The 57,671-nt window shown below is 67.0% G+C and carries 48 protein-coding genes (1 of these 48 running past the window's edge); 18 read left to right on the top strand and 30 right to left on the bottom strand.

Annotation, left to right across the window (positions count from 1 at the left end; genetic code table 11):
• Window positions 1-481: 481 nt before the first annotated feature.
• Window positions 482-1,120 carry a DedA family protein gene (locus N825_RS13610; RefSeq protein ID WP_051512328.1) on the top strand — a complete coding sequence of 213 codons (639 nt, stop codon included), beginning with the start codon at window positions 482-484 and terminating at the stop codon, window positions 1,118-1,120.
• Here N825_RS13610 and N825_RS13615 read toward each other — a convergent pair.
• The 3 genes from N825_RS13615 to N825_RS13625 are packed head-to-tail and all read right to left on the bottom strand — an operon-like array spanning window position 1,074 to window position 2,699.
• On the bottom strand, window positions 1,074-1,409 hold the full coding sequence (locus N825_RS13615; protein WP_157619166.1) for a DUF3253 domain-containing protein: 336 nt from the start codon (window positions 1,407-1,409) through the stop codon (window positions 1,074-1,076). The genes N825_RS13610 and N825_RS13615 overlap by 47 nt on opposite strands.
• Before the next feature lie 25 nt (window positions 1,410-1,434).
• Window positions 1,435-1,767 carry a chaperone modulator CbpM gene (locus N825_RS13620; RefSeq protein ID WP_037452569.1) on the bottom strand — a complete coding sequence of 111 codons (333 nt, stop codon included), beginning with the start codon at window positions 1,765-1,767 and terminating at the stop codon, window positions 1,435-1,437.
• Window positions 1,764-2,699, bottom strand: a complete 936-nt coding sequence (locus N825_RS13625) for a DnaJ C-terminal domain-containing protein (RefSeq protein WP_037452992.1) — start codon at window positions 2,697-2,699, stop codon at window positions 1,764-1,766. The genes N825_RS13620 and N825_RS13625 overlap by 4 nt, the downstream gene beginning before the upstream one ends.
• A gap of 205 nt (window positions 2,700-2,904) precedes the next feature.
• On the opposite strand from N825_RS13625, the gene N825_RS13630 reads away from it, so the two are divergent.
• Window positions 2,905-3,990: a S1C family serine protease gene (locus tag N825_RS13630; RefSeq protein ID WP_037452571.1), complete on the top strand. Its 1,086-nt coding sequence runs from the start codon at window positions 2,905-2,907 to the stop codon at window positions 3,988-3,990.
• 6 nt (window positions 3,991-3,996) lie between these two features.
• On the opposite strand, the gene N825_RS13635 is transcribed toward N825_RS13630, so the two are convergent.
• The 5 genes from N825_RS13635 to N825_RS13655 all read right to left on the bottom strand — a co-directional run bounded on the left by N825_RS13635 (window position 3,997) and on the right by N825_RS13655 (window position 11,256).
• Window positions 3,997-7,440, bottom strand: a complete 3,444-nt coding sequence (locus N825_RS13635; protein ID WP_051512330.1) for a transcription-repair coupling factor — start codon at window positions 7,438-7,440, stop codon at window positions 3,997-3,999.
• A 167-nt stretch (window positions 7,441-7,607) separates the two neighbouring features.
• Window positions 7,608-8,015, bottom strand: a complete 408-nt coding sequence (locus tag N825_RS13640) for a response regulator (RefSeq protein WP_037452573.1) — start codon at window positions 8,013-8,015, stop codon at window positions 7,608-7,610.
• A gap of 94 nt (window positions 8,016-8,109) precedes the next feature.
• On the bottom strand, window positions 8,110-10,269 hold the full coding sequence (locus tag N825_RS13645; RefSeq protein WP_051512331.1) for a putative bifunctional diguanylate cyclase/phosphodiesterase: 2,160 nt from the start codon (window positions 10,267-10,269) through the stop codon (window positions 8,110-8,112).
• Window positions 10,270-10,431: 162 nt separating this feature from the next.
• Entirely contained in the window at window positions 10,432-10,935 is a 504-nt protein-coding gene (gene mobB, locus N825_RS13650; RefSeq protein WP_037452576.1) for a molybdopterin-guanine dinucleotide biosynthesis protein B, read from the bottom strand.
• A gap of 102 nt (window positions 10,936-11,037) precedes the next feature.
• The gene (locus N825_RS13655; protein ID WP_198038319.1) at window positions 11,038-11,256 is read right to left on the bottom strand and encodes a hypothetical protein; all 219 of its coding nucleotides are present in this window, start codon (window positions 11,254-11,256) and stop codon (window positions 11,038-11,040) included.
• A gap of 324 nt (window positions 11,257-11,580) precedes the next feature.
• On the opposite strand from N825_RS13655, the gene N825_RS13660 reads away from it, so the two are divergent.
• Window positions 11,581-12,036: a YccF domain-containing protein gene (locus N825_RS13660; RefSeq protein ID WP_037452582.1), complete on the top strand. Its 456-nt coding sequence runs from the start codon at window positions 11,581-11,583 to the stop codon at window positions 12,034-12,036.
• Between the two features lie 63 nt (window positions 12,037-12,099).
• On the opposite strand, the gene N825_RS36500 is transcribed toward N825_RS13660, so the two are convergent.
• Window positions 12,100-12,531, bottom strand: a complete 432-nt coding sequence (locus tag N825_RS36500; RefSeq protein ID WP_051512332.1) for a PRC-barrel domain-containing protein — start codon at window positions 12,529-12,531, stop codon at window positions 12,100-12,102.
• Window positions 12,532-12,702: 171 nt separating this feature from the next.
• On the opposite strand from N825_RS36500, the gene N825_RS36505 reads away from it, so the two are divergent.
• Window positions 12,703-13,497: an SEL1-like repeat protein gene (locus N825_RS36505; RefSeq protein ID WP_157619168.1), complete on the top strand. Its 795-nt coding sequence runs from the start codon at window positions 12,703-12,705 to the stop codon at window positions 13,495-13,497.
• A 21-nt stretch (window positions 13,498-13,518) separates the two neighbouring features.
• On the opposite strand, the gene N825_RS13675 is transcribed toward N825_RS36505, so the two are convergent.
• The 8 genes from N825_RS13675 to N825_RS13710 all read right to left on the bottom strand — a co-directional run bounded on the left by N825_RS13675 (window position 13,519) and on the right by N825_RS13710 (window position 24,128).
• Window positions 13,519-15,681, bottom strand: coding sequence for an efflux RND transporter periplasmic adaptor subunit (locus N825_RS13675; protein WP_157619170.1), 2,163 nt, complete (start codon window positions 15,679-15,681; stop codon window positions 13,519-13,521).
• A complete protein-coding gene (locus N825_RS13680; RefSeq protein WP_037452584.1) occupies window positions 15,678-17,045 on the bottom strand; it encodes an efflux RND transporter periplasmic adaptor subunit in 1,368 nt (455 codons plus the stop codon). The genes N825_RS13675 and N825_RS13680 overlap by 4 nt, the downstream gene beginning before the upstream one ends.
• Before the next feature lie 88 nt (window positions 17,046-17,133).
• Window positions 17,134-17,619, bottom strand: a complete 486-nt coding sequence (locus tag N825_RS13685) for a hypothetical protein (protein WP_157619172.1) — start codon at window positions 17,617-17,619, stop codon at window positions 17,134-17,136.
• 122 nt (window positions 17,620-17,741) lie between these two features.
• Entirely contained in the window at window positions 17,742-19,517 is a 1,776-nt protein-coding gene (locus N825_RS13690; protein ID WP_037452590.1) for a PHA/PHB synthase family protein, read from the bottom strand.
• 101 nt (window positions 19,518-19,618) lie between these two features.
• The gene (locus N825_RS13695) at window positions 19,619-20,641 is read right to left on the bottom strand and encodes a C-terminal binding protein (protein ID WP_051512335.1); all 1,023 of its coding nucleotides are present in this window, start codon (window positions 20,639-20,641) and stop codon (window positions 19,619-19,621) included.
• A gap of 100 nt (window positions 20,642-20,741) precedes the next feature.
• Complete coding sequence (locus N825_RS13700) at window positions 20,742-21,476, bottom strand: LrgB family protein (RefSeq protein ID WP_037452593.1); 735 nt, start codon at window positions 21,474-21,476, stop codon at window positions 20,742-20,744.
• Window positions 21,473-21,847, bottom strand: coding sequence for a CidA/LrgA family protein (locus N825_RS13705; RefSeq protein ID WP_037452596.1), 375 nt, complete (start codon window positions 21,845-21,847; stop codon window positions 21,473-21,475). The genes N825_RS13700 and N825_RS13705 overlap by 4 nt, the downstream gene beginning before the upstream one ends.
• A gap of 70 nt (window positions 21,848-21,917) precedes the next feature.
• Complete coding sequence (locus N825_RS13710) at window positions 21,918-24,128, bottom strand: AsmA family protein (protein WP_084164711.1); 2,211 nt, start codon at window positions 24,126-24,128, stop codon at window positions 21,918-21,920.
• Window positions 24,129-24,343: 215 nt separating this feature from the next.
• Here N825_RS13710 and moaA point away from each other — a divergent pair, with 215 nt between their 5' ends.
• Both moaA and N825_RS13720 read left to right on the top strand, forming a co-directional pair.
• Window positions 24,344-25,336: a GTP 3',8-cyclase MoaA gene (gene moaA / locus N825_RS13715; protein WP_037453015.1), complete on the top strand. Its 993-nt coding sequence runs from the start codon at window positions 24,344-24,346 to the stop codon at window positions 25,334-25,336.
• Window positions 25,337-25,372: 36 nt separating this feature from the next.
• On the top strand, window positions 25,373-26,146 hold the full coding sequence (locus N825_RS13720; RefSeq protein ID WP_037452601.1) for an NAD kinase: 774 nt from the start codon (window positions 25,373-25,375) through the stop codon (window positions 26,144-26,146).
• Window positions 26,147-26,341: 195 nt separating this feature from the next.
• Here the strand turns inward: N825_RS13720 and N825_RS13725 are convergent, their stop codons facing one another.
• Both N825_RS13725 and N825_RS13730 read right to left on the bottom strand, forming a co-directional pair.
• Window positions 26,342-26,743, bottom strand: coding sequence for a hypothetical protein (locus N825_RS13725; protein ID WP_157619174.1), 402 nt, complete (start codon window positions 26,741-26,743; stop codon window positions 26,342-26,344).
• Window positions 26,744-26,833: 90 nt separating this feature from the next.
• Window positions 26,834-27,691, bottom strand: coding sequence for an N-formylglutamate amidohydrolase (locus N825_RS13730; protein ID WP_037452606.1), 858 nt, complete (start codon window positions 27,689-27,691; stop codon window positions 26,834-26,836).
• Between the two features lie 250 nt (window positions 27,692-27,941).
• On the opposite strand from N825_RS13730, the gene N825_RS13735 reads away from it, so the two are divergent.
• The 4 genes from N825_RS13735 to N825_RS13750 are packed head-to-tail and all read left to right on the top strand — an operon-like array spanning window position 27,942 to window position 32,222.
• Window positions 27,942-28,895, top strand: coding sequence for a M14 family metallopeptidase (locus N825_RS13735; protein ID WP_037452609.1), 954 nt, complete (start codon window positions 27,942-27,944; stop codon window positions 28,893-28,895).
• Window positions 28,896-28,902: 7 nt separating this feature from the next.
• Window positions 28,903-30,054 carry an AbrB family transcriptional regulator gene (locus N825_RS13740; RefSeq protein ID WP_084164712.1) on the top strand — a complete coding sequence of 384 codons (1,152 nt, stop codon included), beginning with the start codon at window positions 28,903-28,905 and terminating at the stop codon, window positions 30,052-30,054.
• A 58-nt stretch (window positions 30,055-30,112) separates the two neighbouring features.
• Window positions 30,113-31,252 carry an AI-2E family transporter gene (locus N825_RS13745; RefSeq protein WP_245613106.1) on the top strand — a complete coding sequence of 380 codons (1,140 nt, stop codon included), beginning with the start codon at window positions 30,113-30,115 and terminating at the stop codon, window positions 31,250-31,252.
• Window positions 31,253-31,277: 25 nt separating this feature from the next.
• A complete protein-coding gene (locus N825_RS13750) occupies window positions 31,278-32,222 on the top strand; it encodes a DMT family transporter (protein WP_037452611.1) in 945 nt (314 codons plus the stop codon).
• A 12-nt stretch (window positions 32,223-32,234) separates the two neighbouring features.
• Here the strand turns inward: N825_RS13750 and N825_RS13755 are convergent, their stop codons facing one another.
• The 3 genes from N825_RS13755 to N825_RS36510 all read right to left on the bottom strand — a co-directional run bounded on the left by N825_RS13755 (window position 32,235) and on the right by N825_RS36510 (window position 33,481).
• Window positions 32,235-32,522 carry a hypothetical protein gene (locus tag N825_RS13755; protein ID WP_037452613.1) on the bottom strand — a complete coding sequence of 96 codons (288 nt, stop codon included), beginning with the start codon at window positions 32,520-32,522 and terminating at the stop codon, window positions 32,235-32,237.
• 99 nt (window positions 32,523-32,621) lie between these two features.
• Window positions 32,622-33,038: an HRDC domain-containing protein gene (locus tag N825_RS13760; protein ID WP_037452615.1), complete on the bottom strand. Its 417-nt coding sequence runs from the start codon at window positions 33,036-33,038 to the stop codon at window positions 32,622-32,624.
• Window positions 33,035-33,481, bottom strand: a complete 447-nt coding sequence (locus N825_RS36510; RefSeq protein WP_157619176.1) for a hypothetical protein — start codon at window positions 33,479-33,481, stop codon at window positions 33,035-33,037. The genes N825_RS13760 and N825_RS36510 overlap by 4 nt, the downstream gene beginning before the upstream one ends.
• Window positions 33,482-33,658: 177 nt before the next feature.
• On the opposite strand from N825_RS36510, the gene N825_RS13770 reads away from it, so the two are divergent.
• A complete protein-coding gene (locus tag N825_RS13770) occupies window positions 33,659-34,894 on the top strand; it encodes a YeeE/YedE family protein (protein WP_037453026.1) in 1,236 nt (411 codons plus the stop codon).
• Between the two features lie 24 nt (window positions 34,895-34,918).
• Here N825_RS13770 and N825_RS40345 read toward each other — a convergent pair whose 3' ends face one another.
• From N825_RS40345 to N825_RS13790, 4 genes are all read right to left on the bottom strand, one after another.
• On the bottom strand, window positions 34,919-35,428 hold the full coding sequence (locus N825_RS40345; RefSeq protein ID WP_245613107.1) for a peptidoglycan-binding domain-containing protein: 510 nt from the start codon (window positions 35,426-35,428) through the stop codon (window positions 34,919-34,921).
• A 47-nt stretch (window positions 35,429-35,475) separates the two neighbouring features.
• A protein-coding gene (gene prfB / locus N825_RS13780) for a peptide chain release factor 2 (protein WP_157619178.1) occupies window positions 35,476-36,601 on the bottom strand; the annotation gives its coding sequence in 2 pieces (ribosomal slippage) (window positions 35,476-36,531 and window positions 36,533-36,601; 1,125 coding nt in all).
• 111 nt (window positions 36,602-36,712) lie between these two features.
• The gene (locus N825_RS13785; protein ID WP_157619180.1) at window positions 36,713-39,202 is read right to left on the bottom strand and encodes a penicillin-binding protein 1A; all 2,490 of its coding nucleotides are present in this window, start codon (window positions 39,200-39,202) and stop codon (window positions 36,713-36,715) included.
• Window positions 39,203-39,323: 121 nt separating this feature from the next.
• Window positions 39,324-40,775, bottom strand: a complete 1,452-nt coding sequence (locus tag N825_RS13790) for an N-acetylmuramoyl-L-alanine amidase (RefSeq protein ID WP_051512338.1) — start codon at window positions 40,773-40,775, stop codon at window positions 39,324-39,326.
• Between the two features lie 546 nt (window positions 40,776-41,321).
• On the opposite strand from N825_RS13790, the gene N825_RS13795 reads away from it, so the two are divergent.
• Window positions 41,322-44,999, top strand: coding sequence for an Rne/Rng family ribonuclease (locus N825_RS13795; RefSeq protein WP_084164715.1), 3,678 nt, complete (start codon window positions 41,322-41,324; stop codon window positions 44,997-44,999).
• A 449-nt stretch (window positions 45,000-45,448) separates the two neighbouring features.
• Here N825_RS13795 and N825_RS13800 read toward each other — a convergent pair whose 3' ends face one another.
• Window positions 45,449-46,333, bottom strand: a complete 885-nt coding sequence (locus N825_RS13800) for a LysR family transcriptional regulator (RefSeq protein ID WP_037452624.1) — start codon at window positions 46,331-46,333, stop codon at window positions 45,449-45,451.
• A 116-nt stretch (window positions 46,334-46,449) separates the two neighbouring features.
• On the opposite strand from N825_RS13800, the gene N825_RS13805 reads away from it, so the two are divergent.
• The 3 genes from N825_RS13805 to N825_RS13820 are packed head-to-tail and all read left to right on the top strand — an operon-like array spanning window position 46,450 to window position 48,818.
• The gene (locus N825_RS13805; protein ID WP_037452626.1) at window positions 46,450-46,911 is read left to right on the top strand and encodes a VOC family protein; all 462 of its coding nucleotides are present in this window, start codon (window positions 46,450-46,452) and stop codon (window positions 46,909-46,911) included.
• Between the two features lie 51 nt (window positions 46,912-46,962).
• Entirely contained in the window at window positions 46,963-47,931 is a 969-nt protein-coding gene (locus N825_RS37895; RefSeq protein ID WP_084164743.1) for an SDR family NAD(P)-dependent oxidoreductase, read from the top strand.
• A 41-nt stretch (window positions 47,932-47,972) separates the two neighbouring features.
• Window positions 47,973-48,818 carry an oxidoreductase gene (locus tag N825_RS13820; protein ID WP_037452629.1) on the top strand — a complete coding sequence of 282 codons (846 nt, stop codon included), beginning with the start codon at window positions 47,973-47,975 and terminating at the stop codon, window positions 48,816-48,818.
• A gap of 285 nt (window positions 48,819-49,103) precedes the next feature.
• Here N825_RS13820 and aspS read toward each other — a convergent pair whose 3' ends face one another.
• Window positions 49,104-50,969, bottom strand: a complete 1,866-nt coding sequence (gene aspS, locus N825_RS13825; RefSeq protein WP_051512340.1) for an aspartate--tRNA ligase — start codon at window positions 50,967-50,969, stop codon at window positions 49,104-49,106.
• A 206-nt stretch (window positions 50,970-51,175) separates the two neighbouring features.
• On the opposite strand from aspS, the gene rnd reads away from it, so the two are divergent.
• Entirely contained in the window at window positions 51,176-52,354 is a 1,179-nt protein-coding gene (gene rnd / locus N825_RS13830; RefSeq protein WP_037452631.1) for a ribonuclease D, read from the top strand.
• A gap of 18 nt (window positions 52,355-52,372) precedes the next feature.
• Here rnd and N825_RS13835 read toward each other — a convergent pair whose 3' ends face one another.
• Window positions 52,373-53,890, bottom strand: a complete 1,518-nt coding sequence (locus N825_RS13835) for a Ppx/GppA family phosphatase (RefSeq protein WP_037453053.1) — start codon at window positions 53,888-53,890, stop codon at window positions 52,373-52,375.
• 60 nt (window positions 53,891-53,950) lie between these two features.
• On the bottom strand, window positions 53,951-56,098 hold the full coding sequence (locus N825_RS13840) for an RNA degradosome polyphosphate kinase (protein ID WP_037453055.1): 2,148 nt from the start codon (window positions 56,096-56,098) through the stop codon (window positions 53,951-53,953).
• Window positions 56,099-56,264: 166 nt separating this feature from the next.
• Here N825_RS13840 and N825_RS13845 point away from each other — a divergent pair, with 166 nt between their 5' ends.
• Window positions 56,265-56,795, top strand: coding sequence for a SixA phosphatase family protein (locus N825_RS13845; protein WP_037452634.1), 531 nt, complete (start codon window positions 56,265-56,267; stop codon window positions 56,793-56,795).
• 63 nt (window positions 56,796-56,858) lie between these two features.
• On the top strand, window positions 56,859-57,671 hold the beginning of the coding sequence (locus tag N825_RS13850) for a CYTH and CHAD domain-containing protein (RefSeq protein ID WP_051512341.1). The gene runs 822 nt beyond the window's last position; only the first 813 of its 1,635 coding nucleotides appear in the window; the start codon lies at window positions 56,859-56,861; its stop codon lies off the right edge, out of view.

The raw sequence follows: 57,671 nt of genomic DNA on the forward strand, positions 1-57,671 counted from the left end.
CCGCCGCCTGCGCATCCCTTCTCAAAATCATCTACTTGTCAAAGATCCGGGGCACTTCTCAAAGTGCCGTTGTTCAAGGTCACCCTCGAACATTTCGCTTTTATAACTGGCTTACCGCATCGCGTCAACAGCTTTGAGAAGATTTTCTTTGGTCTTCGTCAGTCGTTGAGGCGAATACAGCGCCTATACAAGCGCCCCACTTGGTGCCGCTCAGTTGTTAACCGCGCCGTTCCGTGTGGGGAGGCGCCTTATAGGTGATTTTGGCTTGGCCTGTCCAGGACAAATTTCACCTCCTTCATTTTTTCGCGGCGTCATGTCCCGCGAAGGCATCCGATCATTGGTTGGCCAACCAAACAATCACGCATCAGCCCTATGATTGGCCAATGGAAACGCCTAGCTTCAAGGATGACAGAGGCGGTGACCCAGTTTCATCAGGATCGCCGCGCGGCTTCCGTGCCCAAGCACCCCATAGCGGACCCATATGGAAATCATCGAGCTGATAAACCGGTACGGCGACCTCTTCTATGGCGTCGTGGCCGTCTGGACTTTCCTGGAAGGAGAAACGATCGTGATCTTCTCGGGCATCGCCGCCCGGCAAGGCGCCCTCGATCTCATGACGCTGATCTCATGCGCCTGGATCGGCAGTTTCCTGGGCGATCAGATGTATTTCATGCTCGGCCGCCACGCCGGCACCCGCATGCTGAACCGCTATCCCCGCTGGCGTCCGGGAGTGGACAAGGCTTTGGGATTGCTGGAGAAATACAGCACCGCCTTCATCCTCAGCTTCCGCTTCGTCTATGGTGTCAGGAATTTCAGCTCGTTCGCCATGGGCATGAGCACGCTGTCATGGCGCCGTTTCGCGCTGCTGAACTTCTTCGCGGCCGGCATCTGGGCCGTCTGCTTCGCCGGAGCCGGATACGCGGCGGGAGCGGCCCTTCAGCAGGTGGCGGGAGAACTGGCGACCACCGTGTCGGTGGGATTGCTGTGCCTGTTCATTCTGGTGGGAGGCCTGCTCGGCCTGAGGTCGTGGCGGCGCAAGCGGGCGGTGGCGGCACCCGCCCTGATCGCAACCGTCAAGGAAGAGGCGCTTGCACTTTCCGGAGACGAACGACGCCCTTGAAGTTGTTCGGATCGACCGGCTCGCCCTTGCGCGTGATCTCCAACTGGCCCAGCCGGGCGAGGTGGATCGCCTGCTGGCGCACGGCGGTCAGGTATTTGTGCCAGCCGTCGGGCGACATGGTGGGCGTTTTGATATCCTTGTAGAAGGCCTGCGCGACCTCCTGGGGAGTCACGGATTTGCCGTCCGCGATCATCGCCAGGATGCGTTCGGTGATCGGGTCGGGCTTATGGGTCTTCTTGGCATCTTCGCTCATGGGCGCCGTCATAGCAGAAGCGCCGTCAAGCTCCAAGCGTGACCCTTGATCCAATCCAATCTCAATCCTCGGCCGCTTGGCGCTTGAGTTCCGCCGCGATGGCTCGCCGAACCTCCTCCGGCTGGGCGGACACGGCGTCGACCAGGTGCCTGACCCGGCGGCGCATGCCGTAGAGCTGGTCCATCAGGCCCAGGACGACCGGCATCGCCTCGTCGTCGATCGCCAGATCGTGCCGCATCTCGCAGATCAGCGTGACGCGGGCGACATCCAACTCGGTGAAGACATAGCCGCCACCCTCGTGGTGCGGCCGAACCCAACGCCGTTCGATCCAAAGGGTGAGATCCTGGCGGTCGACCCTTCCGACCGCCGCGAGCACCTGTTCAAGCGCCATCATCGGGATTGCTCCAGCGTATCACGGGGGTCTTGCGGGTGGCTGTCGTACCAGCGCCGGATGAATTCCTCCAACTCGGCATCCGACTGCCGGGGAAGAACGGGACGAACGGTGACGTATTGGTCGCCGCGGTCTCCTCCACCTGGCGCCCCCGCGCCCTTGCCCTTCAGCCGCAGCGTGGCGCCGTTGTCGGACCCCTTGGGGATCGTCATGGCGACCGTCCCGTCGATCGTCGGGACCCGGACCTTGCCGCCCAGCATCGCCTCCGCCAGCGTCACCGGCAGGTCGATCCGGATGTCGCGCCCATCCCGCCGGAACACCGGATGGGTTTCGACCTCGATCCTGATCAGCGCGTCGCCCGGCGGTCCTCCACCCAATCCGGGGCTCCCCTGCCCTTTCAGGCGAACCGTCTGACCGGTGTCGATGCCAGCCGGGATATCGACATCCAGCGTCCGGCCGTCCGGCAGGGTCAGGCGCTTGCGGGCGCCCTTGGCGGCGTCGATGAAGGAGACGCGCAAGGCGTAGCTGACATTGCCGCCCCGCATCCGGAAACCGCCCGCCGCACCGGATTGTCCGCTCCGCGCGCCACCGTGGCCGAACAGGTCGGCGAAGAAGCTCTCGGCGTCCTCGTTGTCGACGAAATGCTCGTCCGCCCCATATCTCCCGCCCCCACCGGCATCCGCGAAGCCGCGGTAGAAGCTGCGCGGCGTCTCCGCCCCCGTCGCGTCGATCTCACCCTTGTCGAAACGGGCGCGCTTCTCGGGATCGGACAGCAGCCCATAGGCGACCGAGATATCCTTGAACCGGTCTTCCGCGTCGGCTTTGCCGGGGTTGATGTCGGGATGGTACTTCTTCGCGAGCTTACGATAGGCCTTGCGGATATCGTCGTCGGAAGCGCTTTTGGAAAGTCCCAGGGTCTCGTATGGATCGGTCATGATCTGCACCGGCGCCAAGGAAGAAGTCGCCCCTCCATAACACGCCCGTTCCCGGATCTTCTCAAGGGCTCTTGGAACCATCGTCCCGCCGAAGGGACATGCCGCCTTTGCGCTTGACCACCGCGTGACGCACCCCCTTCTCTAGTATCCCGGCCTCCCACGCGCGGATGCTCCAAGGAACCGGGTTCGAAGCGGGAGAAGGTGGATGGGCGGTCAGCGATTTTGGCGGTACATGCTGATCTGGGCGTTGCTCGTCGCGACGATCTGGTTCGGCGACCGTTTCGTCCGGGGAGTCCTCCTGACGGCGAACGAGCCACGCGCGGTGACCGCCAGGGGATCGCTGTCCGAAGTTGAAAGATCGACGATCTCCCTGTTCGACACCACGGCACCGTCAGTCGTCTACATCTTCACCGACCGGGCCGAAGCGGCGGATGGGATCGGGATCCGGGAAACGCACGGCGCCGGTTCAGGCTTCATCTGGGACGCCGCGGGTCACGTCGTCACCAACCACCACGTGGTCGAGGGCGCCACCCGCGTCGCCGTCCGCCTGGACAGCGGCGAGGCGATACCGGCGCGGGTGATCGGCGTGGCGCCGAACAGCGACTTGGCCGTCCTCAAGCTGAACGAGAACCGCGCGTCGCTCCAGCCGATTCCTCTTGGAGCTTCCGCCGACCTCCGCATCGGCCAGTCGGTCTTCGCCATCGGCAACCCTTTCGGCCTGACCCGAAGCCTCAGCACGGGCGTGATCAGCGCGCTGGAGCGGCGGCTGCCGGTTGGAGGCGGCCGGGAGATCGTCGGCGTGATCCAGACCGACGCCGCGATCAACCCCGGCAACTCCGGCGGCCCCCTGCTGGACAGCGCCGGCCGGCTGATCGGAGTCAACACCGCCATCCTGTCGGGATCGGGAAGTTTCGCCGGGATCGGCTTCGCGGTGCCCGCCGACACCGTCAACAGGATCGTCCCGGCGCTGATCCGCCAAGGCCGGGTGCCCACACCCGGCATCGGCATCCGGGTCGCTCCGGAGCAAGCCGGCGCCCCCGTCGGCGTCGCCGGCGTGGTCATCGCCGAAGTGTTGCCGGGATCGGCGGCCGCCCGCGCCGGCCTGCGCGGCTTCGACGAGGGACGATCCAATGGCGACGTCATCACCCACGCGGCGGGACAACCGGTCGCCACGCTGGCGGACCTCGCGATCCAGCTGGAGCAGACCGGCGTCGGCCATTCGGTGACGCTGACCGTCTGGCGCGCGGGCCGCAGCTTCAAGGTCGACGTGGCCGTGATCGACATCTCCTGACCCGCCTCAAAGCTCCCTCAGTTCCTCCAGCAGGCCCCTCGCCGCGTCAAGCCGATCCGAGTCCTTCGTCTCGGCCAGCGGCACGACCACCTTGCCATCCTCCCGTGGGCGGGTGCCTTGATGGCGCTCCAGGAACGCCTGGAACCTCGCGGGGTCGCGCTGGGCCGCTTCCTGGCTCGCCTCCTGTCGGAAGGTGATCAGGGCGCCACGCGGCCCAACATCGATCTGCTCCACCCCGGCCTCCCTGCACAGACGCTTCAACTCGCCGAGTCCCAACAGCGTGCGGACCTCGGGCGGAACAGCGCCGCGCCGTGCCGCCAGATCCGCCGAGAACGCCTTCGCGGCCTCGGCGGTCTCCAGCGTCGCGATGGAGCGATAAAGCGCCATACGCTCGTCCAGATCGGCGACATAGCTTTCCGGGATCAGCACCGGCACGCCGAGCGAGATCCGCGGAGTCCAGGGTTCCTCGGGCTCTCGCCCAGCCCGCACTGCCTCGATCGCCTGGCGAAGCATCTCCTGGAACAGTTCGACGCCGACCGCGCGAATCGTGCCGGACTGCTCCTCCCCCAACAGATTGCCGCCGCCGCGCAGGTCGAGATCCTGACTGGCGACGCTGAACCCGACCCCCGGATCGGTGAGCGTGGAGATCGCGTCCAGGCGCCGGCGCGCCGCCTCCGACAGGTCCTTTTCGGACTCGACCGTCAACCAGGCATAGGCCCGGGCGCTGCCCCGCCCGACACGGCCGCGGAGCTGGTGGAGCTGCGCCAGACCGAACATATCGGCGCGGTGGACGATCAGCGTGTTGGCGTTGGGGATGTTCAGCCCCGCCTCGATGATGTTGGTCGCCAGCAGCACGTCGGCGCCGCCGCGCACGAAGTTGGTGATCGCGTCGTCCAGTTCGCCCGGCTCCATCTTGCCATGGGCGCGCGCCACCACCAGATCGGGCAGCATGGCGCCCAGACGATCGGCGACGAGGTCGAGATCGGCCAGCCGGGGACAGACATAGAAGCTCTGCCCGCCGCGCTCCCGCTCGCGCGTCAAGGCCTGTCGGATGACATCCCCATCATAGGCCAGCACACGGGTCCGCACCGGCTGGCGCTCCACCGGCGCCGTGCCGATCATGCTGAGGTCGCGCAGTCCCGCCAAGGCCAGTTGAAGCGTGCGGGGGATCGGCGTCGCCGTCATGGTCAGGACGTGGACGCCGTCGGCGGCTTCCTTCAATCGCTCCTTCTGCTTGACGCCCAGACGCTGCTCCTCATCCAGCACCAGCAGGCCAAGATCGGCGAAGTGCACGCCCTCGCTCAACAAAGCCTGTGTCCCGACCGCGATAAGAGCCTCACCGTCCGCGATCAACCGACGGGCCTCCCGCCGCTCCTCCGCGGAGCGGGAGCCGGTCAGTTCCGCGATCCCGATACCCGTTCCGGCGAAGCGGTCGCGGAACTCGTCGGCGTGCTGCCGCGCCAGCGGTGTGGTCGGCGCCACCACCGCGACTTGACGGCCGCATGAGGCGACCGCGAAGGCCGCCCGCAACGCCACCTCCGTCTTGCCGAAACCGACATCGCCGACGACCAGCCGGTCCATCACCTTGCCGGAGGCCAAGTCGGCCAGGACATCGTCGATCGCCGCCTGCTGGTCCTCCGTCTCGGTGTAGGGGAACCGGCTCTTGAACCGGCGATAGGCCGCCACCTTGGGCACGATCGGTTCGACCATGGCGAGCGACCGCTTGGCCGCCGTCGCCATCAGGTCACGCGCCGCGTCACGCAGGATCTCGCGGATGCGCTCCAGCCGATTGGCCCAAGCGGCACCGCCCAGCTTGTCCAACTGGATGGTCTCGCCCGGCGTTCCGAAGCGCGACAGCAGGTCCATGTTCTCGACCGGAACGAACAGCTTGTCGCCCTGGCGGTAAGTCAGGCGGAGGCAATCATGTGGGGCGTCGCCGGCGTTTAGCGTCTCCAGACCCTCGCACAAGCCGACGCCATGTTCCGCGTGGACGACGAGGTCGCCGACCGTGACCGGCTCCATGCCGGACAGCGGATCGCCGGGCTGGCCTCCGCCCGGCTCAGCGGCTATCCGCCGCTCCGACTTGATGATGTCGGCTCGCGCGATGACGTGGAGATCGCCGATGGCGAATCCCCGAGCGACCGGCAAGGTCGCCACGGTCAGCCTGTCGACCTCTCCGAAGGTCTCGGCCGAAGGCAGGTCGGGTAGGCCGACGCGGCGCTTCAGGGCCGCGTGCTGGACATCCCGCTCGACCGCGAAGATGACGCGGGCACCGCTTTCACGCAGGTATTCCACATGGTCCGCCAAGGCCTTGGCGCCGTCGCCGCCGTCGCCGCCGTGGAAGAGCGGACCGGACCTGGCGCCGCCATCCGCCACGTCCTCCCCTTCCTCCGGAGGGGATGCCCGGAACAACGTCACCGCGCGCGGCTCCAGACAGGCATCCCAGTCAGCGGCGTCGAGGAAGACCCGCTCCGGCGGCAGCGGACGGTAGACCGGCAGATGGGCCTTTTCCGTGATGCCGCCGATCGTCCGGCTCGCCTGGAACGCGTCGGCGATCTGGTCCAGGTGATCGTCGCGGTCAACCTCGGCGCACTCGTCCAGCGTGACGGGGCAGCCCGGCAGGTACTCGCACAGGGTCTCTGTGGTACCGTGGAACAGGGGCAGCCAGTGCTCGACGCCGTTCAAGCGCCTGCCCTGCACGACCGCGGCGAGCAGCGGGTCGTTGCCCTCGGGCTTGCCGAACAGTTCCACGTAGTTGGCCTGGAAGCGCGCGATGCCGTCGTCGGTCAACGCGACCTCCGACATCGGCGGCAGGTCCAGCCGCTCCAACTCGACACCCCCCGGCTGTTCCCAAACCGCGTCCAGCCCATCATTGATCAGGTCGAGCGTGATGGATCGACGGGCCCCTGGCGGCAGGATCTCCACCCGGTCGTCGTCCCACAGGAAGTCTCCCGGATCCCGCACCGCCTCGGCGGGGGCATAGCCGTTCCGCAACAGGAAGCGCCGAAGCGGTTCCTCGACAGCGTCACCGGGAACCGCCCGGAAGGTCGCCGCCTCCAACGCGCCTTGCGGCGGCAGCCTGCGCAGGAACCCCGCCGCCGTGACCAGCACCACTCTGGGGCCCTCGGCGGGCCGCCCCAGCTTGAGCAGGGTGTCGACCCGGCGCGCCGCGACCTTCGCCGACACCGAGCGCCGTTCATAGGGCGCGCAGTCCCAGGCCAGCAGCGGCAGCACCTCCACATCGGGCGCGAAGAACGCCAGCGCGCGCCTCAGCCGCGCGAGGTGCCGGGCATCCCGGGCGATGTGGAGCAGCGTGCCCGATGGCGCGCGTCGGACCAAATCGCCCAGCAACAAGGCGTCGCAGCCCTCTGGGGCGCCCGCGACGACCCGGCGGCACGCCCGGTCCAGCGCCAACTCCGGGACGAGCCGGGAAACAAGGTTATCATCCATGGGTGAGACGGATCTGTTATGGATCGAAAGAGTGAGGTGTGGCGCGGCAGGACCGTGACAACAGGCCATTCGCGATCATCGTTCCCGCGACCGCATCCCCGCCAATCGGGCCCGCGCGGGACCAGCCAGACGCAATCAGAACCGTCAATCCCAAGGATGGGCTGGGATCAGGTCGCCGGGACCAAATCGGCGCTCGCCGTCCTGGCCACCGATCGGATGGCGTCCAGCATGGGCCGACCATCGCCGCCCTTGGTCAAGTATCGCTTGGCGCCCGCGTCATAGGCCGACTGGGCCGTGTCCAAGTCGCTGAAACCGCTGAACACGATCACCGGCACCTCGGGATGGGAAACGGTCAGCTCGCGGAGCGCCGCCAGCGGCTCCTTGCCCGGCATGTTGAGGTCGAGCAGGACGGCATCCGGCTTGAGCTTGGCGACGGTGTCCACCAAGGCGTCGGCCCGGTAGAGGCAGCCGACGCAACTCATGTCGGACGCGGCGTCGATCGTCGCTTGCGTCGCCATCATGATGATCGCGTTGTCATCGACGCACAGTACCTTGATCGGGTGGCACCCCACCATTCGAGCCTCTCGTTCGTACAGATCCTTCTATCCACTTGAGATAAACGGATGGATGCGGAGAAGCAAGCCGGACACCGGTCGGGCCCCCCCGATTTCAGGCATATGACGACAGCCCGGCCAGCAGCTTCAGAAGGTCTGGTCCCGGAACCGGACGGCTGAACAGATAACCCTGGATCTCATCGCAACCAAGCCGCCGCAAGTGCGCCAATTGCTGCTCGGTCTCGACGCCCTCGGCGACGATCCTGCGCGACATGGAGTGCCCCATGTCGATCACCGCCCTCACGATCTCCGCGTCCTCGGCACCCGTGGCGATGTCCGTGATCAGGGAACGATCGATCTTGATGGTATGGAGCGGCATCAACTTGATGTAGCTGAGCGAGGAATATCCCGTCCCGAAATCATCCAGCGCCAGATGGACGCCCATGCCCGCCAGTTCGTGGAGGACCAGGACGACCTCGTCGCTGTCCTTCATCAAGACGGTTTCGGTGATCTCCAACTCGATGTCGGACGGCCGTAGTCCCGTCCGACGCAGTATGTCGAGCAGCGTGGCTGGAAAGGTCGGACGGATCTGCCGGACGGACAGGTTGATCGCCATCCTGACATCCATCACGCCCCGGTCGATCAGGGCCCGGCGCTGACGACAGGCGTTCTCCAGGACCCACTCACCGACCTGGTTGATCAGGCCGGTCTCCTCCAGCACCGGCACGAAGTCGGCGGGCGAGACATTGCCAAGCTCGGCGCTGCGCCAGCGCAGCAGCGCTTCGCAGCCGCAGACGGTCCAGCTCTTGACATCGACCTTGGGCTGGAAGACCAGGGAGAACTCATCCCGCTCCAGCGCCCGCCCCAAGCCGGACTTCATGGCGACACGGGTGTTGACGACGACGTCCAGGTCGGGCGTGTAGAAACACTTGTGCGACGAGCCCTCCTCGCGGGCGCTCCACAAGGCGGCGTCGGCCTTCCTCATCAAGGCCTCGGGATCGAGCCCATCATTGGGAAAGCACGTGATCCCCAGCGCTGGCGACAGCGTGATCTCGACACCATCGACCTTGATCGGAGCGTCGAACGCGGCCATCAGCCTATCGGCCATCATCCCGATGCGGGCCGGCTTGTCCAAGCTCGCGGCCAGCACGCCGAACTCCGCGCCCTCCAGACGCGCCAGCGTGTCACTGGCCCGCAGACACCCCGCGAGCCGACGCCCGGCCTCTTGGATCACCCGGTCGCCCGCCGCGCGGCCCAGGCTGTCTATGACCATCCGAAAGCCCAGGAGGTCGATCAGCAGCATCCCGCCGTTTCCATGGTCTTGGGCGCGTTCCTCCACGGCCAGCGTCAACCGCTCCGTGAACAGGGTCCGGTTCGGCAGGAGCGTCAGCGCGTCGTACAGCGACTGGCGCCGGATCAGGGTCTCGAAATGGGATCGTTCGGTGATGTCGCGGGCTATCGCGACGAAGACCGGCGGCGTTTCGTTCCGAAGCAGCTGCAACCGCCCTTCGACTTGATAAGTCGTGCCGTCGCGCCGCTGATAGACCGTCGCGTAGCTGATCTCGTCCATCGTGCCGTCCTGGAGGGGACGGAGCAGTTCGCCGAACTCCTCCTCGGTGAACTCGAAGCGCAGATCCGCCGGGGTCATGCCGAGCAATTCCTCGGACGAGTATCCCAGGTTCTCGCGCGCCTGGCGGTTGACCAGGACGAAGCGGTGGTCCTCGGCGTTGAAGACGAAGATCTCGTTGATGGATTGTTCGATGATGCGGCCGAAGCGGGCCGTCTGCTGCTCGACCCGGGTGCGCTCGGTGATGTCGCGCAGCACGACCACATAGGCGCCGCCGCCCGTGAAGGCGACCCAGGCGATCGAGGCCTCGGCCGGGAACTCGGTCCCATCGCGCCTGACGCCGGCGATCTGGCGTCGCTCTCCCATCAGCCTGGAGCCATGGGATTGATGGCGGAAGTCGCTCATCTGGCCATCATGTCCGGCGCGGAAGCGTTCCGGCAGCAGCATGTCGACGCGCTTGCCGATGACATCGGCGGTCTCGTACTGGAAGATCCGCTCCGCCGCCCGGTTGAACAGGACTATCTGGAAAGCCTCGTTGATCACCACGAAGGCGTCGCCCGCCAGATCGAGGATCGCGTAGAGCGGGCTGGATTGCAGCGAGGGTTCCGTTCTCAGCAAGGCCTTGAAGACGGCGATCGAAGCCGGATCTTCCGTTACCGGACCTTGGGGGTCATTCCCTCGACAGCCAATGTCCGACAGGAACGTCATTCGCATCTCCTCGCGTGCGGTACGCCATGCCGGAGTCGTCACAACCATTCGGACGCAATGCGGCCACCACGCTCATATGATACGAGCAGTCCCGCGAGGGTCAATGGTTTCGATGGTGACACGAATCAGCCAATGCGCGCGAAACCAGCGTATCGACGGGCATTATCTCGGATTTATACCGCACTGCGTCACTACGAAGCGGGCTATGGCGGCCGGGTAATTGAGGTCGAGCACCGGAACGGCCACTTCGGGAACGGCGTCGTCGCAGGCGACCGCCACGACGGTCGGATCCTCGAGCGCCAGCAACGGCTTGCCGGTGGAGCGCCGGAAGACTTCCAGCTTGGGATGGGGCGAGCGCTTGAAACCCTCGATCAGCAGGAGATCGACCGGTGTCATGTGACCGACGAGTTCCTCGATCGAAGGCTCCGGATCACCCCGGTTCTCGTGCATCAGCGCCCAACGATTGGCCGACGTGATCAGGACCTCGGTCGCACCCGCCGCCCGGTGGTTGAAAGAATCCTTGCCGGGCTGATCGACGTCGAAGGCATGATGGGCGTGTTTCATGGTCGAGACACGAAGTCCCAAGGCGGTCAATTCGGGTACGAGCCTGACCATCAGGGTCGTCTTGCCGCTGCCGCTCCAACCTGCGATGCCAAATATTTCCATGATGCGTCCATTGCCACGACCGGGTCCCACGACCGGGCCGCAGCTTAGGACGATACCTGCCGGTCCGCCATGCCGAAGCTTACCCACGCACGGTAAAGTCGATCAGGCGGCCAGCCCGATCAAGCCGCTACTGTCGCCCTCCGCGGCGGCATCGGCGCGGCCTCGCACCGCACGGTGCCGCTGATCGACGAACTCGCGGAACAAGCCCTTGTCAGCCAGGATTTCCTGGGCGCGGGCGGCCTTGCGGGGATCGGGGTTACCTGAGAGGCGGCGCAGCGTGTTGGCCGCGATCCTAAACTCGACAGCGAGATTGCGCGTCATCATCACATCCTTTCGAATTCTCTTTTCAGAGGCGGATGGACGATGAGAAAACGCCCAGCCGCCTAGCTAGTCGGACCGTTGTCGCTCACGCGAAACTCCAAGGTAGGGTGCGGACATGGCGGCCGTGGCCACCAGTCGTCGCACGGATGAACAGACAACTAGGCGTTTTCGTTCATCGGCGCAACCGGCTTCAGCTGTTTTCCCACCGATCTTTCGGCTTAGCCGGGCATGTGTGGCCAAGACGGGACAGGATCATCCGCCCGAACGCGTCGCCATGGAAACGGGCGAATTCCTCCCCATATCAGCGCCCGAAGGAGAGTTTTCATGAACCTTATCAGCCTGATCCTGAACATCCTCTGGATCATCACGGGCGGCATCTGGATGGCGGTGGCGTGGCTGTTCGCCGCGGTCATCATGGCCATCACCATCATTGGTCTTCCCTGGGCGCGATCGGCGCTCAACATCGCCAGCTACACGCTGATGCCCTTCGGCCGCAGCGCGGTGTCGCGCGACGAGTGGGACGGCAGGGAGGACCTTGGCACCAGCCCGCTGGGCTTTCTCGGCAACCTGATCTGGTTCGTCCTGGCGGGTTGGTGGCTGGCGCTCGGCCATGTCCTGACCGCGGTGGCGTTGGCGCTGACCATCGTCGGCATTCCCTTCGCCTGGGCGCACCTGAAGCTGGCGATCATCTCGCTCTGGCCGATCGGCAAGCGGATCGTGTCGAACGAGGAGGTCGAGGAGCGGGCCCGCGCCGATTACAGGGTGCCGGGAACCCTGTGACCGGCGCCCCCTTGAGCGGCTGACCTTGAGCGGCTGGGAGCCCAAAGTCCACCGCGAAGGGCTCTAGCGCAACGGGCGGATTTCCGAGTCGATCCCGGCGGCCGCCGGGGTGTCGGGATCGTAACGCTGGGTCTGCTCGAGCTGTTCGCGGGTCTTGTCGATCACCGCCCGGTCGCCGCCCGCGTCCAGGGCCACGTCCGTCCACGGCACCGCGACACGCCGCTCACCAAGGCCGAGCACGCCGCCCCACTCGAGCACCACGTAGTCGACCCGCCCGTCGGGCGCCACCAGCAGGTTCTCGATCTTGCCGACCTTGCGGCCATCGGCGGCGACGGCATCCGTGCCGATCAGGCGATCGACCTCGTTGACGGTGGCCAGCGGCCCCTCGACCTTGGGGAGCCCCTCATGGGTCATCGGATTGTTGACGTTCTGGGCCATGGCCGGTGCCGCGGCGGCCAGGAAGCAAGTGGCGGCGAGGGTTAAGACTGTGCGCATTTTGGGCCTCCTGAGGCTTTGACTGGAGTTTTCCAAAGGCAACCCCAAAGCGGACGGATAGGTTCCTGGACGGTCAGCCATGCGCCGCGCTCCTGTTGATTAACCAAACTTCAAAACAGTTGGCCCATCATGCGCTTAGTATCCTCACTCGCGCATGCTTGGACCCCGAAGATGCCCACCCCCCGTCGCTGGCGCTTCCTCTCCCTGGTACTTCCGCTCATGATCCCGGCGGGCTCGCTGGCCGCTCCCTCGGCGGCGGTCGCGCGGGCGCCTGAAACCGCCACCGTGCTCGAAGCCATGGATTCTGGAACGGTCCCACGCGCCGCCGTCGAGGCGCTGCTCGCCAAAGCGACGGCGGGAGACACGGAGGCGGCGGCGGTCGCCGGACGTTTGTTCGACCGCGCCCTCGGCGTTCGCTGGGACCCGCCGACGGCACTCCGCTGGTACACCGCGGCGGCCTTGGGCGGCAGCGACTCCGCCATCCGCGAGGCGCAACGGCTCTGGCGCGGCATGCCGCCGGTCAGCCAGCGGCGCGCCGAAGCCCTGCTCGCGCGTTACTTCACCGATACGGAACTGGCGTCGATCAAGATCGGACCGGTTCGTCGCCCCACCACCCAGCGGAGTTGGATGACCCACTTGAACGGGGCGGAATTCCCGGTGGCGCCGCCGCAAACCCCCGTCATCGCGACAACTCCGGCCGTCGCGGTCGCCACCATCCCCCTGCTGCCGTCATCGGCGCCCACGCCGCCAGCCATTGCCGCACCGCCGATCACTCCGGCGGCCATCCCGCCGGCTCCAGCGTCCGCCATCGCGCCGGCCGCCATAACCGCGCCGCCGCCTGTGGTATTGGCGCCGGAAGCCAGGATCCCGCGCCCCGCCGTGAAGCCGTCGCAGCCGGGCCCCATCCACGACTCCGTGGTGGTGGCGTCGAACACCCCGGTTCCGGGCGTCAAGCCGAAGCGCTGACGCCCGGAACCGGCATTCGAGCTAGAAACCGCTCTCGCGGACCAGCACGCCGACGCCGGCCCGCCATGTCCGGGCGATCAGGCTCTCGCGCTCGCCATTCAGCAGGACCCGGCCACGCTGGACCCGCGCGGGCGCGGGCAACCCGCCATCGGGCCGTATCAACACGCGATAGACAGGACTTTCCGGAATCAGGGCGCCTTCGGGCCCGCGCGCGTCACGGACCGCCACGTCGCCGCCATTGACCGATGCCAAGGTGGGCTCCGGCAGGGTCCGGCTGCTGCCATCGTCGATCGAGATCACCTTGCCGGTCACCGACGCGATGTCGAGATCATCGGGATGGAAGGTGCCCGAGGTCCCCACCGCGATCCGAGCCAGATCCGCCTCGCCGACATAGGCCTCGATGATGCCCGACGCGGGATCGACCACGGTCGCCAGTTCCGTGTTCGCCTTCAGCCACTCCCCCGTCCGAAGCGGGTCCGCCAGTTCCACGACCCGTCCGCTCATCGGTGCCGTCAGGACCAGCTTATCCAGTTCGGTCCTGTGGCCCGCCGCCTGCGCCATGGCCCCCTCCAACTCGCGCCATGAGACCTGGTTGCGTTCCAGCAGGTCGCGGCTCATGCCCTGGAACTGGACCTGCCAGCGCGAGACCTGGACGCGCCGTTCCGCCTGGGCCAGATCGTGATCCAGATCGGGCGAGTCGAAGCGGAACAGCATGTCTCCGGCGGTGACCAGCTGCCCGATCCGGACGCCGACCTCGGCGAGGCGCGCTCCCCTCGGCGTGAACAGCTTCAATTGTTGTTCCGCGCGGAGCACGGCCGCCGCCGGGATCGCGCTGCGCCAGGGGACCAGCACCAGCGCCACGACGCAGCACAACCCGAGCAATGTCGCGACGCTGTTGCGGTTGACGTGGACTTTGTCCCGCCCCATGACCCACTCCCGAAGTTCGCTCCAGATCGGACGCGCGATGAACCAGACCATCTCCACCATCATCAGGAAGATGCCGAGCAGCTTGAAGAACAGGTGATAGACCAGCAGCGCGATGCCGAGGAACAGGAAGAACCGGTAGATCCAGGTGCAGAACGCGTAGGCGATCAGGACGCGCCGGGTATGGTCAGGCAGGCGTTCCGGCACTGGGTCGCCCAGGCCGAACAGCAGTTCCCGCAATCTCCAGCGCGCCAAGGCGAATGAGCGGTCCTGGAGATTGGGAATGTCCAGGTAGTCGGAGAGCAGGTAGTAGCCATCGAACCGCATGAACGGGTTCAGGTTGATCACCAGCGTCAACAGCCAGGTGCTGGTCGCCAGCAGGAACGCGGCACTCCGCGCCGGACCATCCGGCAGGAAGCTCCAGGCGAGTGTCGCCACCGCCGCGAGCGCCAATTCGGCGGCCATTCCCGCCGCCCCGATCTCCAGCCTATGGCGCCGGGACGGCAGCTTCCAGGCCTCGCTGGTGTCGGTGTAGAGGACGGGCCACATCACCAGGAACGCGACACCCATGGTCGGCACGCGGCAGCCCCGGCGGCGGGCGGTGAAGGCGTGCCCAAGCTCGTGCAGGATCTTGGCGCCAGTCAGCGCCAGGGCGGAGAGCGCCGCCCCCTCCAGGGAGAAGAAATGCGGGAAGGTCGCCAGGAAAGCGTCCCACTGCCGCATCACCAGATAGCCGCCGGTCAGCGCCATCAGCAGAACCGCCACCAGGAACCCCCTGGTGAAGACCCAGCCAACCATGGGCAGCGCGGCTTTGAGGAAACGCTCCGGCCGCACCAGCGGCACGCGGATGAACAGGTAGTTCTTCAAGAGCCACTTGGCCGGTCCGACGCGGATCGACGCCGCCTGCCGTGTCAGCCTTTCCAGCGCCGCTTCGCCGCGCGCCTGCAGCAGGTTGCAGGACATTAGGAATCGCGCGACCAGTTCGACATGCGACACGGCCGCGTCCAGCGTGGTCGACCGGCGGATGTCGGCGGCGATCTCCTCCATGTCGCCCGCTTCCCACCGGGACAGGATCTCGAACTCCAGCCAGCCGATCCGATAGAAGCGGTTGTTGGCGGGGTCGTGCAGGGTCCAGGTCGGGGACCCCTCCGCCGTGACCGGGCCGGCGTGAAGCGTCAGCTCCTCGCGGAGCGGCAGCAAACGGGCCGGCGGCGCCGGCGCCCCCGCCATCTGGCCCCCCATTTGAACGGCGGCGGTCACAGGCCGATCCGCTGGCGGAGCGCCGCGAGCGGCCGCCGCATGACGTAGTAGAACAGCGTCGTCTCCTCGCCACGGACCTTGGCGATGCCCTTCATGCCGATGCGCGGCGGCGTGACGCCCTCGGCGAAGTCCGCCTTGAGCCGGTAGGCCAGCCCCCCCTCGGGCGTCGGGTTCGCCTGATAGCTGGCGAAGCTCAAAGCGCCGTCGATCGGGTGCTGCGGATCGACGTTGAGGAACAAGGTGACCTCGGAGTCCCGTTCCAGCGCGATGGCGTCGGCGACCGGCAGGTGGATCTCGATCTCGGCCTCGCCCGGGTCGGCCACGATCAGGATGCGCTCGCCGATGGTGACCGGCTTGCCGATCCAGTCGTTGACGTCGTCGAAGATCACGATGCCACCCCGCGGCGCCCTGATCTCGATCCGCTGCGACAGGCCCTCCAGGTAGACGACCTCCGCCGCGTTCTGCTCCATCCGCCCCTGCAGGATCGCGAGGCTGGTCTTGCTGCGGGGATCGAACACGGCCTGCTGCGCCGCCTGACGATACTCCGCCTCGCTGACCTCGTGCGCCTTCCGCGCGACGTCCAACCGGTTCTGGAGACGGGCGGCGTCGAGTGCCAGCAGCACCTGTCCCTCCGCCACGATCTGATTGGGCCGGACCTCGAAGCGGTCGACCACGCCGTCGATCGAGGCGCGCACCACCACGGGCTCCCGCGGGATCACCTCGGCCGGTGCCAGCACGGACTGGCGAACGGGCAGCCAGCACAGCCCCACCGCGACCGCCAGGGCCAGCAGTCCAAGCTTGCCCTTGCGCCGGTGCAGCCAGGAAAGCCGGTCGGGTCGGCGGCGCGCCAGCAAGGCCGCCCAGGAATGCGCGTAGGAATCGGCCAGATAGGCCATCAGGTGACGGTCGTGATCGGTCCAGGGCTCATCCCGAACCAGGAACAGGCATCCAAGGTTCCGGTCACCGATCTTGCTCCCGGCCTCGCCACCGAAATCATGGAGCGGGATGCGAAGCGCGTGCGGCGGCAGCCATTCACCCCACTCGCCACCCTCCCCCGGTGGGACACCCGAGGCGTCGATCGCCTCGATGCCCTCGCGTCCTTCGAGGTGCCTCAGCAGATCGGCCAGCCAGACCATGAACGGAGCGTTGGCGTCCGGCAGCGCCAAGCCGGATATGGCGGCGACCTTGCCACCCCCGCCGGGGGTGCGCCGCCACAGGATGGCCTGCCGATACCGTACCAGCGCGTGGGTCTCGTTGACGACGAGGAAGCCGAACTCCTCCACCGTCGCGGCGTGCCGGATGCGTTTTTCGAGCTGCACCAATCCGGTGACGCTGAGAAGCTGCCGGTTCAGAATGTCGTTCATCGGGTCCGTTCGACGCAGTGCCTTGGACCCAAAGTGTTAGGACGTTCTGGTTAAGAAACCCTGGACAATCGGCCGAGCCCCAACCTGCTCACCAGACGTTTATTCGCCCGTCGGCGCAGCGATAGTTGAACGGGCGCTGGTCCAGCGTCACGACACCTTCGAAAGGCCCCCCAGAGAACACGATCGATCCGGGACCGTAACGCTCCACCAAGCCATCGCCGACGGTTTGCTGACAGGTGCTCAGCACGACCAGCGGCGGTGCCGGCTGGTACAGGATCGGCGGGCCCGGAAGCAGCACGACGTCAGGCCCGCGGTAGCGCGGCGGGCCCGGCCGCCAGCGCGGTCCGACGGGAGGACTCCAGTAGCCGCGATCATGGAAACCGCCCCATGCCGGTCCCTCATATCGGGGACCATGGAACCTCGGTCCATCATATCGGGGACCACCGTAATGGGGGCCATCGCGATAATCCCAAGCCAAAGCCCCGCCGGACAGTCCACCCGCCAGAAGAACACCGGCCAGGAGGGCGGCACCCAGCTTCGCCCCCTTGATCCCAGCCGCCAACGCCCTTGTCATGTTTCCCGCAAGCTCCATGGCGTGGGCATCATCGCCCACGCTCCATGAACAGATCGGCACGCGCCATCATCCCCACAATACCGGCGCAATCCGATCTTTCAGCCGTATCCACCGCACGACCGTCAAGCCTGGAAGACATAGGTTCCCGGAGCGGCCCCAAGCCCTTCCGGCATCTCGGGATGAGCCACCATCCCCGGCGTTCCATGGTCGATCAGCCACGCGGACCAAGCGATCCACCACGATCCCTCGCGTCTCGGCGCGGTGGCGGCCCAAGTGTCCGGATCGACATAGCGGTCCTCCGGCTGGCGCGTCGCGATCTGGAAGGCGCGGCCGCGATGGCCGGGCTCGCTGACGATCCCGGCGTTGTGGCCTCCCGAGGTCAGCACGAAGGTCACCGGCGCGTCGGTCGGTAGGTTGATCTTGTAGACCGATCGCCACGGCGCGATGTGGTCGCGCGTGGTGCCGACCGCGAAGATCGGCGCCCGGATATCGCTCAAGGAAACGGGCCTGCCATCGACCAGGAACCGGCCGCCCATCAACTGGTTCTCCAGGAACAGGCGGCGGAGGTATTCCGAATGCATGCGATAAGGCATGCGGGTCTGGTCGGCGTTCCAGGACACCAGGTCGTTCGCCGCCTCCCGGCGGCCCTTCAGGTACTGCTCGACCTGACGCGACCAGATCAGGTCGTTGGACCGCAGGAGCTGGAAGGCTCCCGCCATCCGCGTGGTGTCGAGAAAGCCCTTGGTCCACATCATGTGTTCCAGGTAGGCGATCTGGCTGTCGTCGATGAAGACGGTCAACTCGCCGGCTTCGGTGAAATCGGTCTGCGCCGCCAGCAGGGTGACCGAAGCAAGTCGGTCGTCGCCATCCCGCGCCATGGCCGACGCCGCGATGCCGAGCAGGGTGCCGCCCAGGCAGTAGCCGCAGGCGTGGACCCGACGGCCCGGCGCGATCCCGCCGATCGCGTCCAGCGCCGCCATAACGCCCTCGGTGCGGTAGTCGTCCATCCCCAGATCGCGATCCTCCTCCGTCGGATTGCGCCAGGAGACCATGAACACGGTATGCCCCTGCCCGACCAGATACCGGACCAGCGAGTTCTCCGGCGACAGATCGAGGATGTAGTACTTCATGATCCAGGCCGGCACGATCAGAAGGGGTTCCGCATGGGTGCCCGGTATCGCCGGGGCGTATTGGATCAGCTCGATCAGGTGGTTGCGGAAGACGACACGGCCGGGAGTGACCGCGATCTCCTCGCCGACACGAAACGCCTCGACGCCGACCGGCGGCTGGTGGAGAAGCTGATGCTGGATGTCCTCCGCGAGATTACGGGTGCCGCGGATCAGGTTGACCCCGGATTCCAAAACGGTTCGGGACAGCACCTCGGGGTTGGTCGACAAGAAGTTGGACGGCGCGCGCCGATCCAGCCATTGCCGGGCCATGAAGTTGACTTGGCTCTCATGGCGCCGGCTCATTCCGGCGACGCCGGTCGTGGCGGCGTCCCACCACTCCTCCGTCAGCAGGAAGCCCTGGGCCATGGCGTTGAATGGCCAGAAGGACCACTCCCGCGCGCTGAACCGACGGTCGCCGGCGTGGGGCTGGACGACGGGCTCCGGCGAGCGGCCCATCGCGGCCCCCGAGGCGTACTCACCCCAACGCGCGAAGCCGCTGACCGCCTTCTGGGCCAGATCGATCCGCTTGGCCGGCGACGAGGCCAGATGCAGGGCCCAATCCATCCAGGCAAGCGTGACCGCCGCGGGGGAAACCCCGCCGGTCGCTTGGGCCAGCATAGCGTTCAACAGGTGATCCACGATCTCCAGGTCGCCCGCCAACTGGTCTCCCCGCTCCGGACAACCCGCCACCGGCACCTCGGGTTTCGCCTCGGCGCTCACGTCCACCATGTCAACTCCCCCTGGTCCCCGAACCGATGGGACCCATCAGGGCGATGGTCGCGCTCCGGGAAGGATCGCGCAACCGCGGAGCCATCGGACATCTCGTCGCGTCACCCGGGCGCGTCACCTGATTCCGGCCAGGGATTGACCCAATTGAGCGGTCGCAGGCCACCGAACACGCGGGCGATCTCCTCCGCCGCGGCGCGCTGGAGGTCGGCGACGGACTGCTCGGAATACCACGCGGTGTGGTCGGTCATGACGACGCCGGGGGCCGACATCAGGAGGTTGTCCGCGCCGGGTGGCTCGCGCTCGAAGACATCGAGTCCGGCGCCGAACAGCCGGCCCTCGATCAGCGCCTCGACCAAGGCCGCCTGGTCGATCAGGCCGCCCCGCGCCGTGTTGAGCAGGATGGCACTTGGCTTCATCAGGGCGATCATCGAACGGCCGATCAGGTGCCGCGACGCGCCGCTGAGGCTGGCGTGGAGCGAGATGACGTCGGACTCCAGGCACAAGCGCCCGAGCGCCGCCAACTCGGTCCCGGCCGGCGCCTCGGCCAGCACAGGGTCGTGGACGAGGGTGCGGGCGAACCCCAGCGCCGCCGCCTTGCGGTGGAACGCCGCCCCGATCCTGCCATAGCCGATCAGCCCGAGCGTGCCACCGGCGAGCCGGTGCATCGGTTCCGCCCGGGCGATGTTCCAGCGTCCGGCCCGCACGTCGCGGTCGCGCGATGGTATCCGCCGGGCCACCGCGAGCAGCAGGCCGAGCGCGTGGTTGCTGACCTCGTCGACGCCGAACTCCGGCACGTTGGCGACCGGAACGCGACAATCCGACGCGGCGGCCAAGTCGATCGTGTCGAGCGCCACGCCATAGCGCACGACGATCCGGCACCTCTCCATCGACTCGAAGGCGGCCCGGTCCAGCGGACATTCCCGAACCAGGACCGCGTCCGCCAGCTGGACGGCGCCATGGAGCATCTCCCGGTCGCCCCGGCAGGACCGTTCCACCAGATTGGCTCCGAACGGCCGCAGCACGTCGCGTTCGACCTCATAGCCGCCGAAGCCGCCCTCCAGGACGACCACCTGAGGCGCCAGGGGCGGCGCCAGATCACGAGACCGCGAAGTATCCACCCGCATTCCCTCCCCCAGTTCGCGACACCGGCCGTTGAAGCCGGGGCCGTATCCTCGCCAGCCTAGTTTGACGGCAAAGACCGGGGGCACGCAGCACAAAAATAGCTCAGGCGATCAGGGCTATCAGCAGGGGAACCAGGATGGCGGTCGCGATGCCGTTCATCGCCATCGCGATGCCGGCGAAGGTTCCGGCGATCTCGTTGACCTGGAACGCCCGCGCCGTGCCGATGCCGTGGCTGGCGACCCCGACCGCGAAGCCGCGCGCCCGCCAGTCGTCGATCCGCATCAGGTTCATCAGCGGCGTCACCACCATGGCGCCGATGACGCCGGTGATCATGACCACAACAGCCGTCAGCGACGGGATGCCGCCGATCTGCTCGGTGATGCCCATGGCGATCGGCATCGTCACCGACTTGGAAGCCAGCGACCGGGATGTCTCCAGGCTGACGCCGAACAGCATGGCGATGCCGACGGCCGAGACGATCGCCGTGACCGAGCCCGCCACCAGGGCGGCCACCATCGGCAGCGCCGCGCGGCGCACCTGGGCGAAGTTCTGGTGCAGCGGCACCGCCAGCGCCACCGTGGCTGGACCCAGCAGGAAATGGACGAATTGGGCGCCGTCGAAATAGGTCTTGTACTCGGTGCCGGTCGCCATCAGCAGGACGACCAGCAACAGCACGGCGATGGCCACCGGGTTGACCAGGGGGCGGCGGCCGGACCGTTCGAATAGCCACTGCCCGATCAGGTAGGCCGCCAGCGTCACCGTCAGCCAGACCAGCGGCCGCGCGGTCAGATAGACCCAGATCCCCTGGATCACCGGCTCGATGGTCGAGGGGATCATGCGCGCCCCCGGTCCGGGCTGATCCGGTCGGCGCCGGTCAAGCGCGAGACGCCGCGGAAGACCAGCACGGCGACGATCATGGTCAGCACCGTGCTGCCGAACACGGCGGCGAGGATGCCGAGCCATTCGCCCCGCAGCCGGTCGAGGTGCTGGATGATGCCGACCCCGGCCGGGACGAACAGCAGCGACAGGTTGGCCAGCAGCGTCCGCGCGACATCGCGCATCGTTTCCGGCACCTTGCCCCGCGCCAGCAGGGCCAGGAACAGCAGGATCGTCCCCAACACGGGACCGGGTATCGGAAGGCTGAGCAGGCGGGCGATCAGCTCGCCCGCCAATTGGCAGGCCAGCAGGCCCATCAAGGCGGCGATCATGGGTCCTCACGACATCTTTTCCACGCCGCCACCCGCCGTCCATGACCCTGGTGGGGTCACGGAACGGGGATCAGCGGCCGAACAGGCTTTTCAACTGCTGTGCCGGATTGCTCGATCCCTGGCCCGGGGTTTGGTTCTGGCCACCGGTCAGCCCCTCGATCACGCCCTTGATCGCCTCGTCGCGGTTGGCACCCTTCAACCCCTCGATCTGTCGGCGTATCGCCTCCGGATCGCGCAGGGCCTCCTCGGCCAATCCCGCCAGATCAGGCGCGAAGGTGGGGTTCTCCAGGCTGCCGCGAACCAGCACGGGAACCGAGATCCCCGCGACATCCCTATCGCTTCCCTGTCCCTGGATCGTGCCGACCAGCCGGGGCTGGATGCGATAATCGATGGTCTTGGGCGGCAGCGACACCGTCCCTTTGCCTTCCAGCCGCAGCAGGGGTGCCAGCAACCGCAAGTCGTCATTGGCAACCACACCGTTCCGAACGGTGAAGTTGCCGCCCAGTTCCGCGAAGTCGGTCTTCTGCGGATCGTTGCCGACCGGCTGCCCTTGGAACGCGGCGGTCGCGTTCCGGACCATGGCGGCGAGGTTGATGCCATTGATGGCACCATTGGTGAAGGTCACGGATCCCTGCCCGTTCAATCCCTCGACCATCGCCTTTTGGCTGGCGCCTGTCGTCTTGAGCGAGGCGACCGCCCGCGCGGTCCCGGACAGCCGGTTGAAATCGGCGAACCGGGTCAGCACCGGCTCCGCCTGGACGCCATTGATCCGAAGGTCCAGGCCAAGCGCCGGAACGGCGGAAGCCGCGTCGGCGTTGACTTGGCCCGACACGGTTCCGTCGAACAGCGCCGTCTCGCCCATCACCGCCTTCAGGCGTCCGGCGTCAAGGGCGATCGCCACATCCGACGCCCCGACATCCACCCCTTTGACGATCACACCGGCCAGGGCGAGCTTGAGGTCGGCATCGACCGTCCGAAGCGCGCTCAAGTCGATGGGCGTGGTGCTCCATCCTCCACTGTCCGCCGGAGCGGGAGCGGGCTGGGCTGGCGCCGGAGCGGCGGAAGGCTTCGCGGCCCCGCCGGACTGGTCGAGGTAGTGGTCCAGGTTGACCCGGCCGACGCTCAGCACACCGGCGATCTTCGGGCGCGCCCCTCCCAGGGCCACTCCGACATTGCCGGTCGCCTCCACGTCGCCCGCCTTGTAGGTGCCGGACGTCAGCGCGATCCGGCTGGCCGAGGCCTCCAATCCTCCCGCGACGGACGCCGACTGGACCGGAAGCTCACCGGGGTCGTTGCCGGTCGCCCAGGTCGCCAAGTCCCTCAGCGCCGGCGCCGTCAGGTCGAGGGCGCCGCGCGCGCCGGGGCCGGCTTGTCCGTTCTCCAGCGCGCCATCGAACTTGACCGTCAGCAAGTCGCCGGTGATCGTCGCCACCAGCTTGGAGGCGCCCGTCTCGATCAGGGCGCGCGGCTGGTCGACGCGGGTGTCGACCGTGACTGGCCGGTCACGATAGACCAGCCGCCCCTTGACGTCGGCGGGCTGGTCCAAGTCGGGTGCCCGCAGCGTGACATCGACATTCTTGACCTCATGCGCCGCCTGGGTCCGCGCGTCGAAATAGCTGACCTGACCGTTGATCAACTGAACCTCGCCGAATCTCAGGTCGGGCAATCCGCCGCCGCTGGCAGGCTGGCCTTCCGGCGCTGGTGCCGCGCCGGGCGAAGCCTGCGACGGAGCGTTCGCTGCGGTGGGTTGGTTCAGCGCCCAGTTGGGGCGGCCTTGGGCATCGACCTCGAGGGCGATGCGCGGATCGCGCAGCACCAGTTTGTCGATCTGGATCTCGCCTCGGATCAGCGGCCAAGGCTTCAGCTCCAACTCCAACTTGCCCAGGCGCACCATCTCGGGCGTGCGGGCACCCGGAGGGCCAGCGAACGCGACGTCGTTCAGTTCGACCGCCAGCGTCGGCAGGAGCGACAGCGCCATCGGCCCCTGGATGCGGAACTCGCGGCCGGTTCGCGCCGCGACCTCGGATTCGATCCGTCCCTTGTACTGCTCCACGGGTACCAGGAACGGCACCGCGACCACCACCGCCACCAGGACGACGGCGACCAGGGCAAGGCCAATCAGGAACTTCCTCATTCGCTGCGTCCTTTCCTCTCCGGCCACATAACAGGGCGTTTTGTTGGATCTATCGGATGAGGCTGGTTTACGGAACCCCTCCGGATCGCTACATCTGACGGAATAGAGCGCTTCGCCATCCGCCGCCATCACCGACACCGTCACCATCCACGCAGGTTAATTAGCGGGAATCCATGATCTAACCTGCTACGATGCGGTTTCAAATGACGGTTGTCGTCCATCGCAGGCGACCTGCGGAGCGGAGGAGAGGAACAAGGGGCACCATGAGCATCGAAGTCAATCCTTCAGCGGCCAAGTTGTCGCCTTTATCCGTTTCCTCCGCCACATCCAGCCCCGCGTCCGGTCTTCCCAAACCCTCGCCAATCATCGATCCGTTCGGCCGGGCGGTCAGTTATCTGCGCGTATCGGTCACCGACCGGTGCGACTTCCGCTGCGTCTACTGCATGGCGGAGGACATGAGCTTCCTGCCCAAGTCGGAGGTGCTGACGCTGGAGGAACTGGACCGCATCTGCGGCGCGTTCGTCGGGCTGGGCGTCACCAAGCTCCGCCTGACCGGCGGCGAGCCGCTGGTCCGCAAGGGCATCATGAACCTGATCCGCTCGCTCGGCCGTCACCTCGACAGCGGCGCCCTCAAGGAACTGACGCTGACGACCAATGGCAGCCAGTTGGAGCGCTACGCGACCGAACTATACGCCGCCGGCGTCCGCCGGATCAACGTCAGCATCGACACGCTCGATCCCCACAAGTTCGAGGCGATCACCCGCTGGGGCAAGCTGGACAAGGTGCTGGCGGGCCTGAAGGCGGCGCGCGAGGCGGGCTTGGCCGTCAAGATCAACTGCGTCGCCCTGAAGGGTGTCAACGACGACGAGTTCGACCGCTTGGTCGCGTGGTGCGGTGACGAGGGCTTCGACCTGACCTTCATCGAGGTCATGCCGATGGGCGATATCGGCGGCGAGAACCGGCTCGACCAATATCTGCCGCTGTCCCTGGTCCGCTCGAAGCTGTCCGAGCGCTGGACGTTGAACGAGATCGACTACACGACCGGCGGCCCCGCCCGCTATGTCGAGGTCCGCGAGACCGGTCGCCGCGTCGGCTTCATCACGCCGCTCACCCATAACTTCTGCGAGAGCTGCAATCGGGTCCGGCTGACCTGCACCGGCACGCTCTACATGTGCCTGGGCCAGGAGGACGCCGCCGACCTCAGGGGTCCCGTCCGCATGACCGACGACGACGCCGTGTTGACCGACCACATCCGCGAGGCCATCTCCCGCAAGCCCAAGGGGCATGACTTCGTGATCGACCGCCGAAGCAAGGCCGCCCCCGTCCCTCGCCACATGAGCGTGACCGGCGGCTGATCGCCCGGCGCGACGACAGAAAAGCACCCGACCGCCATGCCAGACGGACACCCGACGATCGCCTTCGTCGCCGCCGACACGAACGAGGCGCGCAACGCGCAGGTCCGCTTGGCCCATCGCTACGGCAACACGCCGATCGATCAGGCCGACGCCATCGTGGCCTTGGGGGGCGATGGCTTCCTGCTGGAAACCCTGCATCGGACTTTGAACCGTTGCGTGCCGGTCTATGGCATGAACAGGGGTTCGGTCGGGTTCCTGCTGAACGAGTTCGGCGAGGAGGGTCTGGTCGATCGGGTCGCGCGCGCGCAGCAGGTGACGCTGCATCCGCTGCGCATGATCGCGGTCCGCGAGAACGGCGAACGGGTCGAGGGCCTCGCCATCAACGAGGTCTCCCTGCTGCGCCAGACCCGCCAGGCGGCCAAGCTGCGCATCATCGTGGATGGCGTCATCCGCCTGCCGGAACTGATCTGCGACGGCTGTCTGGTGGCGACTCCCGCCGGCAGCACCGCCTACAACCTGTCCGCCCACGGCCCGATCCTGCCGCTGGGGTCGAGCATCCTGGCGCTGACGCCGATCAGCGCGTTCCGGCCGCGGCGCTGGCGCGGAGCACTTCTGCCGCAATCGGCCCGCATCGTCTTCGAGGTGCTGGAATGCGCCAAGCGGCCGGTCAGCGCGGTCGGCGATTTCACCGAGGTGCGCGAGGTCGTCCGCGTCGAGATCCACGAGGACCGCGACGTGTCGCTGACCCTGTTGTTCGACCCGGAACACAATCTCGAGGAACGCATCCTGAAGGAGCAGTTCGCTCCCTGACCGCCTCCGGCGAGGCCCTGACCGCCTTCGGCGAGGCCCTGACCGCCTCCGGCGAGCCCCTGACCGCCTCCGGCGAGGCCCTGACCGCCTCCGGCGAGCCCCTGACCGCCTCCGGCGAGCCCCTGACCGCCTCCGGCGAGCCCCTGACCGCCTCCGGCGAGCCCCTGACCGCCTCCGGCGAGCCCCTGACCGCCTTCAGCGGGGCACCGGCGGCTTCGAACGCGGCATCATTGGATTCGAACGAGGCGTTGACGGCTGCGAACGGGGCTGGACGACCGGGCGCCGGTCGTTCCACTGGCAAGTCAGTCGATCGTCGAACCGTCCGATGAAGGTCAGGCCGTCCCGCATCTCATATTGCCAGCGCTTCTCCAAGCCGTTATCCCGCAACACGCGGAACAGGGGACCGTACGAGGTGATCTCCTCGTCTTGGTCATCGACGCACACGACCTCGAAAGGGCCCTCGCGGGCCAGTTCGATCGTGGGTGTCGGAGCCTCATTCTCTTCGGATGAGAAGAATTGCGCCACGGCCATCGAGGGCGTCAGCGCCGCCAGCAACGGCAGCGCGCCCACCCAATGGAGACGGCGAAGTATCGGCATAGGCTGGTATCCGGAACCATATCGGAATAGGACACCCTTTATCGCGCCCGCCGATTGGCGCGCAACAGTGCATTCGACAGGGTGGCCACCCTACTCGGCGGCATCCAACTCGGTGGCGTCCCGGGCGTAATCCGCCAATTCGCGGATCAGGGCGGCCAAGTGTGACTGCAGCCGATCGAAGCCGGCGTTCTTCTCCAGCGTCTCCTCGTTCATGTAGAGACCCCGGTGGATCTCGACCTGGAGGCTGTGGATGCCCCGCTTTGGATTGGAATAGCGCCGGACCAGTTCGACGCCCTTGTAGGGGTTGTTCAGCCGAACCCGGTAACCCCGGCTGGTCAGGAAGGCGCCGACATAGCGGGTGAAATCTGGATCGCAGGTGGTCCCGTCCCGGTCGCCCAACACGAAGTCGGGCCGGGTCGAGGGATCGCGCCCGAAGGTCGGCATCGAATGGCAATTCAGATGGTAGACCACGCCGAACCGACGGTGCAGCCGATCGATGGCACCCGCGACCTGCTCGTGGTAGGGCCGGTAATAGCGGTCGATCCGTTCCGCCACCTGGGCCACGGACAAGCGGCCGTCATACATCGGCATGCCCGGCTTGCACAGGCGCCGGATCAAGCCCATCCCGGCGAGGCTCTTGTCGCTGGGGTGGAGTGGTTCCGGCCAGGGACCGTCCAGCAACTCCGGCTCGATGTCGTCGACCGCCCGGTTGACGTCGATATAGCTGCGGGGAAACAGGGCGCGGATCAGGATCGCCCCGGCCTCGGGCGCCGAGGCCACCAGCTCGTCGACATGGGTGTCCTCGGCCTGCCGCAGCGCCCTGAAGGGGCAGACGAAGCTGAAGTCGCGGGGATAGACGATGCCGCTGTGGGGCGAGTCCAGGACGAGCGGCACCGCCTCGCCCACCGGATCGTCACGCACCAGAACATCTTCGATCACGAAGCTCATGAATCCTCCCGTCCGGCACCCCGCCGACACGGCCCCCGACACGGAATGGAGTTTCGGAAATGTTACACCGAGGATATACCGCGCGCGGGCCGAAGCGTCGATGGGAAACCTTCGCGGCCCACCACTTGCGGCGCGCCGGCCGGCGCATAACTGCGTCGCATACGGCTGTACAGGTTTGTCCATCGCGGCGGCGCCTCCTATAGTGACGCCGGGCGGTCGCCGCCGTCCATGTCTCGAGGGAACCAGCACGTTGACCCAAACCACCCATAGGATCGAACTGACGCCGCCGGACATAAGCCCCTACCGGGCCGGCAATACCGGGATCGAGTTCGCCACGACCCTGGACAGCGGCAGAAGCGGTCCGCACGTGATGGTCAACGCCCTTACCCACGGCAACGAGTTATGCGGCCCTATCGCCCTGGATTTCCTGTTCAGGCAGGGTGTCCGTCCGGCCCAAGGCAGCCTGACGCTGTGCTTCGCCAACACGGCCGCCTACCAGTGCTTCGACCCCAAGCGGCCAGGCGCGTCGCGCTTCGTCGACGAGGATTTCAACCGTGTCTGGTCGCCAGCCGTCCTCGACGGGCCGCGCCGCACGGTGGAACTGGAGCGCGCCCGGCAACTGCGGCCACTCTACGACACGGTCGACCTGCTGCTCGACCTGCACTCCATGCAGAACGCCACGGCCCCGCTGGTGCTGTGCGGCGCCACCGGCCGCGGCCGCGCCCTGGCGCTGGAGGTTGGGGCGCCGGAATGGGTGGTCAGCGACACCGGCCACGCCTCTGGCCGGCGGCTGCTCGACTACGCGGAGTTCGCCGAACCGGCGGGGCGCAAGACGGCCCTGCTGGCGGAGTGCGGACAGCATTGGGCCGCGTCGTCCGCCGAGGTCGCGATCGAGGTGACCCTTCGCTTCCTGCTGGCGACCGGTACGGTCACGCGGGACTTCGCCGTGCCCCACCTGCGGCCAGGGCCGCCGCCCCGGCAGAAGGTGATCGAGATCACCGACGCGGTGACGATGACCGGTGGCGACTTCCTCTACGAGGACGACTATGTCGGGATGGAGGTCATTCCACGCGCCGGCACGGTGATCGCCCATGACGACGACCGGGAGATCCGGACCCCCTATGACGACTGCGTGCTGATCATGCCGTCGCGCCGCCTCCGCCGCGGCCAGACGGCCGTCCGGCTCGGCCGCATCGTCTCCTGACCGGCCGATGAAAATCGACAAGTCCAAGCCGGACATGGAAGCTCCCCTCGCCGCCCCTCCACCCAAAGGCACCTGGCGCGACGCCATCCGGCGGATCAACCCCGGCATCCTCTGCTTCACCCTGGCGCTGGGCACGATCGGCGGCGCGCTGTTCGCGCATTTCAACATGCCCTTGGCCTGGATGATCGGATCCATGGTGTTCTGCACCGCCGCCGCCATGGCCGGGCTGCCGGTCCAGGTTCCCAACGGCTTGCGCTCCGCGATGATCATGGTCCTGGGCATCATGCTGGGCAGCGCCTTCAACCCAACCATCCTCAGCCGCATCGGCGAGTGGATGGTCAGCCTGTCCGGACTGGCCATCTATATCGTCGTCGGCGGGACGCTCGGCATCCTGTTCCTACGGCGCGTCGCCCATTACGATCCGATCACCGCCTTCTTCACGGCGGTCCCCGGCGGGCTGAACGAGATGGTGCTGATCGGCGGAGCCATGGGAGGCGACGACCGCACCATCTCCGTCGCCCACAGCGCGCGGGTCATCTTCGTCGTGCTGGTGATCCCCATCTGGTTCCAGTTCTTCCAGGGCTACGATCCGGCCAGTCGCGGCCCTCTCGGGCCGGGACTGCTGGAGGTTCCCCCCGCCGATCTGGCGTTGCTGGCGTCCTGCACCGTCGGCGCCCTGCTCGGCCGCTGGCTGCGGCTGCCGGCCCACATGCTGGTCGGGCCCATGCTGCTCAGCGCCATCATCCATCTGGCCGGCCTCACCTCCGGCAAGCCGCCCGGCGTCATGATCGCCGCCGCCCAGATCGTCGTCGGCGCGGCTTTGGGCAGCCGATTCTCGGGCGTCAGGCTCAGCCGCATCGCCCACACCCTGGCGGTCGCCTCCGGCTCGACCCTGATGCTGCTGTGCGTGACGACGCTGTTCGCCGTGGTGCTGCACTGGATCACCGATATCCCCCTCCCCGCCCTGGTCCTGGCCTTCGCGCCGGGCGGGCTGGCGGAGATGAGTCTGGTGGCGCTGGCGCTGGGCGTCGACGCCGCCTTCGTCTCGACCCACCACATCGTCCGTATCGTTCTGATCGTGTCGCTGGTGCCGGTGGCCTTCCGGCTGTTCCGTCATTTCACCGGCAAACGGCTGCCGAAACCGCCGGGAAGCGACTAACTTCCACCTTGATGGAGGATGGAGCGAACCAACTGGGCGGGCCGAACGTTGTCGTGACATGACCAGCAACATCGCCGCACCCCACCTGGAAGGCCACCCCAGGCGCACTGGCCCGATGCCGAACCACGCCCAGGGGCTTGGCGGCGGTCGAAGCAAGGGCGAACGCGTGGCCCTGATCGGGCTGTTCAGCCTGGCGGTCCTCTACACCTTGTATCTGGCGCGCGACCTGCTGCTGCCGATCTTCCTGGCGCTGCTGCTCAGCCTGCTTCTCCGCCCCCTGGTCAAGGGACTTCGGCGCCTGCGCGTGCCCGAGGCGGTCAGCGCAATCCTGCTGGTGACCCTGCTGTTCGCCGGCTTGGCGGGAGCCGCCTTCAGCCTGACCGATCCGGCGACCCACTGGATCAAGCGCGCGCCGGTCGTGATGCACGAGATGGAGCTGAAGCTGGGTGACCTCCGCCAGTCGGTCGAGACCGCCCGCAGCGCGTCGCGCCAGATCGAGGAGATGGCCGCGGCCGCGGATCAGGACATCGACACCGTGGTGGTGCGCGGGCCTTCCCTGGCGGAGCAGGTGCTGACCCAGTCCCAGGTGATCCTGGCGCAGGCCTTCATCGTGCTGGTGCTGCTGTTCTTCTTCCTGGCGGGAGGGCGCAGCATGCTTGAACAGGTTATGGGAGCGATGCCCAACTTGGAGGACCGAATCCACTACGCCACGATCGCGGGCACGGTCCAGAAGAACATCGCGGGCTATCTGGCGACCGTGACCCTGATCAACACGATGCTGGGACTGGCGACGGCCGGTTTGATGGCCGTGCTGGGGATGCCGAATCCAGGACTCTGGGGCGTCATGGCGGCACTGCTGAACTTCATTCCCTATCTCGGCTCCGGTGTCAGCCTGCTGGTGATCACGATCGTGTCGGGGCTGACCTTCGACAATACGCTGGCCATCGCGGCCCCTCCCTTGTGCTTCGTGGTCTTGACGACGATCGAGGGCAACTTCCTGACACCGGTGATCGTCGGCCGGCGGCTGACGCTGAACCCGATCGCGGTCTTCCTGACCATCCTGTTCTGGGGCTGGATGTGGGGCATCCCCGGCGCGTTGATGGCTGTGCCGATCCTGGCGGTCTTCAAGATCCTATGCGACGCTCACAAGCCGCTGCACGCGCTGGGCGCCCTGCTCGGTGGCAAGACGCCAGCCTGACGAAAAGTCCTCCCATGGAGAAGCCGTGACTCCGCCCGCCCTGACACCGCCCGCCTTGCCGACCCCCGCTCCGGCTTTCGAACCCCTGCCCCGGCAAGGCTACTTCCTGCTGGCGTCGCTGGCCTTGTTCTGGGGCACCAACTGGCCCGCCATGAAGCTGGCGGTGGCCGACATGGATCCCTGGACGTTCCGGGCGATCTGCTTCGTGGCGGGAGCCGGCGGCCTGATGCTGGTGGCGCGGGTGCAGGGGCTGAGCCTGAAAATCCCTCGCGAGGATCTGAAGCCGCTCATCGTCACCGCCTTCGTCAACGTCACCTGCTGGCAGGTCTTCTCGGCCTTCGGGCTGACGATGATGGCGGCGGGACGGGCGTCGATCATCGCCTTCACCATGCCGCTCTGGGCCTCCATCCTCGGCGTGTTCTTCCTGAAGGAGCGGATGACGCCGTCCCGCGTGGTGGGGCTGGCGCTGGGGCTGCTGGCCCTGGTGATCCTGCTGGCGCCCGAGTTCGGACGGCTCGGCGGCGCGCCGTGGGGTGCCGCCATGATGCTGGCCGCCGCCATGTCCTGGGCGGCGGGCACCGTCATGCTGAAGGCGATCCGGTGGCGGATGGACGCGCTGCGGCTTGCGGCGTGGCAGTTGGCGATCGGCGGGCTACCGGTGGTCGCCGGCTCTCTGTTCCTCGGCCGTCCAGAGTCGGTGTTCGACCTGACGACGCCGGGAGCGCTGGGGGCTATCTACGCCGCCCTGATCCCGATGATCTACTGCCACTGGGCGTGGTTCAAGATCGTGGAACTGTTCCCCGCCAGCGTCGCCGCCATCGGAACGCTGGCGATCCCCGTGGTCGGGCTTTTCTCCAGCGCCCTCGTGCTCGGCGAACCCCTTGGCGCCGCCGACCTCGTGGCGCTGGCCCTGGTGGTGACCAGCTTGTTCGTCGTGATGGTGCTGCCCAGCCTCATGGCGCGGCGTTAAAGATCCGCCGGTCTAGAGATCGACCCCGCCGGGACTTGAAGGACGCGTGTGGGGCGCATCCGGCACGGGCTTTGGATCGACGCGGCGAATGACGATGTCGCCGTTCTCGGTGATTTCCGGCAGACCATAGCGCGGCAGCTCCTCGACCATGCGCTGGAGGCCGAGCATCAGCTTGGTCAACCCTTGCATGGTCAGTTCCGTCGCGCTGGGCTCGGGCGGCACCGGCGACACCGATTGCGCGGCGGCCGGTGCGGTGGCCAAGATGACGTAGGCGCAGAGCGTCAGGATTTGCAGGCGCATGATCGTCCCTCCTCCATCCCCGCCCCGTGATCGCCAGCGGCGGGTTTCCAACCGATGGAGCGATATATAACGCGCCGCCCGCCCGGCGTCAGGGCCAATCTAGCTGGTCAGTTCTTCCAAGGTCTGGCGTACGACATGGACGATGGCGGCGCCATGGGTCGTGACGTCGATCCCGAGGGCGCCACCCACCACCGCCAGTTCGATCTCGGTCGTCGGGGCGTAACGCGCGATCTCCTCCAGCGCAGATGCCGGCATGATGGCTTCGCGGTCGAGGTCCAGCGAAGCGGCGGCCTGGATGCGCCACTGGTTTAGCGCCGCCACGATCGCGCTCTGGATCTGGGCCGTCTCCTCGCGCTTCCGCAGTTCCTCGTACATGACCAGGATGTGCCAGGCGCCGCTGGAGAACGCGGTCTCGATCCTGTTCACTTCCACGGTGCGCAGGAACTCCGCCAAAGCCAGTTCATCTTCCTGGATGGCCACGTCGCGGATCTTGAAGGTACGGATTTCACTGCTCATCGCATCCCCATGCGGAGGTTACGGCGCTCATGGTCCTGCGCCACCACAAGGATTACCTCCGATCGGGATACTTTGTCACTAAAGATAAGAATGCGAGGGAAAGATAAGAAAGCGAGGGGATGGGTCCGGTCGAACGGGGCCCGCGCCGCATCGGTGAAGCCCTGCAGGATCGAGCATCCGCAGAGTGGGCAGGTGACCGCCGCGATGAGTTGCCGGGCCTGTGAATCGTCCAACGTGACGCCAAGCTCGCGCTCAACCTCCGCCACCATGGCGCCGTGGACCTTGTTGGAGGCGCCACAGCTATCCTCGATCACGCCCGCGTAGTCCTCGGCCGGTAGGTACTGGAAAGCGCTGGCTGGACCGGCGATCGAGATCACGGCCACCGCCGCGGAGATCCCACCCGCGATCCGCAGGACATCGCGTCTGCTCGGCACGTCATCCATTATCCGCTCCCCATTCCGATCACCAAGCATTACGCCGACCCACCATCGCGGTCAACCAAACACGAATCCACAAGAGGCCCCCGTAATCAACATACCAGAACCGCTGTTAATTTCTCTTTCACAAATCGGTATTCCACACCAACCTATGTCATATCGGCATTCAAAGTGTGATTGATCATGACGGATATCTCCCTCGGCAGGTCGGGTAGCCTGCCATCGCGTGACCGCGGCATGGACCCGCGCGTGGTCGGTGTGGCGGCCCTCCTGCTCCTGGGCGGCGCCGTGTGGCTGTCGGGAGCCGTCTCGGGCCGGCAAGCCGCTCTTTACCTCCTCGGCGGCGCCCTTGGCCTGACGCTCTACCACGCGCTGTTCGGCTTCACCTCATCGTTCCGGGTCTTCATCGCGGACCGCAGGGGCGCCGGTATCCGCGCCCAGATGGTAATGCTGGCGCTGGCCTGCGCATTGTTCTTTCCAGCGCTCGCCGCCGGCGACCTGTTCGGCCAGCCGGTCACTGGACTGGTGGCGCCGGTCGGCGTCTCGGTGGTGTTCGGCGCTTTCCTGTTTGGCGTCGGGATGCAACTGGGTGGCGGCTGCGCCTCCGGCACGCTCTACACGGCCGGCGGCGGCAACACCCGCATGCTGGTCACCCTGTTCTTCTTCATCGTCGGATCGGTGGTCGGGGCGGCCCACCTGCATTGGTGGTCGGCGTTGCCAGCGATCGCCCCGGTCTCGCTGGTCAAGACGATGGGCGCCCTGCCGGCGCTGATCCTGAACCTGGCGGTCTTCGCGGCCATCGCCGGCGCCACGGTCGTGTTGGAGCGGAAGCGGCACGGCGCGCTGCGTCCGAGCAACCAGACGCCCCATCGTGGCTGGCACCGCTTCGTCCAAGGCCCGTGGCCGCTGATCTGGGGTGCCGTGGCGCTCGCCATCCTGAACTTCGCGACGCTGGCCCTGGCCGGTCGCCCCTGGGGCATCACCTCGGCCTTCGTGCTCTGGGGCGCCAAGCCGCTGGACGCTCTGGGCTTCGATGTCGCGTCGTGGCCCTACTTCCAGCCGGCCGAGCGCGCGGCGTCGCTGCGCGACAGCGTGTTCATGGATGTCACCTCGGTGATGGATTTCGGCATCATCCTGGGCGCCCTTCTGGCCGCCGGCCTCGCCGGACGCTTCGCCCCGGTCTGGCGGGTTCCCGCCCGCTCGCTGGCGGCCGCCGTGGTTGGCGGTCTGATGCTGGGCTATGGCGCCCGCCTCGCCTATGGCTGCAACATCGGCGCCTATTTCAGTGGCATCGCGTCCGGCAGCCTGCACGGCTGGGTTTGGCTGGTCGCGGCCTTGATCGGCAATATCGCGGGAACCCGGCTGCGCCCGCTGTTCGGTCTCGAAGTCGAGCGGACGCCCCGGGAAACCGCCTGCTAGCGAGCGTGGGAAACGACCCGGGCCTCAGCGGGCCCGGGTCGCCCTGTCATCACGCAGACGCTGCGCCAGTTCCGGCGTCACCTGTCCGTCGACCGGCAGGTTGGCCTCCCGCTGGTACTGGCGGATGGCGGCGCGGGTGCGTTCCCCGATCCTGCCGTCCACCGCTCCGACATAGAAGCCGCGCATCGTCAATCCGGCCTGTACCTCGGTCTCCGGCGTCGGGTCGTCGGGCCGGACCCGCGAATAGACCTTGGGCAGGTGGAAGCTGACATGGTCCAGCAGTTCCTGGCTCGGGCATCCGGTCACCGTCAGCTTCGCGGCACGCTCGTACTGGCGGATGGCCTCGGACGTGCGCGGACCGAACCGACCGTCGATGCCGCCCGGATCGAACCCGTTGACCGCCAACTCCCGCTGGATGCCCTCGACCATGGGCTGCTGGGACGACTGGCAAGCCGCCCAAGCCGGAGTGCCCGTCACGAGCGCAAGCATCATGGCGCCCGCGCGCAATCCCGCACCTTGCCCCACACCCTTCATCGAAGCATCTCCCGCCAGTCCCAAGACGTCCAGTCCTGGTCCGGGACCTAGTCCGCCGCCTCGCTGTCGCCCTGCCCCTTGATGCGCTGGGCGAGGGCGGCCGCCAGGAACTCGTCGATGTCACCGTCCAGCACCGCTCCGCTCTGGCTGGTTTCGACACCGGTCCGCAGGTCCTTGACCATCTGGTATGGCTGTAACACGTACGATCGGATCTGGTGCCCCCACCCGATGTCGGATTTGGTCGCCTCGAGGGCGGCGGCCGCGTCCTCCCGCTTCTTCAGTTCGGCCTCGTACAGGCGGGCTCGCAGCATGTCGAACGCCTTGGCGCGGTTCTTGTGCTGTGATCGCTCCTGCTGACACTGGACCACGATGTTGGTCGGGATGTGCGTGATGCGCACGGCCGAGTCGGTCTTGTTGATGTGCTGGCCGCCGGCGCCCGACGCCCGGTAGGTGTCGATCCGCAGATCCTTGTCCAGCACCTCGATGGCGATCTTGTCATCGATCACCGGGCTGACCGAGACGCTGGCGAAGCTGGTGTGCCGGCGCGCCTGGCTGTCATAGGGGCTGATCCGGACCAAGCGATGGACGCCGGCCTCGGTCTTCAGCCAGCCATAGGCGTTGTGGCCCTTGATCTGGACCGTGGCGGACTTGATGCCGGCCTCCTCGCCGGCGCTCTCCTCCAGCCACTCGGTCTTGTAGCCGTGCTGTTCGGCCCAGCGCAGGTACATGCGCAGCATCATCTCGGCCCAGTCCTGGGCCTCGGTGCCGCCGGCGCCGGCGTTGACCTCGACATAGCAGTCGTTGGCGTCGGCCTCGCCCGACAGCAGGCTTTCCAGCTCCAGCTTGGCGGCCTTGGCCTTGAGCGCCAGCAGGGTGTTCTCGGCGTCGGTGACCACCGTCTGGTCGCCCTCCGCCTCACCCATCTCGATCAGCTCGATGCTGTCGCTCAGCTCGCGCTCCAAGGCGCGGTAGCCGCCGACGGCGGTGTCCAGATGGGTGCGCTCGCGCATGACGTTCTGCGCGCGCTCGGAATCATTCCAGAGGTTCGGATCCTCGGAGATGGCATTCAGTTCGTCCAGGCGCCTGACCGCGTTCTCCCAGTCAAAGATGCCTCCTCAGCAGCGCCAGCGATTCCCTGATCGCGTTGGCGGCCGCTTCGATCTCGGCTCGCATGGCGGGCCTCCTCGTCGCTGTGGTTGATATCGTCCGTCTTACACGACGCTTACTTAGACCCTTGAAGCTTCCACGCCAAGGGTGATCGACCGGGGGCCGTCGGGAGCGACCTCAGTAAAGGCCGCCCGTCCCACTCGAAGCCGGCGCCGGATCCTGGCCGCGTCCGGGCGGCGGCACGCTGCCCGGCGGCAGATAGGCGCCGCCATTGACCGAGCCCCCCGCCGCGACATCGCTGCCGTCCAGCACATAGTAGTCACCCTCGCGCGGCTCCGTGCCGGGCTTGAAGGCTTCCCAGATGGCGTTGCGCTGGCCCGGCTCGGCGAGTTGGCCGGTGGCGGCGTCGACCCGCACCAGACGGATGCCGGGTGGCATGCGGAACGGGGTCGCCGGCTCGCCCTTGAGGGCGTCGGCCATGAAGTCCTTGAAGACGGGGGCCGACAGCGTCCCGCCCGTCTCCTTGGCGCCCAGCGAGCGCGGCTGGTCGAAGCCGATATACAGGCCGACCGCCAGATCTGGCGAGAACCCGACGAACCACGCGTCGAGCGCGTCGTTGGTGGTGCCGGTCTTGCCGGCCAGCGGCTTGCCGATCGACGCGATCGTCTTTGCGGTGCCGCGCTGGACGACGCCTTCCAGGATCGAGACCATCTGATAGGCGGTCCGTGGATCGATCACGCTCTCGCGCGCGTCAGGCACGTCGGGCACCGCCATGTCGGGCGACCACTCGATGCCCGAGCAGCTGGGGCACGGCCGGGTGTCGTGTTTGAACACGACCTTGCCGGTATGGTCCTGGATGCGGTCGATGAAGGCGGGCACGACCTTCTTGCCGCCGTTGACGATCATCGAATAGGCGGTCGTCATGCGCAGCACCGTCGTCTCGCCGGCGCCCAGCGACATCGACAGCACCCGCGGCAGCTTGTCGACGATGCCGAACCGCTCGGCGTAATTGGCGACCTTGTCCATGCCGACGCTGTTGGCGAGACGGACCGTCATGACGTTCCGCGACTTCTCGATGCCGACCCGCAGGGTGGTGGCGCCCAGGTAATCCTCGGAGTAGTTCTGCGGCCGCCACAGCGGCTGGCCGGGGCCCGGCTGGATCGCGAACGGCGCGTCCATCACCAGGCTGGACGGGGTGAAGCCATTGTCCAACGCCGCCATGTAGACGAACGGCTTGAACGACGAGCCCGGCTGGCGCAAGGCTTGGGTGGCGCGATTGAAGACGCTGATGCGGGAACTGAAGCCGCCGCTCATCGCCAGCACGCGTCCGGTGTGCGGGTCCATCGCCACCAAACCGCCCTGGACCGCCGGGATCTGGCGCAAGCCGTACACACCGGCCGGCAGGTCCTTGCCCTTGGCGTCCTTGGTGACGGGTTCGACCAGGATCACGTCGCCCTTCGCGACCACATCCCCGGCCCGCTTGACCTCGGGACCAGTTCTTTCACCCTCGACCCAGCGGCGCGCCCATTTCAGCTCGGCCAGGGGAACACGGCCCTTGGCGCCATCCGCCAGGCCGATCAGCGCCTCGTCCGCTTCAACCTCGAGCACGGCCGCCATCCGCCAGATCTCGCCACCCGGCGGCACGGCCATGTCGGTTAGTTGCTTGGACCAATTGTCGAAACTCTCCAGCTTGCCGACGGAACCGCGCCAGCCGTGCTTGCGGTCGTAGGCGATCAAGCCGTCGCGCAGGCTGCTGGTGGCGATATCCTGGAGCTTGGGATCGACCGTGGTCCGGACGGAATAGCCGCCCTCGTAGAGGCTGCGCTCGCCGAACCGGGCCAACAGCTCCCGGCGGACCTCCTCGGCGAAGTAATCGGCGGTGACGTAGTCGGTCTCGTCGCGGCGGCGGACCTCAAGCGGCTCGGCCTTGGCCTCCGCCGCCTCCTCCGCCGTGATGGCGCCATCCTCCTGCATGCGCCCGATCACCCAGTTGCGCCGCGCGATGGCCGCGTCGTGCTGGCGCACCGGATGATAGTTGTTGGGCGCCTTGGGCAGGGCCGCCAGATAGGCCGCCTCGGCGATGGTCAACTCGTCGAGCGGCTTGTTGAAATAGTTGAGGGCGGCGGCGGCGACGCCATAGGATCGGTTGCCCAGGAATATCTCGTTCAGGTACAGCTCGAGGATGCGGTCCTTGGAGAACGCCTGCTCCATGCGGAAGGCCAGGATGGCCTCCTTGATCTTGCGCTCGAACGACACCTCGTTGGTCAGCAGGAAGTTCTTGGCGACCTGCTGGGTGATGCCGGACGCGCCGATCATGCGGCGGCCCGTGGCGATGTTCTCCACGTTCGTGACCATGGCGCGCAGGATCGCGACGAAGTCGACGCCGCGATGGCTGTAGAAATTCTGGTCCTCGGCGGAGATGAAGCCGCGGATGACGCGCTTCGGCATCGCCTCGATCGGGATGAAGACCCGCCGCTCGGTCGCGAACTCGGCCAGGACCCGTCCGTCCCCGGCGTGCACGCGCGTGACGGTCGGCGGCTGGTAATCCGCCAACTGGGTGTATTCCGGCAAGCCTTGGCTGAAATGATGGATCGCGAACACGGCGCCGCCGGCGGCCACCACGGCCAGGAACAGAACGGCGGACAGGATTCCGGCTAGTATGCGCATCAGTATTCCACGAATGAAAAACGCTTCCGCGTCCGTTCGGCGGCCGGCCGTGGATGCGAAGCGTTTGGGACCAAACCCACTTGGAGATCAATCTAGCAGATCGAATGGGGCGATGTTGAGGTCAAGACCTGCCGACGCCGGACTTTGCCGCGAAATATCGGTCGATGCTCCGCAGGATTGAACGCGCGATGCGGTCGCGGTGTTCCGCCTGCCCCAGCAAACGCGCGTCCTGGGGACTTGACAGGTAGCCAAGTTCCATCAGCACCGAGGGGGTGTCGGGGGCCGTCAGCACGGCGAACCCGGCGGACCGGTGCGGCCGCGGCACCAGCTTGGTGTGGCGCCCGACCTCGCCGACCAGGATGTTGGCCAGACGCCGCGACTGGTTCATGGTGTCGCGCTGCGCCAGGTCGATCAGGATGCTGACGACCTCGTCGTTCTCCGCCGTCAGGTTGATCCCGCCCAGCGCGTCGGCCCGGTTCTCGCGCGCCGCCAGCATGTCGGCCTCCTTGTCCGACGCCTTGTCGGACAGGGAATAGATCGACATGCCGCGCATGTCGCTGCGGCCGATCGAGTCGGCGTGAAGCGAGATGAACAGGTCCGCCTCCGCCTCGCGGGCCAGCGCAACCCGGTCGCGCAGGCGCAGGAAGACATCGCTGTCCCGCGTCATCACGACGCGGTAGCGACCCGTCGCGGTCAGCTGGTCGCGCACCGCGCGGGCCATGGCGAGCGTGATGTCCTTCTCGTATTCCCCAGTCACGCTGATCGCGCCGGGATCGATCCCGCCATGGCCCGGGTCCAGCGCCACCACCCGGCGGGCGTCGGTCCGCGGCCCCGGCCGCTTCGGCGGCAGCGGCACCGCGCCCCCACCCAGCGCCGCCAGGGTCGCCGAAACCGTTCCGTCATCGGCCGCGGTTCGCGGACCCGAGGGCAGCCTCGGCGGGATGATCGCCGCGTCCATCGGGGATAGGGTGACCGCCGCCGTGTCGGCGGGAGGTTCGGGAAGCCGGGCCACCGGCCTGCCCGAATTCGAAATGGTGGCGACCGGAACGGTGTAGGCGGGGGCGGCTGGCGGGGAGACCCGCTCCTGGACGGCGCGCGAGACGTCGCCTCCCGTCGACGTGACGACCCTGTTCAGGTCACCAGCGAAGGCGCCAGCGCTGACCGACTCGAGATCCACCACCAGCCGGGGCTGTCTGCCGTCGCGTGTGGGGATCAGGAAGGCCTCGCGGACGCGCGTGGGGCCGGCGGTTTCGATCACCAGACGCAGGGTTCCCGGCTGGTTGGGTGCGTAACGGTAACCCCGGATCAAGCCAGCGGTGGCGGCTCCCCGGTTGGCCGAGGCGTCCCAATCCATCTCGGGCAGGTCGACGACGACGCGGTAGGGATCCGGCAGCGTGAAGATCCGGAAATCGACGGCCTCGGAGACTTCCATCACGAACCGGGTTTTGTCCGGGTGCACGCCCAGCCGCGCGTCGATCACGGCGGGACGAGCCATCGCCTGCCCCCCGAGGGCGACGACCAGCCAGAAAGTGGCGAGTACCAGGAACAGCGCGCGCAGCGTCGGCCTCCGCAAGGGCTTTATTGATACACTTCGAGGTAGATATACCCGAAAGAAATCAAAGAGTTCAAGCAAGATCATCAGAAACCGCATGATTTCACCCACCCTGATCGCCCACCGCTTCCCGCCCCACCGCGAGGCCGGCCCCACCACCGCCGGCTGCAACCGGGTGGTTGAACGGCAACACGGCTTCACGACAATTCTGTGATTGAGGAAAGTCCCGCCCCCCATTATGGTAAGGGTGCGACATACCGCATTCCGCCGATCCCTTCTTGGGAAAGGCGGCGTCGCCTTCGGGTAACGCGCTGCCAATCCTTGGTTTTTTCGGGCAGCGCACCGGCCGGGTGACGCTTACGGAACCTGCGGTGGAGGAGAAACCTTGAAGCTGGCTTTGGCCCCGACGGGCCGGAGCCCGGCGTCCGGTGCACCGCCCGTCCTGGCTGCTGTGGAAAGCGCCGTTAGACGATCAGGTGGGTACCGTGCCGAACGCTTCGCCTTTGACGATGACGCGCCGCCACCCGTGAGTCGCGCGGGGGCCCGGCGGCGTCATGAGGTAGACATATGGCAAAGCGCATGTTGATTGACGCGACGCATTCCGAGGAGACTCGGGTCGTCGTCGTCAGTGGTAACAAGCTGGACGAGCTCGATTTCGAAATCGCCAGCAAGAAGCAGTTGAAGGGTAATATCTACCTGGCCAAGGTGACGAGGGTGGAGCCATCGCTCCAGGCGGCCTTCGTCGAATACGGTGGCAATCGCCACGGTTTCCTGGCCTTCTCCGAAATCCACCCCGACTATTATCGGATCCCCGTCGCGGACCGCGAAGCGCTGCTCGCCCAGGAGCGTGACCTGGAAGAGCGCGAGGACACGATCGGGTCCGATATCGAGATGGGCGATCCCCGACCCGGCCGCGGTGCCCGCCGGCATGGACGCTCCGAGTCGTTCGGCGACCACCGCAACGACCCCGGTCAGAATTCCGGACCGAGCCAGGGATCCGAGTCGACCGTGAGCGAGGCTGGCGGCTCCGATCAGCCGCCCTCCGAGGCGTCCCCCGCCGGAACGGCGGATGTCGGTGGCGACCAGCCGCCGTACGAGAGCGCCCCCTCCGATGCGGTGCCGACGCCGGACCACGCTCCGGCCGAGAACTTCCAGCAGGCCCCAGCCCCCGCTCCCCATGCGCCGGACGATATTCCGGAGGACTGGTTCGCCCCGGACGAACGGGCTCCCGACGCCACGCCGGAGCCCGAACAGGGTGGCGGTGACCAAGCTGGCGGCGAGCAGGACCCGGACGGATCGGGCGACGACGGCAAGCCGACGACCTACCAGCCGGCCAGCCTGCCCCGCGACGAGCGGAGCGAGCCCTACGACCCGAACGCCAATTTCCCCGAGGATGCCCAGCCGCAAGCGGCGGCCGCTCCCTCGGTGGATGACGCCATCCATCAGGAATCGACGCAGCCTCCGGCTCCCGCCGTCGAGTTCGGCGCCGGCGCCGAGACCGAGGCGCCGCACCAGGGGTACGGCGACGACTCGGACGCCTCAGACCGCTATGACCGCCAGGACGGGACCACCGAGGCCGGCGACAGCGAGGGCGATGGCCAGCGCTCCCGGCGCGGCCGCGGCGAGGACCGCCGGGTCCAGCGTGGCCGCGGCGGCGATGGCGAGGAGAACTCGGTCGACGATCTCGGCGGCGACGAGGCGGAGGACGTCCAGCGCCGCCGGCCCCGCCCGCTGCGCAGCTACAAGATCCAGGAAGTCATCAAGCGCCGGCAAATCCTGCTGGTCCAGGTGGTCAAGGAGGAGCGCGGCAACAAGGGCGCCGCCCTGACGACCTACCTGTCCCTGCCCGGCCGCTATTGCGTGCTGATGCCCAACACCGGGCGCGGCGGCGGCATTTCCCGCAAGATCACCAACCCGCAGGACCGCAAGCGCCTCAAGGAGATGCTGTCGGATCTGGACATCCCCGAGGGCATGGCGGTGATCCTGCGCACGGCGGGAATGGAGCGGACTAAACCCGAGATCAAGCGCGACCTCGAATACTTGCTCAGGTTGTGGGACAGCATCCGCGACCTGACGCTGCAGTCGAGCGCCCCCGCGCTGATCTACGAGGAAGCCAACCTGATCAAGCGGTCGATTCGCGACCTCTACACCAACGACATCGACGAAGTGCATGTCGAGGGCGAGGCCGGCTTCCGCGTGGCCCGCGACTTCATGCACATGCTGATGCCGAGCCACACCCGCAAGGTCCACCTCTATCAGGACGAGACGATCCCGCTGTTCTTCCGCTACCAGGTTGAAAGCCAGATCGACGCGATCCATAGCCCGGTCTGCCAGCTGAAGTCCGGCGGCTACATCGTGATCAACCAGACCGAGGCGCTGGTCGCGATCGACGTCAACTCCGGCCGTTCGACCCGCGAGCGGAACATCGAGGAGACGGCGTACAAGACCAACCTGGAGGCCGCCGACGAGGTCGCCCGCCAGCTTCGGCTGCGCGATCTGGCCGGCCTGATCGTGATCGACTTCATCGACATGGAGGACGCGCGCAACAACGCGGCCGTCGAGCGTCGCATCAAGGAGGCGATGAAGAACGACCGGGCGCGCATCCAGCTCGGCCGCATCTCGCCGTTCGGGCTCCTGGAGCTGTCGCGCCAGCGGCTGCGCCCGAGCCTGATGGAGACCAATTTCGAGAAATGCCCGCACTGCGCCGGCACCGGAATGGTCCGCTCGATCGAATCGGCCGCCCTGTATGTCCTTCGCGCCATCGAGGAGGAGGGCATCCGCAAGCGGTCCAGTGAGATCACGGTCCATGTCGCGACCAAGATCGCGCTGTACATCCTCAACCAGAAGCGCGACGCGCTGGCCGATATCGAGCGCCGCTACGCCTTCCGCGTCTTCCTGTTCGCCGACGACACCCTGATCCCGCCGGAATTCCGGCTGGAGCGGATCAAGGCGCGCCAGGCCGGCGAGGAGATCGCGCCGGTGATCAGCCCGGAGAGGATCTACGCGGAGACCGACCGCCTGCTCGAGCGCCAAGCCGAGGAGGACGAGGTCACCGAGGTCGAGGAGGCCGCCGAAGCCGTCGAGGCTTCGGAAGCCGAGGCCGCCACCTCCGCCGCCGCTCCCCAGGAGCAGACGGAGGAACGGGGCGACCGCCGCCGCCGCCGGTCCCGCCGCCGCCGCAGGTCCGACGACCGGTCAGAGGCCCGGACGGACGATCAGGGCGACGAGGATCGCGAGGAGACCGCCGAGGATCAGGCCGACGAAACCGCGCTCGACCAATCCGCCGAGGACTTCGACGGCGACGCCGAGACGAATGGCGATGACGACGCGGACGACGGCGACGACACCGAGGATGGCGAGGGCGGCACGTCGGACGAGACCGACGCCAACGGCCTCCGCAAGAAGCGCCGCCGCGGCAAGCGTGGTGGACGTCGGCGCGGTCGTGGCCGGGGCGAGGGCGAGTTCGAGAACGGCTTCACCGAGGACGGTGACCAGCCGGGCGAGCCCCAGGACCAGCCAGGTGCCGAGCCAGCGCCGGTTTCCGTTCCAGAGCCGGTGGCGGCGCGGGTGCCCGAGACGACGTACTACGACGATCTGGGCGACCCGTTCGGCGATATCGGACTGCCGCCGCACGCTCCCGAGCCTGAACCAGAAGCCCAGCCCGAACCAGCACCGGTCGCGGAGCAGCCGCAAGCCGAGCCTGTCGCGGAGGAGATAGCACCCGTGACCGTGGGTGATCCCGCGATCCCGGCGGAGATCGTCGCCGACATCGCGGCGGTACCGGCTGCCCCCGAGCCCGCGCCGGAGCCAGTGACCGAGGAGCCGGTCGCCGAGGCGCCTGCGGTGATCGAACCCGCCTTGGTCGAGCCGCCGGCCAAGCCGGCGCGCAAGAAGGCGGCGCCGCGCAAGAAGAAGGTGGTCGAGCCGGTCGCGGAAGCCGCCGCTCCGGAAGCGCCCGCCGTTGCCGAGGCTCCGGTCACCGAGCCCGCCGCCGCCGCCGAACCGCCCGCCAAGCCGGCGCGCAAGAAGGCGGCGCCGCGCAAGAAGAAGGTGGCCGCCGTGGTCGAGGAGGCGCCGGCTCCGATCGCCGAGCCGCAGGAGCCGACGCCAGCGCTGGCGCCAGCCGAGCCAACTCCCGAGCCGGTGGCCGAAACGGCCGTCCAGCCGGAGGAGGTTGCCCCGGTCGCCGACGAGTCGGCCGAGGAGTCCAAGCCCGCCCGCAAGGGTTGGTGGAACCGCGGCTAACGGCTTCGGCCACATCGGACGCGTTAATCAACATAGGGTGCGATCCTATCGGATCGCACCCTATGCCATACCAGCCGGATGCCGGTCCGCACCGGGCGGCTCGAGGGATTGATGTCAGGCGGGTCTTGGCGGTCCCATCTGGTCGGCCCATTTTATCGTGAGAACGGTGGTGGGGAGAATCCCGCTGTTGCGCCACCAGCGGCGGCCGTTGGCGGCCAAAGGCGGAGGTGACGGCGCTCTTGGCCTCGTTCACTGTCAGGTGAAGCTGGCCGAGGAGACGCCGCTGCAGGACCCGCCCGCCGCCCCCTGATTGAACCGCATCCGCTTCATGGCCCACGGAAGGTTCTCTCACGCCAGGACCGCGTTCAGCGGTCCCGGAACAGCGAGTCACCACAAACGCCGACCCGCCAGCCATAGCCGCCATGTGTCGGAAATTTTCGGCTCCGAGATCAAACGCGTAGCGCCTCGATCACCGCGCGCAGGCCCGCCGACATGAACTTGCGCGTCGGGTAGTAGAGATACAGCCATTCCATCGGCGCGCTCCAGGACGCCAAGCACTCGACCAGCCGACCGTCCGCGATGTGGGGACGCGCCCTCTCCTCCCAAACATATGCGAGACCGACCTCCGACAGAGCCGCTTCGACCATGAGTTCGTGATCGTCAAGCGAGAGCGGCCCGGTCGGTTCGAACTCGATGATCCTTCCCGCCTGGGAGAACTCCCAGGGATACGGCGCCCCGCTCGGGTAGATGTTGCGGATGCAGACATGGTTGCGAAGGTCTTCGGGAGACTTCACCATCGGGTGCCGCTCGAAGTATCTCGCCGACCCCACGACCGCGAAGCGCAGGAGCGGCTTGATCTTCACCGCCGTCATTCCCTCTCGGAGGCTCTCGCCAAGTCGGATGCCAGCATCGAAACCCTCGTCGACGATGTCGACCAGTCGGTCGGTCGCGACAATCTCGAGCTCGAGTTTGGGGTTCCGCGCCATCAGCGGGGCCATGACGGATCGGAAGACGAAGGGAGCGACGGAGTTCGGCGCATTGATGCGCACCTTGCCGAAAGGCGTGTCGCGGAACTGGTTGAGCGCATCGACGGCCGAACCGATGTCTCCAAAGGCCGGCGAGAGCTGGGACAACAGCATCGCCCCCGCGTCCGTCAGGTTCACGCTTCTTGTCGTCCGGTTCAGCAGGCGGATGCCGACCCGCGCTTCCAGATTGCTAACCGCGTGACTGAGCGCGGACGCGGTGACGCCGCGCTCCTCGGCGGCGCGACGAAAGCTCCGGTGCCGTGCGACGGCGTCGAAGGCGGCAAGTTCCGATAGGTCTGTCGCTCGCATTGATGAATCTCGCTCAGTATCGATGCGAGGATTGGCCGTCTAATCCTTCATGTCAAGAAGGCGCAGATTTCTCCTCGTGACCCGGCAAGGCGCCGGACCGACCAAGGAGAAAACCAATGGCCGACTTCATTCCTCCCGCACACAAGACCGCATCGCCCTTCGCCGACATGCGTGGTCACCACGTGGCCGTCCGCACACCCGACCTCGAGACAGCCAAGCGCTGGTATGTCGAGAAGCTCGACTTCCGCGTCGTGGCCGAGTGGGATTACGCCGATGAACGGCTTGCCTACCTCGCTCCAGCAACCGACGACCATTTCCACGTCGAAGTCCTTGGCGGAGGCGAGCCGGCACCGGTGGACGTCCGCCCCTACACCGACCTCGGCGACAGCCTCAAGTACGCGGGTTACCACCACTTCTGCCTGAACGTCGCGAGTGTTGTCGACACGGTCGAAGAACTGCGCCGCCGCGGCGTCACGATCGTCACCGAGCCGTTCGAGCTTCCCGCCATCAGCCGCCGTCTGGCTTTCTTCCGCGATCCGTTCGGCAATCTGATCGAACTGGCGGAAGTCCTCGCCTGATCATTCCACATCGCCGGCGCTTCAAGCGCCGGCCGTTCCGGGGAAATGTCCATGTCAAAGTCCATCATCATCGTCGGCGCGGGTTCCGGTATTGGCCAGGCGGTCGCCGAACGGTTCGGTCGCGAAGGCTGGAGCGTCGTCCTGATCGCCCGCAATGCGGACCGGTTGTCCGCAATTGTCGCCGAGTTGGAAACCCAAGGTATCAGAGCATTCGCGCTGCCGGCCGACGCGTCCCGTCCCGAAGCCATCCGCGCGGCCCTCGCCGAGGCGGAACGCCTTACGGGCAAACTGACCGTCGTGCACTTCAACGCCGCTGTCGTGCGCCAGCAGGATTTGTTCAGCATGAGCGACGATGAGGTCGTAAGCGATCTCGCCATCAACGTGGCGGCCGGTCTCCACACGATCCGTGCGGCCGTCGAACGCTTTGGCGACGCCGGTGGCACCATTCTCGTGACGGGCGGCGGCCTAGCGCTCGCGCCCCATGCCGACTACGCCAGCCTTGGACTCGGCAAGGCGGCGCTGCGCAATGTCGTCGAGGGATTGGCGGCACCCTTGGCGAGCCGGGGTACCCGTATCCGGCTGGCGACCGTGGCGACCCTCGTCGATCCAGGATCGAAAGAAGCGGCGGACGTCGCGGACATATTATGGGCGAAGTCCGCCGATCCGGCGGAGCCCTGGGAGACGATCTATCCGTCGGCCGTTTCGAACGCCGAGGCTGGCGATCGACTGACCGTGGTCGCGCGTCTCACCGCCAAACCCGATCAGGCCGAAGCGCTCGGCGAAGCCCTGCGGGGCCTCGTCGAACCGACCTTGGCTGAAGCGGGCTCGATCGAATACCGACTGCACCGGGACATCGACGACCCGAACATCTGGATCCTCTACGAAACATGGCGCTCGCGGGCCGATCTCGATGCGCATTTCGCGCAGCCATACACGAAAACCGTCCTCGACCGCTTCCCGGAACTGCTGGCCCGCGACGCGGAGCTGACATTCCACACCCCGATCCCTCCGCGCTCGTAGCGGGACAGGCCACCATCACGAACAACGATAGGATTCCCCCAATGAAGGTCTGGTTCATCACTGGAGCGTCGCGCGGCCTCGGCGCCCTTGTCGCCCGGAAGGCCTTAGAACAAGGCGACGCGGTAGTCGCCACCGCCCGCGATCCGAAGGCGGTCACCGATCGCTTCGGCGAGCATCCAAACCTGCTGGCAGTCGCCTTGGACGTTACGGACGAGGCGCAGGCAAATGCGGCGGCCGAGGCCGCTGTGAACCGCTTCGGCCGCATCGATGTCCTCCTCAACAATGCGGGTTTCGGGCTGATGGGTGCGGTGGAGGAAGCGACCGCCGCCGAGGTGGAGACCGTGTACCGCACGAACGTCTTCGGCCTGCTGACGGTGACGCGAGCCGTGCTGCCTCACATGCGCCGCGCGAGGTCGGGCCGCATCCTCAACATCTCCTCGATCGGCGGGTACCGAGGTGCCGCAGGCTTCGGCGTCTACTCCTCCACGAAGTTCGCCGTCGAGGGACTGAGCGAGGCCCTGCATGACGAACTCGCGCCGCTGAGCATCCATGTCACCGTCGTCGAACCCGGCTACTTCCGCACCGACTTTCTCGACGCCTCGTCGTTGTCGGTCAGCCCGACGATCATCGCGGACTACGCCGAGACGGCCGGCAGGGTTCGCGCGGTCGCCGCGGAACTGAGCCATAACCAGCCCGGCGACCCGAACAGGCTCGCGGAGGTGCTGGTGGCTTTCGTAGACGCTCCCCATCCGCCCGTCCGACTTCCACTCGGCAGCGACACCGTCGCGGCGATCGAGGATAAGCATCGGAGGGATTCCGCGATCCTCGATGAATGGCGCGCGGTCTCCGCGTCGACCGACTTCGGCGCGGACCAGGTGCGTCGCTGATATGGACAAGGATCACCGCAACGGTGATCATGGCGAGAGGGTTGACGGCGCGCTTCTCGCGCTCGCCCTCGTCGGCACCGCCTCGTATCCGGTTCTTGTTCGTCGACCCGCGGCTTCGATCCACGCTTCCTTCCCACGATCGGTTGCCCTTCCGCGGTTGCGCTTCACTTCATTCGCCGTGACCAGCTTGTGGCGGGACTCACACCCGCTAGAGAACGCCCATGCTGGGCGCACACGAGAAAAGCCGCCGCCCCGGTTCCAAGCCGAAGCGGCGGAGCCCCCGTATCAGGCCCCCTTGGGCGACACGGTGTCCTCGGGCGTCGGCGGCACCGCCCCGGGTGCCGGGGCCGCGACCTTGGGCTTCGGCAGGTCGAGCTTGATCGACAGCTCCTTCAGCCGTTCCGACGGCACGGGGGCCGGCGCCTGCATCAGGAGATCCTCGGCGCGCTGGTTGAGCGGGAAGACGATGACCTCGCGGATGTTCGGCTCGTCAGCCAGCAGCATGACGATGCGGTCGATACCAGGGGCCGAGCCACCGTGCGGCGGCGCTCCCAGCTTCATGGCGGACAGCATGCCACCGAACCGGGCTTCCAGTTCCTCCGGCGGATAGCCCGCGATCGAGAACGCCTTGTACATCACCTCCGGCAGGTGGTTCCGGATGGCGCCCGACGACAGCTCGATGCCATTGCAGACGATGTCGTACTGATAGGCGTTGATCGTCAGCGGATCCTGGTTCTCCAGTGCGTCCAAGCCGCCCTGCGGCATCGAGAACGGGTTGTGGCTGAAGTCGATCTTGCCGGTCTCCTCGTCGCGCTCGTACATCGGGAAGTCGACGATCCAGCAGAACCTGAACGCGTTCTTCTCCACGATATCCAGGTCGTCGGCGATCTTGGTCCGCGCCAAGCCCGCCAGCTTGGCCGCCGGGGCCGGCTGGTCGCAGACGAAGAAGACGGCGTCGCCCTCGTTCAGGCCGACGGTCTCGCGAAGGGCCGCCTGCGCCGCCTCCGGCACGAACTTGGCGATGGGGCCCTTGCCGCCGGCCGCCTCGAACAGGATGTAGCCGAGCCCCGGTGCGCCCAAGCCCCGCGCCCAGTCGTTCAGCTTGTCGAAGAAGCTGCGCGGCTTGTCGCCGACGTTCGGCGCGCGGATGGCCCGGACCACGCCACCCTTGGCGATCACCGACTTGAACGCCTTGAACTCGACGTCGTCCCGCTCGAACACCGCCGTCACATCGGTGATGACCAATGGGTTGCGCAGATCCGGCTTGTCGTTGCCATACTTCAGCATCGATTCGGCATAGGGGATGCGCGGGAACGGGAACGGCGTCAGCTCCGGCTTGACTGGACGGCGGAAGCCGCCGAACTCGTCGAAGATGCCGTGGAGCACCGGCTCGATCGCGGCGAAGACGTCCTCCTGGGTCACGAACGACATCTCGAAGTCGAGCTGGTAGAACTCGCCAGGGCTGCGGTCGGCGCGGCTGTCCTCGTCGCGGAAGCAGGGTGCTATCTGGAAGTAGCGGTCGTAGCCGGCCATCATCAGCAGCTGCTTGAACTGCTGCGGCGCCTGGGGCAGCGCGTAGAACTTGCCGGGGTGCATGCGGCTAGGCACCAGGAAGTCGCGCGCACCCTCCGGGCTGCTCGCGGTCAGGATCGGCGTCTGGAACTCGTTGAAGCCCTGCTCGATCATGCGGCGGCGGACCGACGCGATCACCTGCGAGCGCAGCAGGATGTTCTGCTGCATCTTCTCGCGCCGGAGGTCCAGGAAGCGGTAGCGGAGGCGGACCTCCTCGCCGGCGTCGGCGTCGCTGTTGACCTGGAGCGGCAGCTGCTCGGCGGCGCTCTGGACCACCAGCTCCTGGATCTGGACCTCGATCCTGCCGGTCGGCAGCTTCTCGTTCGTGGTCTCGGGGGTACGGCGGACGACCTTGCCGGTGACGGTGACAACCGATTCCAGACGCAGCCCTTCGGCCACCGGGAACAGCGGGCTGGAGCTGTCGATCACGCACTGCGTCATGCCGTAGTGGTCGCGCAGGTCGATGAACATCAGCTGACCGTGGTCGCGCTTGCGATTGATCCAGCCCGACAGGCGCACGATCTGGCCGGCATCGGTATCGCGCGGGGCACCGCAGGTGTGGGTCCGATAGGGATGCATGAGTGGCGCACCTTGAAATAGCAGTTGTCGGCGCCGCCATGACAAGGACGGCGGCGCCGGATCGGCCAGGGCGACATGCCTGGGCTTCAGCCCGGGGTCCGGCCCTGGAGGTTGGATGATGGCGCAGAAGCACATGGATGCAAGCGCGTTGTCAAGTTGAAGCAGCCCCGCTTTTCCAGGGGCTCCGGGTGTTGTATGACTGTCCCATGACCCTTATTTCGACCACAGCCGATCTGGAGGCGTTGTGCGAACGTCTGAAGTCGGCGGACTACATCACCGTCGACACCGAATTCATGCGGGAGAAGACGTTCTGGCCCAAGCTTTGCCTGATCCAGATCGCTGGACCGGATGAGGCGGTCGCGATCGATCCCCAGGCGGATGGCATCGATCTGACGCCGTTGTTCAACCTGATGGCGGACCAGTCCGTCCTCAAGGTGTTCCACGCGGCGCGCCAGGACGTGGAGATCTTCCACAATCTGGCGGGCGCCATTCCCAAGCCGCTGTTCGACACCCAGGTCGCGGCCATGGTCTGCGGCTTCGGCGACAGCGTCGGGTACGAAACCCTGATCGCGAAGCTGGCGGGCGCCAGGGTCGACAAATCATCGCGCTTCACCGACTGGTCGGCCCGGCCGCTGACCGAGCGCCAGCTGACCTATGCCCTGTCCGACGTGACCCACCTCCGACCGGCCTACGAGAAGCTGAAGCGGCGGCTGGTCCGCACCGGCCGCGCCAGCTGGCTGGACGAGGAGATGGCGGTCCTGACCGATCCCGCGACCTACAAGGTCGAGCCGGACGAGGCCTGGAAGCGGCTGAAGGTGCGGACCGACAAGCCGCGCTTCCTCGCCATCCTGAAGGAGGTCGCGGCGTGGCGCGAGCGCGAGGCCCAGCGCAATGACATTCCGCGCTCCCGCGTGCTGCGCGACGAGGCCCTGCTGGAGATCGCCTCGCACGCCCCGACCTCGGTCGACGATCTGGCGCGGACCCGGGGTCTTGGCCGGAGCGTGGCGGAAGGCCGCTGGGGCTCCGAATTGCTGGCCGCCGTCGAGCGCGGCATCGCCACTCCGGTCGACGCCTGCCCGACCGGCGAACCGCGCGCCGAACTGCCGCCCGGCCTGGCGCCGATCGTCGAGCTGCTGCGCGTGCTGCTGAAGATGAAGTGCGAGGACGAGGAGGTCGCGACCAAGCTGGTCGCCAGCTCCAGCGACCTGGAGGCCATCGCCGCCGACGACGACGCCCCGGTGCCAGCACTCAAGGGCTGGCGCCGCGACATGTTCGGCGACGCGGCCCTCGCCCTCAAGCATGGCCGGGTCGGTCTGGCGATCGAGGACAAACGCGTCAGGCTCGTGCCGATCGGCGTCCCGGCGGAGGACGGCGCGGCCAGCTGAGGCCCGCGCCGCCTACTCTTATCTCGGCGGATTGGACACCGCGACGGCACCCCGGCGGTTCAGCCCCTTGGCGACAACGTCGAGCCGGCGCTGGACCGAATCGCCGATCAGGACCCGGGCATCCTCCGGGATGGTCAGGGTCAGCGTCTCCTCGTCCACCGTCAAGCTGGTCCGCTGAAGCAGGGTGGCGACGCCGCCGGTCAGGGTCTGGGCCAACCGGAGCGCCAGACCCAGGATCGCCGCCTTGGCAGCCACTCCCTCCCGGACCAGCCCGCGGGCGACGGCAGTCAGCGGATCGTCGGGCCGTCCGCCGTAGCGCGCGAAGGCGACCAGCGCCAGGAACGCCCGCTCGTCATGATCGATCCCGGCGAAGGGCATGCGCAGGATGCGCAGATAGGCGTGCTCGGCCCTGTAGTCCGGGTGTTCCGACCAGCCGAGATCGCTCAGCAGACAGGACGCGCGGCGCAGGCGGGCCGAAGGCTCGTCCTCGCCGGCGAACAGCGACGCCGTCCAGTTCGTGATGATCTCGCCCTGGTCGAAGCGGCCGATCCGTTTCGCCAGCCCGGCGCAGGCGCTGATCAGGGGGTCCTTCTGGCGCTCGCTGGCGTCCAGCATGTCGAACAGCAGTCCCTCGCGCAGGCCATGGGCGGAGAACACGACCGTGGAGGGCTGGACGGTCGCCAACAGCCGCTCCAACGCCAGCGCCGCGAATGGCAGGGTGTCGGAGCGCCGCCGCGACACCCCGGACAGCTTGTCCACGGCGGGTCGGCCGAGCCTGGAGATTTCCCCCGCGAAGGCGCGCAGTTCCTCGCCACCGACGGTATAGTGGTGGATGATGTGCAGCGGATGGTTCACCCGCTCCATGTGCAGCTTCGCCAGCGCGCGCCAGCTTCCTCCCACCGGATAGAACGGCCTGCCCTTGTGCTGGGCCAGCCAGGGCAGCGCCTTGAGGTGCTGGTCGATGACGCGGGTCGCCGCCGGTAGCTTGCCGCCGCAGGATTCGACCAGCCTCAGCGGCCCCAGCGGCATGGTCACCTGCGGCCCGATGACGCCCCGGTCCAGCCCGACCAGTTCCAGGCTGCCGCCTCCCAGATCGCCCATCAGCCCATCCGCTCCCGGCGTTCCGGACAGCACCCCCATGGCCGAAAGCCGGGCCTCCTCCTCCCCCGCGATGGTTCGGACGGTCAGCCCGGTGCGCGCCTCGATCTCGCGGACGAAATCGGCGCCATCGCTGGCGTCGCGCACCGCCGCCGTCGCCAGCACGTCGACACGGGCGACATCCATGCCGTCGATCAGGCGTGCGAAGCGACCGATGTTGTCCAGCGCCAGGGTCACCCCCTCGGGGTTCAAGCGCCCCGTCCGCTCCACCTTGCGGCCGAGGCCGCACATGATCTTCTCGTTGAACAGCGGGACGGGCGCCCGATGAAGTCCGTCATAGACGACCAGCCGGATCGAATTGGAGCCGATGTCGATCACGGCGATTCGTTCGGATCGCATCAGGTCGGTGGCCGGACGCCGATCGAGGGTAAGGGTCATGTCGTGGAGCCCGTGGCGCATTGAAACGATCTGTTCTGAATGGCGGCGCTGGATGACGCGCTACTTGGATTGCAGGACCAGCCGGGGTGGAATCCGGGCGCCGGTGGTGGCGCTGCCCCGGCCGGACAGGCTGGGATTGGTCATGAAATAGGTATGGGCACTGAAGGCGTCCTTGTCGATGCCGACTCGCTGGTAGCTTCCGTCGGACGACAGGTACCAACTCTGTGCCTCATCCTTCAGGTTGGCGACCATGATCTGGTCCAGGATCTGCTGGTGAACCGTCGGGTTCTCGATCGGGACCAGCGTCTCGATCCGCCGATCCAGGTTGCGCGGCATCCAGTCGGCCGACGAGATGAACACCTTGGCCTCGGACGACGGCAAAGTGTGTCCATTGCCGAAGCAGATGACGCGGCTATGCTCCAGGAAGCGCCCGACGATGCTCTTGACCCGGATGTTGTCCGATAGGCCCGGCACGCCTGGCCTCAGGCAGCAGATGCCACGGATCACCATGTCGATCTGCACGCCCTCGCCCGACGCCTGGTACAGCTTGTCGATCAGGCGCGAATCAACCAGCGAGTTGAGCTTCAGCCAGATGCGGCCCGGCTTGCCGGAGCGGGCGAAGGCGATCTCCCGGTCGATCATGTCGACCAGCTTCTCGCGCAGCGCCAGCGGGGCGATAGCGATCTTCTTCAGCGATTTGGGCGTCGCGTAGCCGGTCATGTAGTTGAACATGAACGCGGCGTCATGACACAGGCTGGGATCGCAGGTGAAGAAAGACAGGTCGGTGTAGATCTTGGCGGTGATCGGGTGATAGTTGCCGGTCCCGAAGTGGACATAGCTGCGCAGGCCCTTGGCCTCGCGCCGAACCACCAGCGAGACCTTGGCATGGGTCTTGAGGTCGACGAAGCCATAGACCACCTGCGCGCCCGCGCGTTCGAGGTCGCGGGCCCACTGGATATTCGCCTCCTCGTCGAACCGGGCCTTCAACTCGACCAGCGCGGTCACGGTCTTGCCGGCGTCGGCGGCCTCGACCAGCGCCGCGACGATGGGCGAGTTCTTGCTGGTGCGGTACAGCGTCTGCTTGATCGCGACCACCGAAGGATCGCGCGCGGCCTGCCGCAGGAACTGGACGACGACGTCGAAGCTCTCGTAGGGGTGGTGGACGACGATGTCCTTGTGCCGGATCGCCGCGAAGCAATCGCCGCCGAAATCGCGGATCCGTTCGGGAAAGCGCGCGTTGTAGGGCGGAAAGACCAGATCCGGCCGCTCGTCGATGATCAGCTGCTTGGTGTCGGACAGCCCGATCAGCCCCTCCAGCACGAACACGTCGTCGTTGTTGACGTGAAGCTGGTTGCGCAGGAACTCGCGCAGGTCGGGGGCCATGCCGATATTGACCGCCAGTCGGATCACGCTGCCCCGGCGCCGCCGCTTCAGGGCGCTCTCGAAGGTGCGGACCAGATCCTCCGCCTCCTCGTCGATCTCCATCTCGCTGTCGCGCAGGACGCGGAAGACGCCATGCCCGGTCAGCTTGAACGGGGCCGGAAAGATGCGGTCGAGGAACAGCAGGACCAACTGCTCGATCAGCACGAAGCGGACATCCGATCCCGGCAGGCGGATGAACCGCTCCAGCTGCGACGGCATCGGCAACAGGGCGTCCAGGTTCTGGCTGCGGTCCGGATCGTAGAGCTGGAGCGCCAGGCTGAAGCCGAGATTGGGGATGAACGGGAACGGATGGGCTGGATCGACCGCGATCGGGGTCAGGATCGGGAAGATGTCGTCCAGGAAGCGCGCTTCCAGCCAGTCGATCTCGCTGTCGGTCAGTTCGCTCGGATCGACCACGCTGATGCCGGCGTCGCGCAGGTCCTTCCGGATCGTCCGCCAGCCGTTCTGCTGGTCGCGCATCAGCTCGATCACGCGCTGGTTGACGGCCGACAATTGCTGGGCCGGGCTCAGGTTGTCATCGGAAAGCGTCGTGATGCCGGCGCGGACCTGCGCCTTGAGACCGGCGACACGGACCATGTAGAATTCATCGAGGTTGCTGGCCGAGATCGACAGGAAGCGCAGCCGTTCCAGCAAGGGATGATTAAGGTTCAGCGACTCTTCGAGGACCCGCTGGTTGAACGCCAACCACGACAGTTCACGGTTGATGAACCTGTCCGGAGAGTTGGGATCGATCTCGGGTAATTCGATTTCCTGCGCGCTGGTCACGGCTGCCTCGGGCTCGAACAAGGGATTGGAGGGTCACGATAGCGTGACTCGGTTACGGTTTGACAGTCGATCCGTAGCGAAATCGCAATGTTCTCGACGTATCCCGGTCTCCCGAGTCATCCTGCGTCCCGCGAATAGGGACAGTAGAGGGCGCTCGTCAAACACAATGAAGACACTCCACCTGCTGCGTCACGCCAAGTCGGGCTGGGACGATCCCGACATGCCGGATCACGATCGCCCCTTGGCGCCCCGCGGCGCCCGGGCGGCGACGCTGATCGGCCGCCATCTCCTGGCTCGGGGCTTCCATCCCGATCTCATCCTGTGTTCCACCGCCAAACGGGCCGGCGATACGCTGGATCTGGTGCTGTCCCAGCTGGGAGGTGGAGTGGAGGAGCTCCCATTCAAGATATCGCGCGAGCGCGGCCTCTATCTCTGCGGCGAGCGCGCGTTGCTCCATCGGCTGCGCCAATTGCCCGATGACGTGACCAGCGTCCTGCTGGTCGCCCACAACCCCGACCTCCAATATCTGACGCGGGAACTGGCGGGAACCGGCGACGAGGCCGACCTCCGCTCGGTGGCGGGCAAGTTTCCGACAGGGGCGCTGGCGGAGCTGACCTTCGACATCCACGGGTGGAGCGACATCGGACCGCGGACTGGAACGCTGCTCCGGCTGGTCCTTCCTAAAAATTTAACTTAACGATCAGCCCAGGGACGGGTATTGACCCTTATCAAGTCGGCGACCCGTGAGGCTTTTCCCCCCTTGCCAAAGAACCGCGACAGCGCGATTTCCAAAGCCTCGGCGTCCCCTCCGACGGACCGCCCCGCCACTGGCGTGGGCGCGCGGGAGATCGAGCTGAAACTTCACGTGGCGCCCGGCGATCTAACGCGTCTCGCGAGGCACCCGGCCCTTATCGGCCCGCGGAATGGGACGGCCTCCAGCCAGCGTCTCCACACCATCTATTTCGACACGCCGGACAGACGCTTGGCGGCCCATGGCGTGGCCTTGCGGGTGCGGCGCCAGGGTCACAACCATGTCCAGACCGTCAAGACGCTGAACGCCGGCGCCCCCGGCGACGCGGCGGCGGTCGCGATCCGACGCGAGTGGGACTGGCCGATCCCGAGCGAGGACCCCGACATCTCCCTGCTCACCGTGGAAAGCGTCCGCGAGCTGGTGCCCCAGGATGCCTTGCCCGACATCCAGCCTCTCTTCGTTACCGACTTCCAGCGCACCACCCTTCTGGTCCGCCCCGACCCCCTGACGGCGATCGAGGTCGCCTTGGACACCGGCGAGATCCGGGCCGGCGTGACCCACCGACCCATTAGCGAGATCGAGTTGGAGTTGAAGGCCGGATCGATCACCGCGTTGTTCGACCTCGCCTTGCGGATACAGCGCATCGTTCCCCTCCGCATCGGGACGGAAAGCAAGGCGGAGCTGGGCTTCGCGCTGGTTACGGGCACCCTGCCCCAGCCCTCCAAGTCGCAGCCGCTGGCACTGACACCGGCGACCACCGTCGCCGAGGGATTCCGCCACATCGTCCGCAACTGCATGGGGCATGCGCTCGCCAATCAGGCC

Source organism: Skermanella stibiiresistens SB22, from assembly GCF_000576635.1.
GTDB classification, from domain to species: domain Bacteria; phylum Pseudomonadota; class Alphaproteobacteria; order Azospirillales; family Azospirillaceae; genus Skermanella; species Skermanella stibiiresistens.

Coding starts and splice junctions, on each gene's coding strand:
- N825_RS13610 (WP_051512328.1), top strand. CDS start 482: ATGGAAATCATCGAGCTGATAAACCGGTACGGCGACCTCTTCTATGGC.
- N825_RS13620 (WP_037452569.1), bottom strand. CDS start 1,767: ATGATGGCGCTTGAACAGGTGCTCGCGGCGGTCGGAAGGGTCGACCGC.
- N825_RS13625 (WP_037452992.1), bottom strand. CDS start 2,699: ATGACCGATCCATACGAGACCCTGGGACTTTCCAAAAGCGCTTCCGAC.
- N825_RS13630 (WP_037452571.1), top strand. CDS start 2,905: ATGGGCGGTCAGCGATTTTGGCGGTACATGCTGATCTGGGCGTTGCTC.
- N825_RS13635 (WP_051512330.1), bottom strand. CDS start 7,440: ATGGATGATAACCTTGTTTCCCGGCTCGTCCCGGAGTTGGCGCTGGAC.
- N825_RS13640 (WP_037452573.1), bottom strand. CDS start 8,015: ATGGTGGGGTGCCACCCGATCAAGGTACTGTGCGTCGATGACAACGCG.
- N825_RS13645 (WP_051512331.1), bottom strand. CDS start 10,269: ATGACGTTCCTGTCGGACATTGGCTGTCGAGGGAATGACCCCCAAGGT.
- mobB (WP_037452576.1), bottom strand. CDS start 10,935: ATGGAAATATTTGGCATCGCAGGTTGGAGCGGCAGCGGCAAGACGACC.
- N825_RS13655 (WP_198038319.1), bottom strand. CDS start 11,256: ATGACGCGCAATCTCGCTGTCGAGTTTAGGATCGCGGCCAACACGCTG.
- N825_RS13660 (WP_037452582.1), top strand. CDS start 11,581: ATGAACCTTATCAGCCTGATCCTGAACATCCTCTGGATCATCACGGGC.
- N825_RS36500 (WP_051512332.1), bottom strand. CDS start 12,531: ATGCGCACAGTCTTAACCCTCGCCGCCACTTGCTTCCTGGCCGCCGCG.
- N825_RS36505 (WP_157619168.1), top strand. CDS start 12,703: ATGCCCACCCCCCGTCGCTGGCGCTTCCTCTCCCTGGTACTTCCGCTC.
- N825_RS13680 (WP_037452584.1), bottom strand. CDS start 17,045: ATGAACGACATTCTGAACCGGCAGCTTCTCAGCGTCACCGGATTGGTG.
- N825_RS13685 (WP_157619172.1), bottom strand. CDS start 17,619: ATGACAAGGGCGTTGGCGGCTGGGATCAAGGGGGCGAAGCTGGGTGCC.
- N825_RS13690 (WP_037452590.1), bottom strand. CDS start 19,517: ATGGTGGACGTGAGCGCCGAGGCGAAACCCGAGGTGCCGGTGGCGGGT.
- N825_RS13695 (WP_051512335.1), bottom strand. CDS start 20,641: ATGCGGGTGGATACTTCGCGGTCTCGTGATCTGGCGCCGCCCCTGGCG.
- N825_RS13700 (WP_037452593.1), bottom strand. CDS start 21,476: ATGATCCCCTCGACCATCGAGCCGGTGATCCAGGGGATCTGGGTCTAT.
- N825_RS13705 (WP_037452596.1), bottom strand. CDS start 21,847: ATGATCGCCGCCTTGATGGGCCTGCTGGCCTGCCAATTGGCGGGCGAG.
- N825_RS13710 (WP_084164711.1), bottom strand. CDS start 24,128: ATGGTGACGGTGTCGGTGATGGCGGCGGATGGCGAAGCGCTCTATTCC.
- N825_RS13720 (WP_037452601.1), top strand. CDS start 25,373: ATGCCAGACGGACACCCGACGATCGCCTTCGTCGCCGCCGACACGAAC.
- N825_RS13725 (WP_157619174.1), bottom strand. CDS start 26,743: ATGCCGATACTTCGCCGTCTCCATTGGGTGGGCGCGCTGCCGTTGCTG.
- N825_RS13730 (WP_037452606.1), bottom strand. CDS start 27,691: ATGAGCTTCGTGATCGAAGATGTTCTGGTGCGTGACGATCCGGTGGGC.
- N825_RS13740 (WP_084164712.1), top strand. CDS start 28,903: ATGAAAATCGACAAGTCCAAGCCGGACATGGAAGCTCCCCTCGCCGCC.
- N825_RS13745 (WP_245613106.1), top strand. CDS start 30,113: ATGACCAGCAACATCGCCGCACCCCACCTGGAAGGCCACCCCAGGCGC.
- N825_RS13755 (WP_037452613.1), bottom strand. CDS start 32,522: ATGCGCCTGCAAATCCTGACGCTCTGCGCCTACGTCATCTTGGCCACC.
- N825_RS13760 (WP_037452615.1), bottom strand. CDS start 33,038: ATGAGCAGTGAAATCCGTACCTTCAAGATCCGCGACGTGGCCATCCAG.
- N825_RS36510 (WP_157619176.1), bottom strand. CDS start 33,481: ATGGATGACGTGCCGAGCAGACGCGATGTCCTGCGGATCGCGGGTGGG.
- N825_RS13770 (WP_037453026.1), top strand. CDS start 33,659: ATGACGGATATCTCCCTCGGCAGGTCGGGTAGCCTGCCATCGCGTGAC.
- N825_RS40345 (WP_245613107.1), bottom strand. CDS start 35,428: ATGAAGGGTGTGGGGCAAGGTGCGGGATTGCGCGCGGGCGCCATGATG.
- N825_RS13785 (WP_157619180.1), bottom strand. CDS start 39,202: ATGCGCATACTAGCCGGAATCCTGTCCGCCGTTCTGTTCCTGGCCGTG.
- N825_RS13795 (WP_084164715.1), top strand. CDS start 41,322: ATGGCAAAGCGCATGTTGATTGACGCGACGCATTCCGAGGAGACTCGG.
- N825_RS13800 (WP_037452624.1), bottom strand. CDS start 46,333: ATGCGAGCGACAGACCTATCGGAACTTGCCGCCTTCGACGCCGTCGCA.
- N825_RS13805 (WP_037452626.1), top strand. CDS start 46,450: ATGGCCGACTTCATTCCTCCCGCACACAAGACCGCATCGCCCTTCGCC.
- N825_RS37895 (WP_084164743.1), top strand. CDS start 46,963: ATGTCAAAGTCCATCATCATCGTCGGCGCGGGTTCCGGTATTGGCCAG.
- N825_RS13820 (WP_037452629.1), top strand. CDS start 47,973: ATGAAGGTCTGGTTCATCACTGGAGCGTCGCGCGGCCTCGGCGCCCTT.
- aspS (WP_051512340.1), bottom strand. CDS start 50,969: ATGCATCCCTATCGGACCCACACCTGCGGTGCCCCGCGCGATACCGAT.
- rnd (WP_037452631.1), top strand. CDS start 51,176: ATGACCCTTATTTCGACCACAGCCGATCTGGAGGCGTTGTGCGAACGT.
- N825_RS13835 (WP_037453053.1), bottom strand. CDS start 53,890: ATGACCCTTACCCTCGATCGGCGTCCGGCCACCGACCTGATGCGATCC.
- N825_RS13845 (WP_037452634.1), top strand. CDS start 56,265: ATGAAGACACTCCACCTGCTGCGTCACGCCAAGTCGGGCTGGGACGAT.